Genomic DNA, 57,671 nt, shown 5'->3' on the forward strand with positions numbered 1-57,671 from the left:
TCACAAACCGACCGCCTACCCACTCGAATGGACCAACAATTCACCTGAAACCTGTGTGAGGCCTGTGAGAAGGTGTCCGAACTTGAAGGGGGTTCCGAAGCACGAGGGCGTTGGTACATGACGAGCAGGCTGGAATGGACGACGATCGACAGCGTGGATCCGCGGCGGCTGGCCGAGTTCTGGTGCGGTGTCCTCGGGTACGTCGTCTACGAGGACAGGGGTGAGGTCGTCGAGATCGGGCCCGACCCCGAGGTTCCGGACGCGGATCGGCTCGCCGATCTGCGCCGCGGGCCGGCCGTACCGAGCATGTCGTTCGTCCGAGTGCCCGACGGCAAGAGCGGCAAGAACCGGGTGCACTTCGAGATCACGCCGATCGACGGCGACCAGCGCTCCGAGCTGGACCGGCTGCTCGCGCTCGGCGCGTCGACCGTGGACCTCGGCCAGGGCGAGAACCGTTCATGGGTCGTACTGGCAGACCCGGAGGGCAACGAGTTCTGCCTCGCGCGCAGCCTCGCGCCGGGCGAGTTCGAGCTGTAGCAACCGGCCGGGTCAGCCGGCACTGCCACGGCCCTCCGCGACGGTCCCCGGAGGCTCCGTTGTCACCTGCGCGGTGTCGTCGTCATCGAATGCGCGGGTATCCCGCGGTGGCAGGAGAGGCTCCCGCTCGGAGGGTTGCCCGGTCTCGATGCGCTGGCCCCGGGCGAGTTCGGCGTCGAACTCCGCCCCCAGCAGCACGGCGATATTGGAGATCCACAGCCACACCAGGAACACGATCACCCCGGCCAGCGTGCCGTAGGTTTTGTTGTAGGAGCCGAAATTCCCTACATAGAAGGCGAATCCGGCCGAGGCCAGCACCCACACCACCACCGCCAGCACACCGCCGGGGCTCAGCCACCGGAATCCCGGGTGTTTCACGTTGGGTGCGGCCCAGTACAACAAGGCGAACGCCAAACTCACCAAGAGCGCGATCACCGGCCATTTCGCGATGTCCCACACCAGCACCCCGGCCGACCCGACGCCCAGCAGTCGCCCGACCCGCTCGGCCACCCCACCGGTCGCCACCACACCCACCGCGCACACCGCGAGCAGCACCACTACCGCCAGGGTCAAAACCAGGCGCAGCGGCACCGTTTTCCATATCGGCCGCCCTTCGGGCATCTCGTAGATCGCGTTCGAGGCTCGCATGAACGCACCCACATATCCGGACGCCGTCCACAGCGCCCCCGCGATACCCACGATGGCGACCGGTCCCGCCAGCCCTTGAGACCGGCCCACCTCACGGATCGCGTTGACCAAGATCTCACGGCCCTGTCCGGGAACCAGCGTGTTGATGTTGTCGATCAGCGTCTGCGTCGCCGCCGGGCCCAGCAAACCCAGCATCGCGGTGAGCACCACGATCGCCGGGAAGATCGACAACACGCTGAAGTAGGTCAACGTGGCAGCCCAGTCGGTCAAGTTGTCCCGCTGGAACTGCTTGACCGTCCGTTTCAACACCTGCCACCACGAACGCTTCGACAGATCCGTCGGGCCCTCGGGCTCGTCCTCCCCCGCCCGATTCCCGGTGACGCCACCCTGCCGCACTCGTCGTCGCTCCACCGCGCTGCACCTCAGCCCACGATCGGCACTGCTCTCCACTCAAAGCCAGGTACCCCGATCTCGCTTCGCTAGACCTCGGCTTCTCGATTTCCGAGCCGACCGGCCCGAGCGGTGTGCATCCGAAGAACTGGCTGACCTCGGGGGCTGATCCGTTCATCAGGCATACATCCGGATCGACGACGGCTGGAGGAAGGTGTTCGAGATCTCGAACCGCGCCTTGTTCCCGAAGGTCGGGAGTACCGAGTTCGCGAACTGTGCGACGTCCTGGTCTTCGAACAGCGCCGTCTCCGCGGCCAGCCAGTCCGGGCAGCCCGCGGTCCCGACCTGGGTGGCCGCCTTCGCGACCAGCGCGTCGTACCGCGGGTTGTCGATATGCGCGAAGTTCGTGCCCTCGGGCGGGCGGTTGCCGGAGACGAACGGGGTCAGCTGGCTCGGCAGGTTCAGGCTGACCGGCGCCATCGAGAGGTCCCAGTCGCCGGAGGCGAACAGCGTCTGGCTGGTCGCCGGGCTGTCCAGGCCCTTGAGTGTCACGTCGACGCCCGCCTCCTTCCAACCCCGCTGCATCAGCTCGGCGGCCGGTGTCATGGTCGCTCCGATCTGCGTGCCGTAGATGGCGGTCAGCGCGAGACGTTTGCCGTCCTTCGTCCGGATGCCGTCCGGTCCCGGCTTCCAGCCCGCCGCCTCGAGCGCGGCCTTGGCCGCGGCGAGATCGAAGCCGGGGATGTGCCCGGTGGCGGAGTCGCCGGTGCACGCCGCCGGTTCCATGGTGATCAGACTCCGGACGGGCGCGCCGGCGTCCCTGGTCAGCACCTTGGCGACCTGGGCGAGGTCGACTGCCTGCACCAATGCGCGGCGCATCGTCTGGTCCGCGCCGAACCGACCGGGTGCCTGGTTGAACCACAACTCGCCGAGTGCCACGGTCGTGTCGGCGTGGAACAGCCCGCGTGCCCGCAGCCGCTGCTGGTCCGGCCCGACCACCTGGGCGGCGTTGAGCTCGCCGGACAGCAGCAGGTTCGTGACGGTGGTCATGTTGGGGATGACCCGGATGATCACCTTGTCCGGCAAGCCCTTCTGCCGCGGATCGAAGGTGCCGGGGCCCCAGTGGTAGTCCTTGCGCCGGGTCAGCGTGTAGTGGTCGTTCGGGACGATCTCGGACACGGTGAACATGCCGGTGCCGTTCTCGCCCCTGGCCAGCGTCGCGCGGTCGGCGAGGCCCTTCGCGCAGACGATCGGGATGTTGCCGATGTTGCGCAGCAGGAACGCGTCCGGTGCCCCGCTGGTGACCTTCACCGTGCCCGCGGAATCGTCGGCGACCGCTTTCGTGCCCACCTTCACCGTGTTGCCCGCGATCGGCGACTTGTTCGCCGGGTCGCCGATGAAGTCGATGTTCGCCGCGACGTCCTTCGCGGTGAGCGGGCTCCCGTCGGGACAGGTGATGCCTTCGCGCAGGGTGAAGGACGCGGTGGTCGTGGTGGCCTCCCACCGCGCCGCGAGGCCGGCCTCGGGTTGTCCCTTGCCGTCCACGCCGAGCAACCCGTCATAGAGGTAGCGGCCGATCTCGCCGGCGATCGAGAGCACGGTGAGCGCCGGGTCGAGCGTCCCCGGATCCGAGCCGACGGCATAGGTGAAAGTCTTGCCGTCGGCCAGTGGCCGGTTCGCGTCCGGGTCCGTGCCGGAGGGCGCCGGTGCGGAGCACGCGCTCACGGTCAACGCGACCACGACCGCCGTCACGGCGGTGTGCCGGGCAGTTTTCATGGGAATTCTCCTACGGTGTCACGTTCTCGGCGGCGAGGTGGTCGAGCGCCAGCCGGGCGGCGGCGCCGATGGACGCGTCGACCTCGGGAAGGCGGCCCTCGAAGGAATGGGCGCGGGTGAACACCGCGACCGCGAAACGGCGGCCCTCGGGCAGGGTCACCACTCCCGCTTCGTTGCGGATGCCCGGCAGCGTCCCGGTTTTCGCGGCTATCCGCACATCGGAGGGGAATCCGGCGGACAGCCGGTGCGGCCAGATCTGCTGGGCCATGATCGTCCGAACGCGTTCGCAGGCCTCGGGTTCGCCCGCCCGGTCGGTCCAGATCGCGTCCAGCAGTTCGGTCGTCTCGCGCGGTGTCGACGAGGTTTCCCTTTCCGGGTCGCACATCGACAGGTTCCGCAGCTGTTCGCCGGTGGCTTCGGCCAGCAGCGCGTCGATTTCGGCGAGGTCGGTCCCGCCGAGTTCGGCGAGCCCGATGCGGAACGAGTCCTCGCAGGAGCCGATCAGGCGGGTACGGGTCAGCCCGAGGTCGGCGACCACCCGGCAGATCGTCTCCTGACCGATCCGGTTCCAGATCAGGTCGGTCGCCGCGTTGTCGCTCATCGTGAGCATGAACCAGGCGAGGTCGCGCCAGGTCATCTCGACGTCGTCGGCGCAGCCCGCGGTGCCGATGCCGCCGATCCGGTACCGCGCGGTCACCTTCGTGTACTCGGTCTCGTCGAGCCGTCCGGCCACCACTTCCCGGGCGTACGCGAGCGCGATCGGGATCTTGAAGACCGAGGCGAGGACCACTTGATCGTCGGCGCCGACCGACACCTCGGCACCGTCCGGCACGCCGATTTCCCTGGCGTGCAGCGAACCTTCGGCCCCCGCGGCGGCGAACACCGCCTCGATCCGTTCGCGGATGTCGTTCACCGGGTCACCCGCCGGTCCGCGCGTCCGGTGTGGAGGAACCGGGCCCGGCCGGTGCCGTCGTCGCCGACGAACTCGTGGGGCATGTAGGCGCCAGGGAGTTCCGGGACGACGGCGACGAAGGTTTCGCCATGCCACGGCAGCAGTTCGACCGTGCCCGAGGGCTCGTCGAGTTCGGCGAACTCTCCCTTCGGGGTGCGCCGGAGCCAGAGCCTGCCACCCTCCTCGGTGACGACGGTGGAGACGACCCTCGACGAGTATTCGCCCACGTACCGGGAAAGATCGGCCGGCACCGCCGCGGGATCCGGCTCGGGCAGCGGTGGAACCGTGATACCGGCGAGTTCGTGCATCAGTTTGGTGGCGACCTCGTGGTAAGCCCGCAACGCGGCCCCTCCGTTGGTCAGCAACGCGAACGCGACGTCGCGCTCCGGCGCGACACGCAGGAAGGCGGACTGGCCGATCGTGCCGCCGTCGTGGCCGATCACCGTGCCGCCCTGCCAGCCGAAGTCCGCCCAGCCGAGGCCCCAGTACGCGCCCATGACGCCGAGATCCGGTACGGCGATCTGCCGCTCGCGCATGGCGCGCACCGACTCCGGCGACAGCACCTGGGCACCGTTGTCGGCCTTGCCTTCGTTCAAGTGCATGCGGGCGAAGGTCAGCAGATCGCGCGGGCACATGACCAGCGTCGCCCCGGCGGGGGCGTTGGAGCGGGCGAGCGACCAGACCTTCGTGGGCACCGGCCCGCCACCCGTTTCCGGCAGGTCGTGACCGACCGCGACGCGATGGCGGACGGCGTCCTCGGCGCCGCAGCCGGCGTGGGTCAGGCCGAGCGGGCCGATCAGCCGCTCGCGCACGCAGTCGTCCCAGTACTCGCCTCGCAGCACCTCGACGATGCGGCCGAGCACGCAGTAGCCGGCGTTGCTGTAGGAGAATCGCTCGCCCGGTGGGAACAGCTGCGGCACTTCCGCCAGCAACGGGATTAGCTTCGCCACCGCGTCCTCACCGGTTCCGGTGTCGGCGAAGACGTCACCTTCGAACCCGCCGGTGTGACACGCCAGCTGCCGGACGGTGATCGTGGCGGCGGCCTGCTCGTCGGCGAGCCGGAACTCCGGCAGGTAGTCGCGCACGGGGCGGTCGAGGTCGACCAGGCCCTCGTCGACCAGCTGCATGATCAGCGTGATCGTCCAGACCTTGGTGATCGACCCGATCTGGAATACCGAGTCCTTTGTGGACTCCACCCCGGTGCTCGTGTTCAGGACACCCGCCGCGTGCTCGACGACCTCGCCGTCGGCGAGCACCGCGATCGCGGCACCGGGGACCCGGTGCCGGTCCAGCAGGACGGCGAAATTCTCCCGGAGCCAGGTATCGATTTCGGAGATCTTCGACATGTGCACCTCTTGTCCGGTGTGGATGGTCCGGCGTTGCGGGAATGCTAGGTCCGGTGGAGGCGCCGGTTGTTCGTCCGGATCGAGGAGAGCCGCGGGAGAAGTTCGTCCGCGCGGAGGAACCCCGGGATCGGTGGTGTCTCAGGCCGTTTCGGGCCGCGTGCCGTGGAGCAGCAGATGCAGCTGCACCATCGCCGCGAACCGGTCCCTGGGGTCGTCGAGGTCGATGCCGCCTATCTCGGCCAGCCGGCGCAACCGGTAGCGGAAGGTGCTCGGATGCACATAGGCCGCCGCCGACGCGGCGTTGGTGTCCCCGAACGAGTCGAGCCAGCACCGCAGCGTGTGCACGAACTGGGACTGGTGTTCGCGGTCGTAGGCCAGCAACCTCGCGATCGGCCCGGTCGCGACGTCGCCGCGGGCCGCGGAAAGGTCCGCCAGTTCGAGCATCAGCGCGTCGATGTGCGCGTCCTCCGCCGTGAGCACCCGCTTGGCGCCGCCGTTGGCGAGCAGCACCCGCAACGCCCGGTCCGCCCCGACGCGAGAGTCGTACAGGCCCGAGCTGTCGAGCGCCGTCGGTCCGACGCCGATCGTCGCGGAGACCCGGTGCCCGATTCGTTCCAGGAACGCGGCCGCGACGCGCACCGAGCGTTCCTGCTGATCACCGTGGTTCCCGGGCACGATCCCGTACACGACCTCGCCGATGAGCGCGACCGCCGATCGCGGCTGGACCGCGCTCAGGTGAAGGGCGAGCGCGTCGGCGACGCGATGGCGTTCGGTGGCGAGCCGGGCGTCGTCGTCGGCCGAGTCGAGCAGACCCATCGCGAGCACGACGGCGGGCCGGCCGAGCAGGCCGAGGCGCGCGACGGCTTCCGGGGCCCCGCGCCCGCCTTCGAGGGCGGTACTCACCAGATCGGCTCGCAGCCGGCGTTCGACATCTTCTCCGGCGCGCAGCCGGAGCAGGTGCAACGCCACGATCTTCGTGGCGTCCACCAGCGCCGCCGCACGTTCGTCGCTCAGCGCGTGATCGACCACGGCCCAGATCGAGCCGAGCACCTCATCGCCGGCCCGGACGGCGGCCACCGCCCTGGGACGGTTCTCGCCATCGTCGTCCGGATAGAAATAGACCGGTCCCGTCTCGTGATAAAGACGGTCGAAGAAGCCACTCTCGGCCAAGCCCCGGGTGTACCGCTCCGGCACCTGGCGGCCGAGGATCGTTTCGACCCGCGGCGGATCGGTCTCGTCCTGGCGGCCGGAGAAGGCGAGCACTCGCGAGTCACGGTCCTCGATGGTGATCGGCGCGTCGAGCAACGCGGCGATCGCGTTGGCGAGCGCGAACAGGTCGCCGGTCGAAATTCCGCCGAGTGCCTGCGGAGAGACGTCGCCGACGTCGCCCTCGGCCAGCAACGTACGGAGCATCGCGGCCAGTTGCGTCCACGACGCCCTGCTCGCCAGGCCGACCAACGCCACCCCGGAGGCGGCGGCCGCTCGCGCCAGCTCGGCCGGGGCGGAGACCGGCGACCGCACGACCAGCGCGGACGCACCGCGTTCGCCGAGTTCGTGCAGCAGCTTCACGATCTCACCGGATTCGCGCACCCCGACCCCGAGCACCACGGCCCGGTCGGGGAACTCGGCGTCGTCGTACGGGTCGTGGATCACCACGCCGCCGAGGGGACGCCGGGTGTCCCGGCCGACCGCGAGCGGCTCGAGGAGCACGTCGCCGAGTGCTTCGATGACACGGTTCAGACTCGTATGCGGTTTCGCGTTCACCGCGGTTCACCGCGCAGCGGTCTGCCGGGGAACGCGTCGGTGAGCAGTCGCCCGTCGCGGACCACCGGAGTGCCCGAGACGAAGAGGTGCCGGACGCCGAGCGAAGGCCGGGTCGGGTCGAAGTACGAGGCGGTGTCGGTGATCGTGGCCGGGTCGAGGACGACGATGTCGGCGTCCGCGCCGACGTCCAGCCTGCCCTTCGCCCGCGCGGCCGGCGCGACCTCGTCCAGCACCCGCGCGGGCAGATAGGAACAGCGGCGGAACGCCTCCAGCCAGGTCCAGGTGCCGGTTTCGCGCACCATCAGGCGAAGCGCCTTCGAGAACGTCCCCGCCGTGCGCGGGTGTGTCACCCCGCCTGGAGGAAGCGGCCATCGGGTGCTCTCGCCGGTGCCGTCGGGCCAGTACACCGGCATCGCGTCGCTCGCGATGATCGAATCGGGGAAAGCGAGCGACCTGTGCAGCAGAGCCCGTTCTCCCGGATCCTGCTCGTCGAGTGACTCGAGAAGGCACGGCGCTCCCGGCGTTTCGCTCCGGACCTGCCGCAACCGCGCCTCGTCGGCGATCCGCTCACCGGTCTCCAGCAGCACCACCCGTGTCGGATCGAGGCCGTTCATCCGCAGCCGCTCCGGGGCGAGGAAGAACGCACCGACCGCGGTGCAGCCCGCCCCGTAGGGATATGCCTCCACCGTCACCCGCGACCCGGCGGAGCGGGCGGCCTCCAGCGCGGCGAGCACCCGGTCGACATGGTGCCCCGACGTGCTGTTGACGTGACAATGGTGCATCGCCGCCCCGGTCTCGGCCGCGGCGATCGCGATCTCCTCCGAACCGTCGACCGGCGTGTCCGGGTCGACCTCGACCAGCTCGCGGACGTGCGTGTACGTAGGCGCTCCGGCCCGCTTGGCAAGCCTCGCCAAGGCCAGGAACTCGGCCGGGTCGCTGGCGGGCGCGTACCCGAGGAGCACGCCGACGCCGAGCGCACCCGCCGCCAGCTCGTCTTCCAGCAGGGACAGCCAGGAAACCAGTTCGGGTTTCGACGAAGACCGCTGCCAGGCCGGATCGCCCAGTACCGAAAGCGCGGTGGCGAAGTTCGCGTCCGGCTCGACCCCGGCCAGCACCTTCGCCCGGGCGGAACCCCAGGAAGCGGAGAAACCGTAGTGCAGCGGCCGCCCCGCCGAGGCCGCCTCCGCGTACGCCCGGCCGACAGGCATCATCCCGGCCTCCAGATCGAGCGCCGTGGTGACCCCGTCCATCGCCTGCAACCGGTGACCCGCGATCGAATGCACGTGGCTGTGCAGATCGACGAAACCCGGCCCGACGAGGTATCCGGCGACGTCGATCGCGATCTGGTCCTCGGCCTCCGGCAGGCCCGGTCCGACGGCGACCACCCTGCCGTCATCGACCAGCACGTCGGCGGTGCCGTCGAACCCGGTGGCCGGATCGACGACGCGACCGCCGCGCAAGAGCGTGCGCATACCTGCCCTCCTAGCCTCGTTGGCGACGACACTAGGTCGATCCGCGGGCGGCCCGTTCGTCCCGCACGATGAATCCCGGCGAGAATTTCCTCCGCGAGCACGAACTCCGGGACAGGTTCGCCCCGATGCGGGGAGGTGTGGCTTCCCGCCTGGCGGGGTATTCGCCGCCTGATCATGTGCCCAGCCGAAGGACGTCAGATGAGCGACAACACGCAGCCGAGCGACACTCCGAGCCCGGAGAAACCCCGCGAAGACTGGGCGACCGGCGACGAGCCGATGACCGGGCCCCAGCGCTCCTACCTCGGCACCCTCGCCCAGGAGGCGGGCGAGACGGTTCCGGAGGGCTTGACCAAGGCGGAGGCGTCAGAGCTGATCGACCGCCTCCAGAACCAGACCGGACGGGGACAGTAAGGGCCAGCAGGGTCATGCCGAGGTTGCGCAAAGCTCCTTGCGGCGAAGCCGCAGCTGTCGGCGACCCTGTCCAGCGACCCCAGGCCCGGCTTCGCGCAGAGCGCTTCAGGTGACGCGAAAGACCGGCCAGCCGATCTCGGTGCGCCACGCAGCCGGATCGCCGGTGTCACGCGGGCCGACGAGGTAGACCTCCCGCACCGGCCCGGCCACCGACATCGCGTTCTCCACCACCCAGGTCCCGAGCTCGCCGTAAGTGACCTCGACGCCGTCGTGCACACCGACGTGGGTGGTGACGGCCAGTTCCGCGGCCGGAAGAGTCACGGGGTGCACGCGTCCGGTGTGAGGTGGCGCGGCGGTCGGCAGGTACAGGAGCGCGTGACCGCGCTCCTGTTCGAACAGGGCGTTGTCGTAGTTGCCACCCAGGGGGCCGGTCGCGGCGGCGCCGACGGCCGCCTCCAGCTCGGCCACCGCGCCCGCGAACCAGGCATCGACGTCGCGATGCCCGACCACGGCCTCCACCGCCGCGACCGTCCGGGCGGGCTCCGCGCGCAGCTCGACGTCGATCGGCGCGGGGTCGGGCCGGAGCAAGCGCCGCAACGACACGACCGCGGCCCGGGTGCGGTCGAGCACGTCCTCGAGGCGTTGCAGGTGATCCGTGACCAGAGCCGCCCGGACACCGGGATCGGGGGTCCTCAGGATGCGCTGCACATCGTTCAAGGGGACGTCGAGTTCACGGAGCCGGTGAATGACCTGCGCGGTCGGGATCTGGTCGACACCGTAGTAGCGGTAACCGGTGGTTTCGTCCACCACGGCGGGTTCCAGCAGGGCCGCCTCGTGGTACCGGCGCAGTGTCCGCACGCTCAGGTGGGTCAGCCGCGAAAACTCCCCGATGCTCAGCATCCCCTCATCCTGGACCCTCCCCCTGGGAGAGAGTCCACGGCTTGACCCTCCCACGCCGCGAGGCCACACGATCGACTCATGACACCGCACACCGACCTCCTGTCCGATCTGCTCCCGACCACCGTCCGCGAGTTCTTCGCCGCCCACGTCGTCCACGACGCCGACACCGCCTCGTCGTTCCTCACCGAGGACGCGGTGATCATCGACCAGGACGAGACCTTCCACGGCCGAGAGAAGACCCACGCGTTCCTGCGGGACGCCGGGACCGAGTTCGAGTACACGACCGAACAGATCGGCGCCCACCGCGCCGACGACAATCACTGGGTCGTGACCGTGCGGCTCGAAGGCAACTTCCCCGGCGGCGTCGCCGAGCTCGACTACCGGTTCACGCTCCGGGACGACCGCATCGCCGAAATCGTCATCGCCAACCACACGGCCTGACCGAACCCGCGCACGTCGATCTTGAATGGAGAAAAATCATGAAGACTTGGTTCATCACCGGCGGGACGCCCGGAGGGTTCGGTCTGGTCTACGCCGAGGCCGCACTGGAGCAGGGCGATCGAGTCGCGGTGACCGTGCGTCGGCCTGCCGAGCTGCGGGAATGGGCTGAGCCTTACGGCGACCGCGTGCTGGTTCTCGAGCTCGACGTCACCGATGCCCAGCAGGTGCGTGCGGCGGTCAAGGCGGCGGAGGAGCGGTTCGGCGGAATCGACGTGCTCGTCAACAACGCGGGCCGCGGCTGGTTCGGCTCGATCGAAGGGGCCCCTGACGAGACGATCCGCCGCACGTTCGACCTCAACCTGTTCGCCGTGGTCGACGTGGTGCGTGCGGTCCTGCCGGGTATGCGGGCACGCGGCGGCGGTTGGATCGTGAACATGTCGTCGGTGGCGGGCCTCGTCACCGCACAGGGGTTCGGCTATTACTCGGCGGCGAAGTTCGCGGTCGAAGGACTGTCGGAGACGCTGCGGCTCGAGGTCGAGCCGTTCGGTGTGCGGGTGCTCGTCGTAGAGCCGGGAGCAACCCGCACCAATGCCTTCGCCGACTTCCAGGACCAGCCCGTCAACGAGGTCGTCGACGCCTACGTACCGATGGTCGAGAGCGTCAAGGCGGCGTTCGTGGACCACAACGGCAAGCAAGAAGGCGATCCCGTGCGGGGAGTGCGGGCCGTGCTCAGCGCGATGAGCGCACCCGTTCCGCCGCGCCGGATCGTGCTCGGCAACTCCGGCTACGACGTCGTCACCGCGATGCACGAGAACGCCCTCGTGGAGCTACGCGCCAACGAGAAGCTCTCACGCAGCACGGACTTCTAGCCCAGCGGCTGCGGGCCGCTCGTGCTCAGGTTGCTGCGCAAGGACTTCGGCGATGATGTCGGTGATGGCGTGGTGGGCGGAGCTACTGCACCCTGGAAAAGAACCATTCGCTTGCAGCAGCGCGGTGTCGAAGTAGGTCGACGGGGCCGACCGCGCGTTCAGGCCACGCGGGAGTTCAGTCGTGGTGATGCTTCCGCGCCAGTTCCGCCGTCGCTTCGGCGATCTTCCGTTCCAAGCTCGGCTCGTCGGCGAGCAAGGCGAGAATCTCGTCAGCGCTCAGCTTCAGCAGCCTTCCGCTGACCTGCGCCGCCAGAACGGGCTGATACCTCTGCACGCGAGGAAGCAAAGCTTCACCGAGCCAAACCTTGCGCTGTTCCGGCGTGAGGTCGGCGGGCATCTCGTCCTGGGGCGAACTCACGCCGACCGCCGCACCCGGCCGGTCGACGCCACCAAAGCCGCGCACCGCGACAACGAGATGTGGCGACGGCGCGCCATCTCCCGCAGTTCGCCACCAGCCCGTTCACGGCTGACGCCTCGAGCGACCAGAATGGCCTCCGCCCGCTCGACATCTCCAACGGGCACGATCGCTTTCCTGCGAAACAACACTGCGTTTCCTCCGGCGGCACTTCACGACGACTCAAGGCGTTTACCCACGATCCGCGGAATCAAACCAGGGATCCCATGAAAGGAAACCTGGCTGGACGGTGTTTGACGAGACGCCGATGCGGGCACCACCAGCCAGTCCCCATCGTGGCGGCGGTTCGTTTCGGCCGCTCCAGGAAAGTGAGTCACCATGATCGTGCTCGGAGTCATCATTCTCGTGATCGGCCTGATCGTCGACATTCCCGTGTTGACCACCATCGGCGCCGTCGTCGCCGTCGTGGGCGTGGTTCTCGCGATCCTCGGCAGCACGGGACGCAAGGTGGGCGGCCGCGCCCACTGGTTCTGAGCCACTCGTTCGAACCGACGGCCCCGGTCCACGTTTCACCCGGACCGGGGCCACGTTCTTCCCTCTCGGCACTTTCTTCTCCACCGCACCTGCGAGGACCACGATGCCTGAGCCGACCACGCCGGAACCCCTCCCGGCCGAACTACGAGCGCTGGCCGCCGAGGCCGACGCGCTCGCCGAGCGGACCGCGGAAATGGCCGCTCGGCTGGCGGCCACGGACGACGGGCACCTGCAACGGCTCGCGCAGCCGATGAACAAAGCCACCGACGATCTGGCCGGCTACACCGGCGAGATCGCCAGAACCGCCGAGTCCCTGGCCCGTGTCCGGGTGTCCCGCGATCCCCATCTGTGCGACGTGCCCTGGGGAGTCTGCCCTGTCCACGGCGTCACCTTGCACTCGCTCGGCGACCGGGCCTGGTGCACCGCGACGGGCTGTGACAACTCCTGGGATTACGACCGGCTGCACACCCCCTGCACGGAACCGGCCGCGGCGATCGCCACCGATCGCGACGGTGTGACCGGCTCGCTCTGCTCCGCCCACGCGTCGGACGCCGCGCGGCGACTGGACGGATGCAGCATCGAATATCTCGATCACCGGGCGACGAACGGCTGACCGATCCCGTTCCGCGGTGTTGACCACGGCGGGTGATCAACGCGCGGCGATTCATCACCCCTACTCCGGGAAACGATTCCGAGCACATACTCTGAGTGGGCTCGCCCCATCGTTACCGGTTCTCCTCCGTTTTCCCCGATCGTGTGAATTCACCGAACATCTGCGACCTGGGAGAACTCGGCAAAGCCGCAGGCAGATCCTCCCGTGCGCGCATGGTGATCATTGATTAACACATCGCGCCGATGTTAGGAATGTTCCCCACGGAAGCGAATTCCGTTGTGGAACACTCTGCCCAAGGACAAGGCACTCGATGACCAACCTGCAGACCTTCAGCGGTCGCGCGCGCCCTCGTATGGTTTTCCTTCTCCTCCCCTTGACAGTGGTCGCCTTGCTGACCGGCTGCGGAACGAAAGGCGGCAACGGTGCCACCGACGGTTCCATGACCACGCCGGCGGTGGAGCCCGCGGCCGTCGCACTCCCGGAGGCGAACACCTTCGGCGAACTGGCCTCCGCGCCCGCGGACCCGTCCCCCACCGCCCCGACCGGCGGCGAAGTACTGCATCCCAAGGAGGACGCGGTCGTCTTCCGTACCCCCGGTGGTGAGCCGATCGCCCGCCTCCCCCGAACCCAGATCGGATCGCCGACCTGGGTTCCGGTGATCGCCCGGCAGGGTAACTGGGCGCAGGTCCTGTTGCCCACGAGGCCCAACGGAGCGACCGGCTGGCTACACGCCACCCCGGATGCCGTGGAATCGGCACAGAACGATTTCCGCGTCACCGTGGATCTCGCGGGTTTTCGGCTGGAAATCCACGAAGCGGGCAAGCCGGCCGGCTCGTGGACCATCGGCACCGGAAAGCCGGAACACCCCACGCCGACCGGCCGCGCGTTCATTCTCGCGTCGATCCAGGAAAGCGTGAACACCTACAGCCCGATCGTGCTGCCGCTGAGCAGCCATTCCGCTTCACACGAAACCTTCGGTGGCGGTCCCGGCACCGTCGGCCTGCACACCTGGCCGGACAACAGCTTCGTCGGCAAAGCCACCAGCGACGGCTGCATCCGCGTCACCCGCGAGGCGTTGAACCGCCTCGTCGAATTGCCGCTCGGCACCATCGTCCAGATCACCTGACACCCGATCACGGAGGTATTTTCCGTTGTTCCCACGCACTACGAGCGCGCTCGCCGGTACGGCGGTGGCACTCCTGACCTTCACCGCCACTCCCGCCCAGGCCGCACCGGCCGACTCCGCGTTCGCCGTCGCCGCGTCCGGGCTGGTCAAGATTCCCCGCACCCCAGCCGTCTCCGGAACCGGCAAGGAATCTCTCGTGTCGGCGGGTTTGCCGACCCCCGGCCCCTCACTGCTCACCGCGAAGGCCTTGACCGCCGAGGTGAGACCAGGGCGAGCCGAGTCCGTTGTCACCGGCCTCGCGCTCAACCTCGGCCTGCTACCCGCCACGCTCCCGCTACCCGGGCTGAGCGCTGAAGCGATCAGGGCAGAATGCCGCGAAGGCAAAGGTTCGGTGTCGATCGCGAAGCTGAAGGCCGGCGGTAAGGTCCTCGACCTCGACCAGGTGCCGCCGAACACCACCGTCCCGGTGGCCCAGCTGATCGAACTCGTGGTGAACAAGCAGACCAAGAACAACGACGGCACCCTCACCGTGACCGCGGTATCGGCCAGGCTGCTCGGCCAGACCCAGACCGTGGACATCGCTTCGGCCACCTGCGCCAAGGCAGGCACTTCGCCGGAACCGACGACCAAGCCCGCCGCCGACAAACCCCAGCCCAGCGGCAAAGCGCCCAAACCCACCCCGGTTCCCGCGCATCTGGACGTCACCGGCTGATCTCAGCAGTCGGCCGAGGCGTGGCACGCGGTCACCAGCAAAGCGCCAGTGTCTGCCTCCGTTCCCGGACGGCCAGCGCGACCGAGGCCGCGGCCAGCCCGCTCATGACCACCGTCGCGGCCGCCAGCCGTCGGAGCCGCCACGCGGATCGGTCCGCCTGGGCCGTCTCTTCTTCGCGGGCCTGGATGCTCGCGTCGAGGAACTGGTGTTCCCGGAGGGTCAGTCTCGTCGATCCGGCCAACGTGGTCGCTTCGTCGAGCTGGCTGCCCCGGTAGAGCGGCGCCGGGTCGCGGTTCGCGCGTTCCCACACCCCTGCGGCTTCGGTCAGCCGCCGGTGCAGGTACAGACGGCCGCGACCGGTGGACAGCCAGTTCCGCAGCCGCGGCCACTCGCGGATGAGCGCGTCGTGCGCGAACTCCAGCCCGTCGGCGTCGGCGATCACGAGCCGGGCATCGACCAGCCGGGCGACCACCGGGGCGGCGGCCGGGTCGAGTTCGTGCGCGGGGACGCGCCGCCGGGTGTCGTAACCATCGAATCCCAGCGTGGTCAACCGGAGGAACACGTCCCGTGCTTGCCGCTGCCCGATTCGGTCGAACTCGCAGAAGACCTTCTCGGCCGTATCGGCCAGGGCACGAGTTATCCCGCCGGACGCCTGGTACGCCGCGAGGGTGAGCGTGGCGCCGTGAGGGCGTCGCCAGGTGCGGCGCATCGCCTGGGAGACGAGCGGGAGAACACCGTGCCCGCCCGCCGTCTCGGCCATGATCGTGGCGACCAGCGCGCCTTCCAGCTGGTGTCCGGTGGCGATCGCCGGTCGCATGATCGCCGAGCGTAGCTGCTCTGCGGTCATCGGCCCGGTGTCGACCAGGTTCCCGGGGCTCAGCGCCGCGGCGAGCGCCGGGTACCTGTCGCAGTGTCCGATGAAGTCCGAACGCACACCCACCACGAGCCGGGTCCGGCCGTCCGGTTCCTGGACGGCGTGCAGGAGCACCGCGACGAAGGCGTCACGCTCCTCCGCAGTCCGGCAGCGGGTGAAGACCTCTTCGAACTGATCGACGACGAGCAGCAGTTCCGCGTCCGCGTGCCGCCTCGCCAGCAGCTGACGGACACGCAGATGCAGTCCCGCGGGATCCGCCGTCAGCTCCCCGTGCAGCCGGACCGCCGATCCGCCGCTGACCGCGGCCAGCTGGATCGCGCTTTCCCGGAGCGGATGCGGTCCGGGAGTGAGTCGCACGATCGTCCGATCCCGGCCGGATCTCCGGACGGCCGCGATCAGCCCGGCCTCCAGCAAGGAGGACTTGCCGGATCCCGATGCGCCGGAAACCGCGATGAGTCGCCGTTCGGTGACTTGGCGCGACAATTCTTCGACGAGGTGCTCGCGACCGAAGAAATACCCTGCCTGATGCGCCCCGAATGCGGCGAGACCCGGATAGGGGATCTCTTCGTCGATTTCCTCGGGCTCCGGGGCACGGTTCATCGCGGTGATCGAATACCAGCGCTCCTCCCACTCGGCGAGGTCGCCTTCACAGGCCCGGACATAGGCCAAGGTCACCGCCAGAGTCGGCAGTTTCCGGCCGCCCGCCGCGTCGGACAAGGTGCTCGCCGCGTAGTGGGCCCGCTTGCTCAATTCGCGATACGGCGGGCTTCCGGCGTTCTCGCGTAATCGTCGTAGCTCCCCCGCGAACTGTGACAACGAATCTTCGTCCGTAACAAATGGACGTTCATACCGTGGCATCAGCCACCCCCCAGGTGTCTGCTTTTCTCCATTGTCCGGAAGTTTGTCGTTCGCTGTCCACTCCCCGGCACAGAACGCTCCCGCCGCACTAGACAGGTGACAGCGGGTGCCGCGCTTTACGCGGCGCTCGTGCTCGAAAACCGGAAACGATCACCGGAGGGGAAATGGATAACGTGACGATCCGCAGAATCGCGGTGGCGGCGGGGGCCGTGGCGCTGACCGGGGGTGTCCTGCTGGCAGGCGCCGGCTCGGCGTCCGCCGACACGAAGGGGAAGCATCACTCGGCGATCGGCGGGGAGGTCGGCACCAGCCACGTGGCCAGGTGGACGACCACCTACTACGACGGCGTCGCGTGGAACGCCACCGTGTTCGTGGACTACGGCCGCAGCGGTGCCTGGACCAAGTGCTCGGACGGCCACGAAACCCACGGACCGTTGGTGGGACCGGGCACCTGGCTGTGGGGCGGTGACTGCTACAACCACGGCCGCATCGTCAACTACGGCTGGTACGACGGCTGACAGTGATCTGGTCGGCGGCCCGTTCCCTTGTCGTGGGGCGGGCCGCCTCGTCCTTCGGCCGTGCTTCGAGTTGCAGGACGGCCGCCGCCCAGGAATTGTCGGCATATGACTGCCGTGACGATTCCCCGTCCAGTTGCTGGTGACGTCGTGGACCTCATCCTGGACGACCACCGCCTGTTCGAACAGCTCCTCCGTGACCTGCGGGACGCGACCGCGGACCGGGAAGGTGCCCGAGCCGCGTTGTCGGCGGCACTGATAGCGCACGGTGAAGCCGAAGAACAGGATGTCTACCCCGCCCTGCGGCGCAAGGACGCCATCGACAAGCACGAGCAGGAGCACGGCGAGGAAGAACACGCCGAAGGCAACCAGGCGCTGTTGGACCTGCTGGAATGCAAAGGCACCGACACACAGAAATTCGACGACGCGGTCGAGAAGCTGGCTGAGGCGCTCATGCACCACATCGGCGAGGAAGAGCAGACGATCCTCAACCCGGCGCGCACCGAAGTGAGCGAGAAGGTCCGCCAAGACCTGGGCACGGCGTGGGCCAAACGCCGCAACGCCCTGCTCGACCAGGACTGCGGTTCGATCGAGTTCGTCAAGAAGGTGGTGGCCCGAGCGGAGAAGTCGGGCCTGCTTTCCTCCGACGACGACGAGTGACCGCCCCGAATCGACGATGCCGCGTGCGCTGAGCGCGAGCGGGCGGTTGTGCGCCAGTGCGTTACCCCGATTCGTGCCGTTTCTTCGTGCGCCAAGCGATCAGTGGAACCGCGAGGACACCCAGGACGATCACGACCAGGATCGTGACGCCGAGGGCATTCGCCGGAACCAGAGGCTTGATCACGAACATGACGACCAGCGTCCAGCCCGCCAGAGTGACGATCTCCCCGACGAACGATCGCCACTTCCGGTCGGTCGACGAGCGCACGAGCAAGCCCACGACGACCATCACGGCGCCGATCGCGCCCCACCACCACTGACCCCCCATACGGTCACCCACGGTCAGTACCGCAAATCCAGCAGTTCGAACACCCGTATCGTCCGCACGGGCTCGGTCGCGCACGTGAGCCGTCGGCCTGCCGGGATCCGGCCTTCGCGCAGACGCACGATGCAGTCGGGTTCGGCGAAGACCACCTGCCAGTCGGTATCACCGGTTCGTGTGGTCTTCGTCAGCCGGAGATCGTCGATGCCGACGACGCCGGTGGCGGCGCGGGCGTTATGGTGCGCCGCTTGGACGACCGGTGGGTGCGAGGAACGGCCACGCAGGAACCGGCCGTCGACGACCCCGTCAAGGTACCGCTGGAAAAGACCGCTCGCGTCGGCCGGACGCAGGCCGCCGAAGGTGAAGCCGTGTGGCAGCAACACCATCGAGGGAGCGAACCGGCAGCCGCCGAGATGGCTGCATTCCCAAGTGGACTCGGAGAACTCCGCGGCCAGCGTGGTCGCGAGCGAACGGCCGCGCACCGCGCAGCAGGTGTCGTGTCTGCCATGGACGCACACGAGCGCGAGGGGTTCCGGCCACACGCGTCCCTCGGCGAAGGTGCTGCGGCCGAGTTCCGCGGCGTCGCTGAATTCCCCGGTGCGGATCTGCTCGTGACCGGGGCGGGCGTCGACGCGGAACCAGCGGAACGGCCGATCGCGGATGGGCGGACGCCGAGCGACACGGCGCACCAGAGCGATCCGGCCGTTGACCCGCGCCGCCCACGAACGGAGCGGGGCGACCGCGCCCGGATCCATCCCGGATTCCCTGAGCGCGAAGCGGCCCCAGGGGCCCGGATGCTCGACCAAGAGCCAGTGCTCCGCGGGCGGGGCCGTCCCCTCCCTGGGATCGCCCGCGGCTTCGGCCAGGTCCGCGCACCGTTGCGCCGGTGTCGCAATCATGCGGTCGCGGCCATCAGCACGCCTTCCTTGAGCAGGCGGCGCACGAGCACGAACTGATCGCTTCGATCCATTCCCGGGATCTCCCCCAGCCGCCACACCCTTCCGTCCAGTAGCGCCGTCAAGGCGGTCGAGGTGGCTGCAGGCAACAAGAGGCGACGATCCGGGAGTTCGAGAACGATCCTGCCGTCCGCTGTGTCGCCGATGCGGAAACGCAAACCGTCGCGGCGCCGCACGGCATCCCCGTCGCCGAGGCCCAGCACGAACCTGGCCGTGGCGACCGGTGCCAGCGGTTCCGGCCGATTCCCTTGCCACACCTTGTCCCGGACATGCCGGGCGATGGCGTCGCCGGGCACCGCCCGCAGCGCGGCGATCAGAGTTTCCCGGACGGACTCGACGTGCGCTTCCAGCCGGTCCGGGTCGCCGACGTCCATCCCGAGCGGGAGCGACGCGCGCAGCCCTTCCTCGGAACCGACGAGCGCGGTGAGCGCCTCCACCAGAGCGAACGCGGTGATCACGTGGACGCCGACGGTCAGATGCGCGGAAACGTCACCGAGCGCCGTCGCCGAATGGAGCCAGCCGCGGGGCAGATACATCATGTCGCCCGGTTCGAGGACTTCGTCGATGACCGCAGCGTCGTCACGGGCCCGCGCGGCCACGGCATCGGCGTGCTCGCTCCACGGCTGATCACGCAGCGGCGACGGGTGGACGGGCGCGTGCACCTTCCATCGTTTGCGGCCGGCCACCTGGATCACGAAGACGTCGTGCACGTCGTAATGCGCCGAGAAGCCTTGCGACGACGGCGGGGTGACGTAGGCGTTCACCTGCGCGGGATGGCCGAGCTCGTCGGCCAGGCGCGTGGTGAAGTCGATGACGGCCGGCCAGATGCGGTGCAGCCCCTGGAGCACGATGGTGCTGCCGTCGGCGAAAAGAGCGGCGACCCGGTCGTCGCGGACCTGGTCGCCGATCTCCGCACCCACACCGCCCCCGCCGGTGAACGAGCGGGAATCGACCACCGCGCCGTCGCGAGCCAGCCGCAGGAACGGCGTCCGCAGCCCGCGGCGGGAAAGGATTTCGTCGACGCCGTCCAGATCGAGCAGATCACCGAAGTCGCCGCCGGTTCGCCGCAACAACGGTTTCCTGCCCCAATGCCGGGCGGCGAACTCCTCGATGTCGGAACCGACCAGGCGCGACAGGACAGTTTTCGACGCGCGGCCGTCCACCGGCACCGGGAGGCTTTCACGCCTTGGCCCGGTATCGGTGGACGGCTCGCTCAGATCAGCTCGCGCCACTGTCCGCGCCGCCGTCGGCTCCGCCGTCGTGCTGGCCGGGGGTGCCTTCGCCGGCGCCGGAATCGGCAGGCCCTTCGGCGCCACCGTCCGCCCCACCGTCGTGCTCGCCGGAAGTCCCCTGGCCCGCCCCGGCGTCGGCCGGTCCTTCCTTGTCCTTGTCCGAGGTGGTGGAGATGTCGTCGTCGTTCAGGCTCATGTCGATTCCCTTTCCCATGATCCGGATGAATCGGTGGCCGGTTACCCCGGTTCCGCCCGGAACACACCTGCGGAGTTTCACGACTTGTCCCCGCTCTGCGGGAGCGTCCCCACCGGCGTACGGTGAGTGCACGTGTGGTTCAACCCGCAGCTTCGCGTGTCCGGTGACCTTGCCCGGCTCCGCACCGTCCGGCCAGAGCCGGGTGCGTCCGGCGACGTGCTTCCCTGGGCGCCTTCGCTGCTGCTGTGAGGGACTCGCCTCGGAGGCCGCTTCCCCGAGGAGACCTCCATGTCATCGCCGTACCGAAGCACACCCGCGCCCATACTGGAGCATGAGCACACCGCCGATCTGCTGATCCTCACCGTCACCGGGGAATTGGACGCGACCACGGCCCCGTTGCTGCGACGGCATCTGGACGGGAACCTTCCCGATCGCACGGTGATCGACCTGTCCCGGGTGACCTTCCTCGGCGTGGCGGGACTTCAGGTGCTGGAGGCCTGCGCCACCCGGGCCGCCCGTGAGCGCCGCCGCCTGGCGCTGGTCACCACTTCGCCGACGGACCTCAGGATCCTGCGGCTCTTCGACCTCGACGTGCGGGTGCCGGTCTACCCGCGTCTGTCGGACGCGATCCGGGAGGTCGCCTCACAAAGGCCTGTCGACGACGCGGGACAGGCCTCGTAGCACCGCTCGCGCGGTGCGGCCGCCGGAGGCGAGCTCGGTTTCCAGTTTGAGCTTGCTCTTGACCTGGTCGTAGACGTGCTGCAGGCCTGCTGACCTCACGCTCGTCCCACTCCTCCGCCGGGACCCGGTGAACACCGGATGGTCGACCGCTATGGGACAGCCGATCCCATCGGCGCGCTGCACGGCCACTTGTAAGGACCCCGCCGCGGCGCGCGGCGGGGTCGCCGGAGTGTCACAGTCCTGAAAGTCGCGCTCGATGACATCACCTGCCTTTCACTCAGCCGTGCCGGACTCCGCGAACCGATACCGGAGGTGAACGCTGCCGCATCCAGCGCTCACCGACGTGGACCGCGGGACACGGTCGCGCTGTCGGTGGACGGGCCGGCCGTGCGGTCCGAGCGGCCCGTGATCGCTCGGACGGGGCCACGCCCCGCGACCGCCGAGGGGGAATGCGTGAGACATCGGCGAAAGAGGCCGCGATGATCGACTCGAACTCGGTGCGCAGCCACACCCGGTCCGCGTACACCAGCTCGGCGAACGCTTCGTTCACCGCTGTACGGCGGATACCGTGCCGCATCTCGATCACTCCCCGGAACGTCGTCGGGACCGAAGCCAGGTCAAGTCATCTCTGAAAAACTATGTAACTCGCCTTGCAGAGGATGTCAAGCCCCGCACACTTGCGGCCCCGCGCCCGACGTGCTATCAGAGAATTAGCACTCGGGGGTCGAGAGTGCTAACGGGCCACACCTCTCCACAAGGACGGAAAAGCATGACAGCTGTGATCGTTTTCAGCACCGTGGTCACGGGCATCGTCGCGATGGTCACCGTGGCCGCCCGCAGATACCACCTGGACGATCTCACCCGCGACTGACCACGGACTCCCGCTCACGAACCGATGGAGCATTCATGGGGTTGAACAAAGTCTGGATACGCACGCTCAGCGATGGCCTTCTCCGTGCCGACCAGGTCATCGGGCTGACCGCGCACGCCACCCCGTCGATTCCTGGCAAATCCCCGCGCTGGCTGTTCGACGCCACCGTCGCGGTCCCCGCGGGCAGCGGCAACACCAGCGGCTGGGACGTCGGCATCCTGCATCGCACACTGATCCAGACACCCGTCGAACCGGTCGAGGCACCCGACGAGCTCGCCCGCCTGCTGGCCCGTCTCGACGAGCCGGGCACGGCCGGGATCATCGAACCGATTGCCGACCGCATCGCGGACGGCGCCGGCCGGATTCGTTTCCGCTTCAGCTCTTTCGGCGATTCCTCGCCGGACACCACGGCGGCGGAACAGGAACACGAAGCGGCGAGCCGCCGTTGAAAGAACGAAGGCACACGCTTTCGCCGCGAAGAAGTGGCGATACGAGGAAGGAGGCAATTGTGATGTTGATGCGAACCGATCCGTTCCGTGAGCTGGACAGGCTCACCCAGCAGTTCCTGGGCGCCAACGGCACCGCTTCCCGCCAAGTGATGATGCCGATGGATGCCTACCGGTCCGGCAACGAATACGTGGTGGCGTTCGACCTGCCCGGGGTCTCGCCGGATTCGGTCGAAATCGACGTGGAACGCAACGTGCTGACGGTCAAGGCCGAACGCACCCTCGAACCGGGCGGGGACGCCGAGATCCAGGTGGCCGAGAGGCCTCGCGGGGTGTTCAGCCGTCAGCTGTTCCTGGGAGACACGCTGAAGACCGACGACATCAGCGCGGATTACGACGCCGGGGTGCTTACCCTGCGCATCCCGATCGCCGAACAGGCCAAGCCACGCAAGATCGCCGTCACCGGTGGCGAAAAGGCCAAGCAGATCAACCCCTGACCGTTCCCGAGCACCACTCGACGCGGCGCGGTCCGCCCTCCACGGTGCGGGCCGCGCCCCCTCAGCGCAGGAGTACCGCGATGCTCGACGACGAAAAGCCCGCGGCGGATGTGGCCGACCAGCACCGGCTCGCCCACGCGGTGGACGGTGATCCCGGCGAACACTTCGACGAGGAAATGGCCACGGCGTTCGACGCGAGTCGGATACCGGAGGCCGATCCCGCCGACGTGGCCGACCAGCGACGTGACGTTCCCGCGCTCGCGGACCGGGAACCCTGGCACTGAACGGGTTTTCGCGGCAGGTGATGGATCATGACGGCCGACCCGTACACGGTGCTCGGGGTGGCTCGCGACGCGACCCCGGCCGAAGTCGCGACGGCGTATCGCCGTCTCGTTCGCAGGCTGCATCCCGATGGCCGGTTCCCGGATCCCGAGCGCCTCGCCGCCGTCCTGGCCGCTTATCGAACGCTTCGCGACCAAGCGCCACGAACGACCGGGTCGCGCGGTGTCGCCATTCCCGTCCGTGTCCACAAGCGACGGAGCTCGTCGCCCTACCTCCGGTGGCGTCCAGGTTCCGATGACGGCGAGAAGCCGTGATCGGGCCTACGGCCGAGCCAGCGAACCGCGAGCCTACCCACGGAAGACGGGAACGGCGACGGAGAGATCGATGTCGGGGGCGACGACTCCGACGGCGAGCAGGATAAAGGAATAGGCGAACTCGACGGTGTGGAGCGCGGCAGCTGCCAGGAAACCGAGACCGCCGAGAATCGCCAGAACCCCGGCAGCGATCCCGGTCGCGCTTTTCGGCTGCGACATCGCGGCGGGCAACGGATGGTGTCGACGGTCGTCAGCAGGCCTTGACGATGACCGAGTGCGCCTTGCTGCCGAGGTCGAGGATCTTCACGTTCCGGTTCCCGGCAGGCACGCGAACCTCATAGGTACCCGGATTGACCGGATATCCGAAGTAGCTGCCCGCCGGAGCGGCCCCGGTGCCCGCGATCATCGCGCCGTCGGTGCGGTGGATCGTCGTGGAGACCGAGCTGCCGCAGTTGTTCGAGATGTAGATCTTGCCCTTGGTCGCGGCCGAGGCGGAGCCTGTGCCGAGGACCGAGACGGCCAGCCCTGTGGTGGCCAGAACCGCAAGTGCGCGCCGGGTAGTCGTCATGGTGGCTTTCTCCAGTGTCCGATCGAGGTCGGCCACAAGCTACCGGCAGGCGTGTTCCCCTGCTGTCGGTCGAACAGACCACAACGCACGAGTCGATCGGTGATGTCGGTCTCGCCGGACCTCGAACGCCCGCGCGGCGTCTGCGGGCATCCCGGGCCCAGCCGGTGCCGCCAGCGCAGCACAACGGTGTGCGGGCCGGGCTGTGGTGCGGCCGAGAGCTGCGATCGGCCTCGACGATCAGACGCGCCAGGCGCAGCCGGCACGCGGCGTCAGGGTGGGACACGAAGGCCTCCGGTATGTGAAGCGGTTCCTGGACAGCTCACTTCGCATCCAGAGGCCTTCGCCTGTCTTCACGACAGGCCGGGAACAACGTCCCTGGGCATCACATCTAGAGGTGAGCGACGTCGGGCGGGGTCGCGGTGCGGAGCGCGAGGATCTGCATGGCGTCCGGCCAGCCGGTGACGAACACAGCCTGACCGTGCCAGGCCAGTTCAACGACCGCGGCGTCCAGCGCGTCCGTCCGGGTGCCACGCACCCTCTCGCCATCGATCGCCACCTCGACGTCGTGGACAGTGGCACCGTCCACGGCGACACGAACCTGATCGAACACTTTCCTCGACGACGCCCTCGACGGCGCGGTCAGCTCCTGTTCCAGTGGACGGCCAACTCGGGAGAGGAAGTTGACCATCTGTATGGTCGCGTCCTCGACCGGCAGCCCACGGGGATTCATGTCCCGTGACGAGCGTACCGTCCGAATCACGAGGCACGGCCTTCCCGACTTCTGATACGTCGCCTCGATGGCCCATGGCTCGTCGTTGACGGCATCACCGTCCAGGAACGCGACCGGCCCCGGCAAGCCCTCACCGTGAACGATCGCGACCGGCCCTGGGAACCGGGCCAACCTGTCCACGGGCCGCGGCATCCGCACTCCAGGGGTCTCCGCTCCGTCTTGCTGTTCCATGCCAGTCATCTCTCGCCGGGTTCAGCGTAGAACACTCACGTGCTGTAGGCGTCGTCCGACGGGCCACCGGAATAACAGACCGTCCCATCGACAAGGATTGTGAAATTCTGGAATGGAAAACCGTAGATAGTCGCCCTCGCATAACCGGCCGAAAGGCCGCCGACAATCCTGTTCAGGTCCACATACCCATCCGCGTCATAAAATCCAGGAAAGTCGTCCTCCGATCAACCGCGCTCTTTGGCGAACGACCCGCGGCATGACAGCACGACCGGCCATTCAGCCGACAGCTGATCGGGCCACGCGCCTGGCGATCTCCGCGTCCAGCGGGCTCATATCCTCGCTCACCGGTTCCGATGGCGACCACCAACGAAAGTCCAACGCTTCACTGTTGACGGTCAGTCGAGGCGCGACCTGGAGCCGAGTCCGATATACGGCCAGGAGTTCCCGGCGCTCCGGCTTCGTGAGATCGAACTCGGCGACGGCGGCGAACGACAGATCCACGCCGTGAATGCCGGTCTCTTCACCCAACTCACGCACCGCGGCCTCGCGCGGGCACTCACCCGGCTCCCGTGTCCCTCCCGGAAGTTCCCACTGCCTCCGCCAGCTGTCGAACATCATCAGGACTGCATCTGCATGGATGGCGACAACCAACGACGCGGGCACGCCCACATGCTCGACCAGACGCCCCATCTCATCTTCCGCGACACGACGGAAGTCGATCAAGACGTTGCCGGCACGATCGCGAATCGGAAGTTCAGCCACGCCTTCATTCCACCGCACTGCAGAGCGACGATGCCCCGAAGGCTGTCCCCGTTCCAAAGCAGTAGAGGTAATCGCTCACCGCACCCCGCGGGTCCCCGCTGTGACCCGCGGCCCGCCCAGTCCGAGGGTCGCGGCCGTACCGAGGACGGCGGCACCCAAAGCCACGAAGATCCCGGACGGCAGATCTGTCGCGCCGCTCCCCAGCGCGACGGTACTGATCACCGCCGTGCCGAGCGCGGAGCCCAATTGCGGCGCGGTGTTGAGCAGACCGGACGCGATACCGCGGTCCGTCTCCCCCACCACGGAGGTCCCGGCGTTCGTCGCCGCGACCGACGCCGCGCCGAGCCCGGTTCCCGAAGTCGCGAGCGACACCGCGAAGCCAGCCGTCGAGCCGGTGCGCAGCGCGATCGATCCGATCACCAGCGCCGCCGCGACGACACCGAACGCCCCGAAGGCGACCCATCGGCCGCTGAGCCGGTCCAGCAGCCGGGTGCCCAGCCAGCTTCCGCCCACGACGCCGATGCTGAAGGGAGCGAACAGGAATCCGGTGGTCCCGGCCGACAAGCCTTGCTGCTGCTGGAAGAACACCGTGCCCAGCACACTGGCCGGGGTGGTGGCGAAGGTCAGCGCGAACGCCACCACGAGCGCGGCGTCGAAGCGCGGCGTGCCGACCAGACGCGCCGGGACCAGCGGGTCGGCGGTCCGCCGCTCCACCACGACGAAGGCCGCGAGCAAGGCGACAGCGCCCGCGAGAGCGACCACCCGGACGGTTCCGGTCGCCGCGCTGACACCGTAGATCGCGGCGAGCAACCCACCGGTCACCAGCATGGCGCCCGGCCGGTCCAGCGAACCGCGTCCGGCGCGTTCGGTGCGCGCGGGCAGCAGGGAACGCGCGAACAGCAACACCGCCAGGCAGATCGGCACGTTGAGCAGGAAGATCGAGCGCCAGCCCGCGTAGTGCACCAGCAGTCCGCCGAAAAGGAACCCGGCCGCTCCCCCGGCAGCCGCCGTGGCCGTCCACCAGCCGACCGCGACCACCCGCTCCCGGCCTTCGGCGGTCAGGGACAACACCAGGGCGAACGCCGCCGGGACGACGAACGCCGCGGCCAGTCCTTGGACCGCGCGAGCGGTGATCAGCACTTCGATCCCGGGCGCCAGGCCACCCGCGATGCTCGCGGCCAGGAACGCGGTCATTCCTGAGACGAACGTCCTCCGGTGCCCGTAGCGGTCCGCGACCCGCCCCGCCGACACCAGGAAACCCCCGAACAGCAACGCGTAGCCGCTGACCACCCATTGCGTGGAGGCCTCCGCGCCGGGGAACCGGCGGCCGATCTCCGGCAGGCCGATCACCGCGATCGTCACCCCGAGCACGTCCACGAACTGAGCCGCACACAGCAGCAGGACCGCCGCCCGCTCGCGCATCACATCACCCCATCACGCTGTCCATCCTGCGATCCCGCAGCCGGTCCCGCCACCCACGCCGGACGTAGGGCAGGCCGTTGAGATGCACCACCGGCCGCTGGCCTGACGAGAACCCCACAGGACGTGCCCGGGACGGCGGAACCGCCCCGGGCACCGCGATCGGGTCATTCGGCCGCCATACGCTCCCTGAGGCTTCGGGGACGCATGTCCGTCCAGACCTCGTCCACGTGGTCCATGCATTCCTGCCGGGTCCCGGTCTTGCCGTCGGGACGCCAGCCTTCGGGAATCTCTTTTCCCTCCGGCCACAGGGAGTACTGCTCTTCGTCGTTGATCAGGACCTGGAACGTGGTGTTGTCGTCCATCGGTTCTCTCTCCTTATTTCTGATGGGTTCCGGCTTCGAGTGGTGCGGAGGTGGCGGGGAGCCCGCGCAGAGTGGGGTTGAGGGTGGTGAACACGGTGACGACCGCGATGGCGCCCGCGCACGCGAGCACCGCGGCCGAGCCGGGCAGGGCCTCGACCAGCCAGCCGCCCAGCGCGGGACCGAACGCGGCGGCCAGGCCGCCGGTCACCCCCAGTACGCCGCCGAGCCGACCGCGCAGTTCGTCGGGAGTGTTGAGCAACTGATAGGTGCCGATGGCGGTGTTGGCGGCGGGCGGCAGGAAGGCGATCCCCGCGAACAGCAGACCCATGAGGTATCCACTGTGCACGAAGATCGCGAGCGGTGTCAGTACGGTCAACGCCCAGAAAACCCCGGCGATCAACAGATACGGGCTGACCTTGCGGTACAGGACCGGTGCGGCCAGCGCACCGAGCACCCCGCCGGCGCCGAGCATCGCCGCCATCACGCCGATCTCCCCGGAAGGCATGCCGCGACCGTCGGCCAGCACGATGATCACCAGGTAGTAGGCCGAGAAGAACAGGTTGAGGCTGACGACGCAGAACGTCGTGACGCGCAGCCGCGGTTGCCGCCACACCCAGGCGAGTCCTTCCGCGATCTCCCGGCCCAGATGCGCGGGCGGCCGGGCGCCGTCCCGGCGGACCGGCAGCCGCACGAACCACAGCGACACGAAGGCGAACAAGTGCGCCACGACGTCGAAGACGAACGGCACGAACCGGCCGAAGGAGAACAGGAATCCGCCGAGCGCGGTACCCGAGAGCTGGCCCGCGCTCGTTCTCGCGGCGTTCAGCGAGACCGCCGACGGTACTTCGTCCGGCTTGACCAGTAGCGGCAGGCTCGCCTCCTCCGCCGGTTCGAACAAGGCGCGGCACACTCCCATCACCACCGCGACGACGACCAGGAGCCCCACTCCGGCGACGTCCGACCACAGCGCCAGGACGAGCACGGCGGCCGCGATCGCCTGTGTGGCCTCGCAGCCGAGCATGATCCGTTTGCGTGACCAGCGGTCCGCGAACGCGCCGGCGGGCAGCCCGGCGGCCAGCTGGGCGATCGCCACCGCGCCGACCACGAGTCCTGATTGGACGCCGGATCCGGTGATCGCCAGCACCACCAAGGGAAAGGCGATCATCGTGGTACTGAAACCGGCCTCGGAAACGACCTGCCCGGTCCACAGGAGACGGTAGTCGCGATTGTTCCGCAGCCCGCTCACGTCTCGTCACCCCGGCAGTCGGACGCGATGGCGCGCAAGGCGCCGGCGAAGTCCGCGGCGACGGCCGCCACCGTCTCCCGCGTGTTCAGGTGTGGCTGGTAGTACCAGGAGAACTCCAGCCGACCGTCCCGCACACCGCCGACCACTTCGAGGACGTGCGCCGGGCGGTTCTCCGGGTCCTGTTCGCGTCCGAGTGGTGCGTGCGCCCGGCGGTAGAACCCGCTCCCCTCGCTCGCGTGATCGCCCTGGCCCAGGTAGTTGAACGCGACCTCCGGCGCCGTGTCACCGAGCTCCGGGAACCGGAAATGCCGCAGGGCTCCATAGCCGAAACCGTTGCCGGGCAAAGCGCGCAACTGCTTCCGGGTCGCCTTGACCAGTTGCCGCCAGCCCGCCGAGCCGTCGACCGTGAGCCCGACGGGGAACAACGTGGTGAACCAGCCGACGGTCCGGGAAAGGTCGACGTCGTCGAGGATCTCTTCGCGGCCGTGTCCCTCCAGGTCGATCGCGACGGCGGATTCCCCGGTCCAGCGGGTGAGCGCCCTGGCCAGCGCCGTCAGCAGGACGTCGTTGATCCGGGTCCGGTAGACGCCGGGGGCCAAATGCAGCAGGGCGTCGGTGTCGTTCTCATCGACCTCCACGGTCACCGATTCCGGTGGCGCGGGCGGGACGCCGGTCCGATCGCGCGGGATCGTGCGGCCGGGCAGCTCACGCGACCAATGCCCGTGTTCAGCGTCCAGTGCGCCGCCTTCCACGAACTCGCGCAGCCGGTGCGCCCACTCCCGGAAGGACGTCGTCTTGGTCCCGAGGTCGGTCTTCTCACCGGCTTCGATCTGCCGATACGCGCGTTCGAGGTCTTCGAGCAGGATGCCCCACGACACCGCGTCGACGACCAGGTGATGCGCGGCGAGCAGCAATCGGGGATTCTCCGCGCCGTCCGGTTCCGTCAGCACCGCGCGCAGCTGCGGTGGCCGCGCCAGGTCGAAATCGGCTTGCGCGTACTCGGCCTCTTCCGCCAACTCGGCCGCGGGCACCTTCTTCAGCACCGGCCTCGGCTCCGGCGGCTCGTTGTACTGCGTCCACCCCGCCTCGGTCCGCTCGAAGCGCAGGCGCAGCGCGTCGTGCTGAGTGATGACGGCGTCGAGCGCGAGCCGCAGCGACTCCTCCTCCACCGGCCCGTCGAGTTCGACGAGTACCGACTGGTTGAAATGCGCGGGATTGGCCGGTTCGCCGGCGAAGAACCACTGCTGGATCGGGGTCAGCGGAACATCTCCGACGACGACCTCGCGGTCCGCGTCCGCGGTGTCCACCGGTTTCACCACCGTCGCCAGTTCGGCGATCGTCTGGTGGGTGAACAGGTCCTTCGACCGCGTCGACAGCCCGGCCCGCCGGGCGCGGTGGACGACCTGGATGCCGAGGATCGAGTCGCCGCCGAGATCGAAGAAGTTGTCCGTGACACCGACCCGGTCCAGGCCGAGGATTTCGGCCCACAGTTTCGCGAGCACCGCTTCCGTTTCGGTGCGCGGCTCCACGTGGTCCGCGCCCTGCACCGAGGACGGGTCCGGCACCGGGAGCGCCGCACGGTCGGCCTTGCCGTTGGCGGTGATCGGGATCGCGGCCACCGGTACGAAGATCGACGGCACGAGGTAGTCGGGCAACGTCTCGCCGAGGAAGGCCCTCAGCCCCTCCACCTCGCCGACGACGTAGGCGACAAGGCGTTTGTGGCCACCGATCTCCCGGGCGGCCACCACCGCCTCCCGTACCTCGGGATGACGTCGCACCGCGGTCTCGATCTCGCCGAGTTCCACCCGGAAGCCGCGGATCTTGACCTGTTCGTCCACGCGGCCCACGAATTCCAGCACTCCCCGAGCCGTCCAGCGGACCAGGTCGCCGGTCCGGTACATCCGGCTCCCCCGGTCGCCGAAGGGGTTCGCCACGAACCGGTCCGCGGTCAGGCCCGGGCGGCGCAGATAGCCGCGGGCGAGGCCGTCGCCGGAGACGAACAGCTCACCGGTGGCCCCGATCGGTACCGGCCGCAGCGCGGCGTCGAGGACGTGGGCCTCGGTGTTCGGGATCGGGGTGCCGATCGGCGGTGGCACGCCCGGTGTCAGCGGCTCGCTCCACGAAGTGACCACAGTGGACTCCGTGGGCCCGTACGCGTTGATCATCCGCCTTCCGGGCGCCCAGCGGTCCACCAGCGACGCCGGGCAGGTGTCCCCGCCGACGATCACCGTGCGGAAGTCGGGCAGTTCCACCTCGGGCACGGTGGCCAGCGCGATCGGCGGGATCAGCGCGTGGGTGATCCGCCGCCGTCGCAGGACGTCGGCCAGCCCGGTGCCGAGCAGCGGCCCCTCGGACGGCACGACGAGCGCGGCGCCGGCGGGCAGGGAGAGGCACAGTTCCAGGATCGAGGCGTCGAAGCTGGGCGAGCTGAAGGCGAGTACACGATCACCCGGCCGCACCTCACAGTGCTCGATCTCGGCGGCGGAGAACGACGCGAGCCCGGAATGGGTGACGACGACCCCCTTGGGCCGCCCGGTCGAGCCGGACGTGTAGATCACGTAAGCGGGCTGTGCCGGGTCGATCCGGACACCGAGGTCGGTGTCGTCGTACCCGGCCGCCTCGACTTCGCCGTCCACCACCAGGACGGGGTCGGCGTCCTTGAGCATGTATTCGATCCGTTCGGCCGGATAGCCGGGATCCACGGGCAGGAACGCGGCGCCGGTCTTGGCCACGGCCAGTTCGGTGACCACGAGCGCCACCGAACGCGGCAGGCGGACGGCCACGATCCGCTCCGGCCTGGCACCTCGCTCGGCGAGCCATCGGGCCAGCCGGTTCGCTCTCGCGTTCAGCTCCGCGAAGGTCAGCGAGCCGGTGTCGGACACCAGAGCTGACGCGTCCGGTGTCCGGCGGGCCTGTGCCTCGACGAGTTCGGCCAGGGAGGCTGCCGGGATTTCGCGCGCGGTGTCGTTCCAGGCTCGCAACCGGTCGAGTTCACCGCGCGGCAACGACGGCAGGGCCGCCATCGGCCGGTCCGGCTCGGCGGCGAGCACGGTCAGGAGCGCCCGCAGCCGCGCGATCAGCCGTTCGATGGTCTCCGCGTCGAACAGCCCGGTGCTGTAGTTGATCGCCCCGTGCACCGTGTCGCCGTCCTGTTCGAACTGCACGAGGAGGTCGAAGGGCGCCGACACCGCGGGCAGCGCGACCTCCTCCGCCACGAGCGTGCCGGAACCCGGCCGGTCACCGGTGTTCTGCAGGACGACCATGGCCTGGAACAACGGCGTCCGGCTCGGGTCGCGGGCCGGTTGCACGGCGTCCACCACGCGCTCGAACGGGACGTCCTGGTGGGCGAAGGCGTCGAGCACCACGGTCCGCACCTGGGCCAGGAACTCACGGAAGGAGACTCCGATGTCCACTGTGGACCGAAGGGTCAAGGTGTTGACGAAGAAGCCGACGAGACGTTGCAGTTCGGCGCGTTCCCGCCCGGCGGTCACGGTGCCGACGGCGACGTCCCGCTGGCCCGACCATCCGGCCAGCAGGAGCTGGCAGGCGGCCACCAGGGTCATGAACAGGGTGCCGTCCTGGGCGGTGGCCAGCTCCCGGAGCTTCGCGACGACGCCGGCGGGAAGGTCGAACCCCAGCCATTCGCCCTCCGTCGTGCGCACCGCCGGCCGGGGCCGGTCGGTGGGCAGCTCGAGGGGTTCCAGCCCGGCGAGGCGGTCCCGCCAGTGGTCCAGCTGCCCGGTGAGCTCGGGACCGTCGAGGAGTTCACGTTGCCAGGAGGCGAAATCCGCGTACTGCACGGGAAGTCCGGGCAGTTCCGGCTCCTCGCCGCGCGCGAGGGCGGCGTAGACCTCGTCGAGTTCGGCGGCCAGCACGCCCGACGACCAGCCGTCGGTGACGATGTGGTGCAGCGCCAGCAGCAGCACGTGCTCTTCGGACGTCCGCCGGAAGAGCCGAGCCCGCAGGAGCGGTCCGGTACGCAGGTCGAACGGCCGCGACGCTTCCCGTGCCAGCACGTCTTCGTCGAACTCCTCGACCGGGAGGTCGACGTCGTAGGGCTCGTGCACGACCTGGACGCCGCGGCCGTCGATCGCGTCGAACGTGGTGCGCAGCGCTTCGTGGCGGGCCACCAGGAGATCCAGCGCCCGCTTGAGGACCGCGACGTCGAGTTCGCCGCGGAGCAGCAACGCCGTGGGCGAGAGGTAATCGACGCCGCCGGGCTCGAACTCGTCGAGGAACCACAACCGCTGCTGGGCGAAGGACAACGGCAAGGCACCGTCGCGGGCCACGATCGGGATCGGCCGCGTTTCGGCCCGCCGGTCCGGCAATGCCGCGGCGAACCGGCCGAGGGTCGGTGCGGTGAACAGCGCGCGCGGCGAGACGTCGACGCCCAGTTCCGCGCGCACCCTCGACGTGATCCGCATGCTGAGGATCGAGTCCCCGCCGAGTTCGAAGAAACCGTCCGTCACCCCGACCCGGTCGAGTTTGAGCACCTCCGCCCAGATGACGGCGAGGCGGCGTTCGGTGTCGGTCCGCGGCGCCACGTACTCGGCCGCGGCGTCGCGGGCGGGTGCGGGCAGCGCTCGCTTGTCGATCTTGCCGTTACGTGTCAAGGGAAGGGCGTCGAGCGCGACGAGCGCCGACGGGACGAGATGGTCCGGCAGGCGGTCCTGCAACCAGTCCCGCAGCCCTTGCGTGTCACCGACGACGTAGGCGACGAGGCGTCCGTCGTGGGCGGTGACCGTGGTGTCGGTGACCGCCGGATGCTGCCGCAGCACGGCCTCCACTTCGCCGGGTTCGACCCGGAATCCGCGGATCTTGACCTGGTCGTCGACGCGGCCGAGGTAGTCGAGCCGTCCGTCGGTGGTCCAGCGCACGCGGTCGCCGGTGCGGTACATCCGGGTGCCCGGCGGGCCGAACGGGTCGGCGACGAAACGGTCGGCGGTCAAGCCGGGGCGGCCGAGGTAGCCGCGGGCGAGCTGGACACCGGCGAGGAACAGCTCCCCCGGCACGCCAGCGGGGACCGGCGTGCCCGTCGCGTCCAGGACGTAGGTCCGCAGGTTGGGCAACGGCCGGCCGATCAGCGGCCGGTCCCCCGCGACCGGTGTGTGGACGGCGTCGACCGTCACCTCGGTGGGGCCGTAATAGTTGTACGAGGTGACACCGGACGCCACCAGCTCGCGCCACAGCCGCTCGCCGGTCGCCTCACCGCCGACGAGTACCGTGCCGGGCCGGTGTTCCCCGCTCAGCAGTCCTGCCTCCAGCAGCTGCCGGAGATAGGCCGGCGTCAGGTCCATCAGGTCGATCCGGTGGTCGCGGACGTAGCCGACGACGGCGTGGGGATCGAGCCGGGTGTCGTCGTCGAGCACGTGCAGCTCGTGCCCGTCGATCAGGGCCAGGAGCGCTTCCCAGGACGTGTCGAACGACAACGACGCGGTGAGCGCCACCTTGCGGCGCTCCTCGGTGAGGAAGACGCGGCGGTGCGCGGCGAGCATGTTCATCAGGCCGCGGTGTTCGATGACGACGCCCTTCGGCGTTCCCGTCGAGCCGGAGGTGTAGATGACGTACGCCGCGGTGTCCGCGCTCGCCCTGGTCACCGCCGAGGTCGCGGGGCCGGGGTCCGTCCCGTCCAGCACGACGACCGGTCGCGCGTCCTGGAGCAGGAACCGTTTGCGTTCCTCCGGAAGGCCCGGGTCGATCGGCAGGTAGGTCGCGCCCGTCTTGAAGATCGCGAGGATCGCAAGGACGGCTTCGGCCGAACGGGGAAGCGCGACGGCGACCACGGTTTCCGGACCCGCGCCCCGGGCGGCCAGGTGTCCCGCCAGCCGTGTGGCGCGGGCGTCGACCTCGGCGAAGTCCAGCACCGTGTCGCGGAAGGCCAGCGCGGTCTCGTGCGGTATCCGGGCGACCGTGGCCTCGAAGACGTCCAGCACCGTGCCGGACGGTACGTCGACCAGCGGGCCGCTGCCGAAGGACAGTAGTTCACGTCGTTCGGACGTCGACGGCGGGGACAGCGCGTCGAGGCGGCACCTCGGGTCCGCGGCGATGGCACGGACGAAGCCAACGAGCCGATCCGCGAGACGGCGAACCGTGTCCGCGTCGAACAGCCGCGGGTCGTAGGAGAGTTCGAGCCCGAGCTTGTCGTGCAGGTAAGCGGTGAGGTTCAGCGGGAAGTTCGTCGTGTCGAGCGATTCGACGTCCAGCACGCGCACGTCGGCCTGTCCGCTGTCCTCGATCGGGTAGTTCTCGAACACCACCACGCTGTCGAACAGCGCCGTACCAGCCGGAACTGCCGTGAACGCCTGGAGTTCGGACAGGGCGAGGAAGTCGTACCGGCGCGCGTCGGCCTGCGCCGCCTGCGTTTCGCGCAGCCAGTCGAGTGCGAGGTCCCGGCCGCGGACCTCCACCCGGGTCGGGACGGTGTTGATGAACATGCCGATCATCGACTCGACACCCGGCATCTCCTCCGGGCGGCCGGACACGGTCGTCCCGAACAGGACGTCGGTTTCCCCGCTGTAGCGCGCGAGCAGCAGCGCCCAGGCGCCTTGCACGATCGTGTTGACCGTGAGCGCCGCGGCCTTGGCGGTCTGGTGCAGCTTCGCCGATTCCTCCGGGGACAGCTCGACCAGGACCGCCTCCGCGGACTCCGCCCGGTGTGCTTCCGTCGGCCTCCGGTCGAAGGGCAGCGGGGTCGGGGTGGTGAACCCGTCCAGGACGGCGCGCCAGTGCGCCTCCGCCTCGGCACGGTCCTGCGCGGCGAGCCAGGCCGGATAGTCGCGGAACGGGCGTCGCGGTACCAGTCGCGCGGGGCGGCCTTCCACGATGGCCGCGTACTGTTCGCACACTTCGCCGAAGACCTGCGCCGTGCTCCAGCCGTCGAGCAGGACGTGGTGCGAGGTCCACACCAGCTGCACCTCGTCCTCGGTGAGCCGGGCGATCGCGAGCCGCATCAACGGTGGCTCGGTCAGTTCCATTCCCGCCGCCACGTCGTCGGCGAGCAGTTTCTTGAGCTCCCGGTCTTGCTCGTCCGGGGTGAGCGCGCGCCAGTCGTGGTGCCGGACCGGGACCACGACCTCGCGGTGGACCCGCTGGACCGGCTCGTCGACACCCTCCCAGGCGATACTGCTGCGCAGGATCGGCGTGCGGTCGACCACGCGCTGCCACGCCTCGGCGAGCGCGTCCGGACGGCTCACCCCGGCCAGCCGAAGCCGGAACTGGTCGAAATAGGCCGTCGATCCGGCGTCGACCAGGCTGTGGAACAGCATGCCCGTCTGCAACGGCGTGAGCGGGTAGATGTCTTCGACGTCCCGGCCGTCACCGGCGAAGCGGTCGACGTCCGCCTGCGAGAGCCGCGCCAGCGGGAAATCCGACGGCGTGCGCCCACCGTTCCCGGCGCAGTGCGCGATGATCCCGCGCAACGCGCCGAGCATGGCGCCGGCGATCCCGCGCACGGTGTCTTCGTCGTGCACCTCGTCGGAATACTGCCAGGTGAGATGTAATTCGCCGCTTTCGACGACGCCGACGACGTCGAGCAGATACGGGCGGACGCTTTCCGGATCGCTGTCGTGTCCGAGGGTCTCGCCTCGGCCCCGGATCCATCCGCCGTCAGGGCTCCCCATGTCCCAGCGGCCGTGGTAATTGAAGGAAATCCGCGGTTCGGGGGCCGCTCGTAAAGCGGAACCCGGCGTTTCTCCGGAGTTCGAGTAGCGCAACGCCCCGAATGCCGCGCCTTTCGACGGGACCGCGCGCAGTTGTTCCTTCACGGATTTGAGCACGTCGCCCCAATCGCCTTCGGGCACGGCGAGCGAGAGCGGGTATTGCGCGGTGAACCAGCCGATCGTGCGCGAAAGATCCAGCGGGCCGGCGATCTCCTCGCGCCCGTGCCCCTCCATGGCGATCACCACTCGCGACCGCCCTGTCCACTGGGCGAGCACCCGGCCGAGCGCGCTCACCAGCACGTCGTTGACCTCCGTGCGGTACGCGCCGGGTACGTCGCGGAGGAGCGCGGTGGTCTCGGCCCGGCCAAGTGACACCGAGACACCGCGCTCCGACTTCGCGGTGTTGCGGCCCGGGCGGTCAACCGGAATGTCCGTCCGAGCTCCGCGGAACGCAGTTTCCCAGTACCCGATTTCCTTGTCGAGCTGTCCCATTTTCGCGTGTTCGCGCAGAGAACGCGCCCAATACGTGAATGTTGTTCGCACCGGGGTCAGGGCTTCGCCCTGGTACGCGCGTTCGAGGTCGGCCAGCAGGATCCGCCACGACACCCCGTCCATGACGAGATGGTGGGCGGTGAGGAACAGCTGCGGTGCCCGGTCCCGGAATGTGAACAGCACCGCGCGCCACAGTGGCCCGGTGACCACGTCGAGCGACGTCTGTGCCCGCACGGCCTCGGTCCGCATGGCGGCGGAGACATCGTCCACTTCGGACAGATCGACGTGCCTCAGCAGGTCGGCCGGTTCGGCGAGGGCGGGTTCCTGTACCCAGCCCTCGTCCGTGCGGGAGAAGCGCATGCGCAACGCGTCGTGGTGCTCGCTGACGCGGTTCAGGGCGGAGATCAGCTTCGGTATGTCCACAGAGGACAGAACGACGTGCACGGACATGGTCAGCCGCCACGGCTCGTCCAGCCGCTCGAACAGCCACGACTGGATCGGGCCGAGCGGCGCGGGCCCGGCGTCGTCCACCTCGACCTGTTCCACCTGCGCTTCGGTGCGGGCGACGAGACCGAGCTCGGCGATGGTCTGGTTGCGGAAAAGGTCCTTCGACGACAGCGTCAACCCCGCCTGCCGGGCCGCCGCGACGACCTGGATGCTGAGGATCGAATCTCCACCGAGACCGAAGAAGTTGTCCTCGACCCCGACCCGGTCGACGCCGAGCACCTCGGACCAGATCCCGGCCAGTACGGCCTCGACGTCGGTGCGCGGTGCCACGTAACGGTTCTCGGTCCGGGCGCCGGGCTCCGGCAGCGCACGGGTGTCGAGTTTCCCGTTGGCGTTGAGCGGTAACCGCTCCAGCGGGACGAACACCGCGGGCACCAGGTGCGCGGGCAGGGAGCGGCCGAGGAACTCCCGCAGTGCCGTCGTCCCCGGAACAGGTCCGGTCAGGTACGCGACCAGCCTTCGCGCGTCGCCGGTCCCGTGGGCGACAACGGCGGCCGCCTCGACATCGGGATGGGCGATGAGCGCCGCTTCGATCTCACCGGGTTCGATGCGGAATCCGCGGATCTTGACCTGGTGGTCGGCGCGGCCCCGGTAGTCCAGTTCGCCGTCGCCGGTCCACCGCAGCAGATCGCCCGTGCGGTACATCCGGGTGCCGGAGCCACCGAACGGGTCCGCGACGAACCGCGACGCGGTGAGGCCGGGCCGGTCGAGATAGCCGCGGGCCAGGCCCGCCCCGGCGACGTACAGCTCACCGGTCACTCCGGGCGGGACGGGCGCGAGATCGGCGTCGAGCACGTAGGTCCGCAGGTCCGGGATCGGGACCCCGACGGTGGCCGTCCCGTCCGCTTCCAGCGCCCGGTACGTGACGTGCACCGTGGTCTCGGTGATGCCGTACATGTTCACCAGCCGCGGGCCGTCCGGATGCCGCCGGTACCAGTCGGTCAGCCGCGCCGGATCCAGCGCTTCGCCGCCGAAGATCACGTATCGCAGGCTGAGCTCCGGAGTCGGCAGCGTGCTCAGCCGGTGGAACGCCGACGGGGTCTGGTTCAGGACCGTCACCCGCTGGTCCGCGAGCAGCGCCAGGAACTCCTCCGGTTCGCGGACCGCGTCCTGCGGGACGACCACGAGCCTGCCGCCGTGCAGCAGCGCGCCCCACAGTTCCCAGACCGAGAAGTCGAAGGCGTAGGAGTGGAAGAGCGTCCAGACGTCGTTCTCGTCGAAGCCGAACCAGTGCGCGGTCGACGAGAACAGGCGGGTGACGTTGGAGTGCGGGATCAGCACCCCCTTGGGCACGCCGGTGGAGCCGGAGGTGTAGATGACGTAGGCGGTGTTGTCGGGCTCGACCCGCACTTCCGGAGCGGTGTCCGGGCGGCCGTCGGCCTCCACGGAGTCGACCACGCACACCGGACGCGCGTCGGCCAGCGTCGCCTCGATCCGCGCCGCCGGATACGCCGGGTCGATCGGCAGGTACGCGGCGCCCGTCTTCAGCACGGCGAGCACCGCGACGACGAGATCGGCCGAACGCGGCAGCCGCAGCGCCACCAGCCGCTCCGGTCCCGCGCCCTGCTCGATCAGCCGGTGGGCGAGGCGGTTGGCGCGCCGGTCCAGTTCGCCGTAGGTCAGCTCGGTGCTCCCGCTCGTCACCGCGACGGCGTCCGGAGTACGCGCGGCGCGTTCGGCGAAGAGTTCGTGCAGGACGGGCGAAGGTTCCGCCTGCGCCTTGCCGTTCCACTCCAGCAGCACCCGGTCGCGTTCGGCCGCGCTGATCCAGGGCTGCTGTCCGAGCGGCAGTTCCGGAGCCGTCGCGATGCCGTCGAGCAGGCGGCGAAGCCAGCCGGTCAGCCGCTCGATGGTGGCGGGATCGAACAGATCGGTGTTGTAGTTGACGAGCGCGTCGAGCCGGCCGTCGGTCTCCTGGAAGTGGATCGTGAGGTCGAAACCGGCGGTCACGACGGGCGGGGCCAGCTCTTCGACCTCCAGGCCCGCCATCGACGGCCGGGTGTCCGGCGTGTTGTGCAGTACCACCAGCACCTGGCACAGCGGTGTGCGGCTGGTGTCGCGTTCGGGCCGCAGGTCGTCGACGACCCGGTCGAAAGGCACGTCCTGGTGCGCGAACGCGTCCAGGACGGTGTCCCGCACGTCGTCGAGGAAGACGTCGAACCCGAGTTTCAAGTCCACTGTGGACCGCAGGACGAGGGTGTTGACGAAGAACCCGATCACGCCTTCGAGGTCCGTCCGCTCGCGGCCGGAGACGACAGTGCCGACGGCGATGTCGTCCTGCCCCGACCAGCGGGCGAACAGCAGTTCGCTCGCGGCGAGCAGGGTCATGAACAGGGTGCCACCCTGATGCCGGGACAGCTCCTTGAGCCGCGCCGTGGTCCCGGCGGGCACACTGAATTCGTACAGGGCACCGTTCTTGGTGCGCACGGCCGGACGGGGCCGGTCGGTGGGCAGGTCGAGCGCGGGCACGCCGTCGAGGCGGTTGCGCCAGTAGCTGAGCTGGGCGTCGAAGTCGGTACCGCGCAGCCGTTCCCGCTGCCAGACGGCGTAGTCCGCGTACTGCGCCGGCAGCGGCGGAAGGACCGGCTCTTCGCCGCGGCGGAACGCGCTGTAGCACATGGCAAGCTCGGCCAGCAGCACGCCGGAGGACCATCCGTCGGTGACGATGTGGTGCAGCACGAGCGTGAGCACGTGGTCGCCGGGCGCGAGCCGGGTCAGCGCGACCCGCAGCGACGGCCCGGTGTGCAGGTCGACGGGGCCGGTCGCGGCGGCGAGGGCGCTGTCCAGGGCGCCTTCGGTGACGGGCACGTCGACCGCGTAGGGCGGGTGGATCACCTGGACGCCACGGCCGTCGACGGTCGCGAAGGTGGTCCGCAGGGATTCGTGCCGGGCGACCAACGTGGTCAGGGCGCGATTCAGCGCGTCGGTGTCCAGCTCACCGCGCAGCCTCAAGGCCGTCGGTGACACGTATTCGGTGCTGCCCGGTTCGAATTCGTCGAGGAACCACAACCGCTGCTGCGCGAAGGAAAGCGGTGCCTCGAACCGGCCGCCGTCCCTGGGCAGCACCGGAATCGCCGCCTGCGGCGCGGTGATCTCGGGCAACCGCAGGGCGAGCCGCGCCGGAGTGGGCGCGGTGAGGACGAGCCGCGCGGGCACGTCGGCACCAAGGGTGTCCCGGAGCCGCGCGAGCACACGGATGCCGAGGAGGGAGTCGCCGCCGAGTTCGAAGAAGTCGTCGTCGACGCCGACGCGTTCGACACCGAGGACGTCGGACCAGATGGCGGTCACCAGCCGCTCACGGTCGTCGCGGGGAGCCACGTACGGCGTCGAGGTGGTGTGTCCGGGATCGGGCAGCGCGCGCCGGTCCAGTTTCCCGTGTCTCGTCAACGGCAGTGCGTCCACGCCGACGAAGGCCGAGGGGACGAGATGGGCGGGCAGGACGCGGTGCAACGCCGTCCGCAGCGAGGCGGGGTCGGCGTCGCCGACGACGTAGGCGACCAGTTTGCCGTCCCGCGCGTCCACGGCCGCGTCGGTGACCGACGGTTGCGCGCGCAGCGCCGTCTCGACCTCGCCGGGCTCGATCCGGAAGCCGCGGACCTTGAGCTGGTCGTCGAGGCGGCCGAGGTGTTCCAGCCGCCCGTCGGCGGTCCAGCGGGCACGGTCGCCGGTGCGGTAGAGCCGGGTGCCGGGCGGGCCGAACGGGTCGGCGGTGAAGTGGTCCGCGGTCAGTCCCGGCCTGCCCAGATAGCCGCGGGCGAGCTGGGCGCCGGCGAGACAAAGTTCGCCGGGCACCCCGGCGGGCACGAGCCTCGACCGTTCGTCCAGGACGTAGGCGGTCACGTTGCCGAGTGGTCTGCCGATCACCGGACGGTCACCGGTCACCGGCGCGCGGGTGGCGTCCACAGTGGACTCGGTGGGCCCGTAGTAGTTGTGGACCTCCGTTCCGGAAGCGGCGAGCGCGCGCCAAAGGTCGCTGTCGAGGGCCTCACCGCCGACCATGAGGAACTTCGGCCGGTGCTCTCCCTCCAGCAGACCGGCGGGCAGCAGTTGCCGCAGGTACGACGGAGTGACATCGAGGAAATCGACGCGCTCGTCCCGCACGTAGCGCGTCAGCCCGTCGGGGTCGAGCCGGGTCTCTTCGGTGATGAGGTGCAGTTCGTGGCCGTCCGCCAGCAGCAGGGGGCCTTCCCACGACGTGTCGAACGACAGGGTCGCGGTCAGCGCGACGCGCATCCGGTCGCGGCCGAACACGGTGCGATGGTCGGCGAGCAGGTTGACCAGGGCCGCGTGGCCGACGACGACACCCTTCGGCGTGCCCGTCGAACCCGAGGTGTGGATGACGTACGCGGCGTCCGACGGCCGCGGCGGCGCCGGTCGCGGCCGGTCGGTGGCGGCCGTGAAGGTGTCGTCGATGACGACGACCGGCCGGGTGTCGTCCAGCAGGGTCCGGATCCGCTCGGCCGGCAGGCCGGGGTCGATCGACTGATGCACGGCACCGGCTTTGAGCACGGCGAACAACGCGACGATCGCCTCGGCCGAACGCGGCAGCAGCACCGCGACGATCCGGTCGGGCCCGGCGCCGCGGGCGGCCAGTTCCGCGGCGAGGCCGTCGGTGCGGGCGGCGAGTTCGGCGAAGGTCAGCCGGGTGTCGCCGCAGACGAGCGCGGTGTCGTCCGGCCGGGTCTTCGCCTGGTGGTCCAGAAGGTCGACGATGGTCGACGTCGGAACCTCGAGCTCGTTGCTCCCCCACGACAGCAGGCGGCGTTCTTCGGCGTCGTCGGTGAGCGGCAGGTCGGCGATCCGGCGTCCGGGCTCGGCGGCGATCCCGGCCAGCAGCCGCAGCAGATGTCCGGTCAGGCCGTCGATCGTGGCGGCGTCGAACAGTTCGGTGCTGTATTCGACGAGTCCGGCCAGCCCGCCCCGGGATTCCTCGAATTCGATCGAGAGGTCGAAGTTCGCCGCGTCCCGCGCGACGTCCGCCGGTTCCACCGTCAGGCCGGGGAATTCAGGACCGTCGCCGGAAGCGGAATGCAGCAGCACCATGACGTCGAACAGGGGGTTCCGGCCGGCGTCGCGGTCCGCCCGCACGGCGTCGACGACCGCGTCGAACGGCACGTCGTCGTGGGCGAAGGCGTCCAGAACGGTCTGGCGGGCGTGGGTCAGGTGCTCGGTGAAGGGCACGGACCGGTCGACGGCCGAGCGCAACACGACGGTGTTGACGAAGAAGCCGACGACCCGTTCGAGCTCCGGCCGTTCGCGGCCCTGCACGACCGTTCCGAGCGCGATGTCCTCCTGCCCGGTGTAGCGGGCGAACAGCGCCTGGCACGCGGCGACGAGCACCGTGAACAGCGTCGTCTCCGACGAGCGCGCCAGCTCGGCCAGCCGTCCCGCGACCTCCGCGGGCACGGTGAACTCCCGTGTCGCGCCGTCGGTGCTCCGGACGGGTGGCCGCGGCCGGTCGGTGGGCAACTCAAGCGGGGCGACGCCGTCGAGGTGCGACTTCCAGTAGTCGAGACCCGCGCCCCGGAGTGGCCGGTTTCGTTGCCAGACGGCGAAATCCGCGTACTGCACCGGCTGGGCGGGCAGCCGCGCGCGATCGCCGTCGCGGTAGAGCAGGCCGAGTTCCTCGGTCAGCACGCCCATCGACGCGCCGTCGGTGGCGATGTGGTGCACGCACACCAGCAGCACGTGCTCGGTGCCGGTGAGCCGCAGCAGCACCGCGCGCAGCAGTGGCCCGCGGCCCAGGTCGAACGGCCGGGTGTACTCGGCGCGCAGGACGTCCTCGAGGTCGCCCGGCTCGACGTCCACGACGGGCAACGCGACCTCATCGAGCGGCCGGACGATCTGGAAGCCCTCGCCGTCGATCTCCTCGAAGGTGGTGCGCAACGGCTCGTGGCGGGCGACCAGCAGCCGCAACGCGGTGGCCAGCGCGGCGCGGTCGAGCGGTCCGGTCAGGCGCAGGGCGAACGCGCTGTTGTACTCGGGATCGTCCGGCCGCAGCCTGCTGAGGAACCAGAGCCGCCGCTGGGCGGACGAGAGCGGGATCGGGCGGGAACGGTCGGCGGCGGCCGGGATCTCCGGCGCCGGGCCTGCCGTTCCCGCCATCCGCGCGCGCAGCACCTCCCGCAGGTGGGCGGGCAGTGCCGCGATGCGGTCCTGTCGGGACGAGGTCATGGTGGCGTCCTCACGCTTCCGTTTCGGAGGCGAGGCTTTCGAGCTCGCCCAAGATGAGTTCTTCGACCGTTCCGGCCAGCCCCGCGACGGTGCGCGCGGTCAGGACGTCGGCCGGGGTGAGCCGGACCGCGAACAAGGCGCCCGCCTTGGCCGCGATGTGCAGACTCCGCAGCGAATCCCCGCCGAGGGCGAAGAAGTTGTCCTCGACGCCGATCCGCTCCACGCCGAGCACTTCGGCCCAGATCGCGGCCAGTGCCTGTTCGGTTTCGGTTTCCGGCTCGACGTATCCGGTCTCCGGCGCGGCGGGCGCGGGCAAGGCTTTGCGGTCGAGCTTTCCGTTGGCGCTGACCGGGATCCGGTCCAGCGCGACGAACGCCGACGGCACCAGGTAGTCCGGCAGCCGATCGGCCAGGAAGTCCCGGAGCGTGTCCTGTCCGGCTTCCGACACGACGTAGGCGACGAGCTGCTTCAGGCCGGGCTGATCCTCGCGGACGACGACCGCGGCCTGCGCCACGGCGGGATGCCGGGCCAGCACGGCCTCGACCTCGCCGGGTTCGACGCGGAATCCGCGCAGCTTCACCTGGTCGTCCGCCCGCCCGAGGAATTCGAGGACCCCTGCTCCGGTCCAGCGGACGACGTCGCCGGTGCGGTACATCCGTTGCCCGCCCGGTGCCGCGAGGAACCGGTCGGCGGTCAGCCCTGGCCGGTCGCGGTAGCCGCGAGCGAGACCCGCGCCGGCGAGGTACAGCTCGCCCGGCACTCCCGGCGGCACCGGGCGCAGATCCGGATCGAGGACGCGGGCGACCATGCCGTCCAGCGGCGTGCCGATGGGGATCCGGTCCGGAACCGTCTCGTCCATCGGATGGGCGGTGGCGAACGTCGTGGTCTCGGTGGGGCCGTAGCCGTCCACGACCCGAAGCCCCGGGCAGGCACCCAGCACTCGCCGCACCGCTTCGGCGGGCACGACGTCACCGCCGGTCCACACCTCACGCAGCCCGGCGAAGCAGTCCGGGCTTTCCTGCGCCAGCACCCGGAACAGGCCCGCCGTGACCCACATCCCGGTCAGCCCGTGCTCGCGGATCAAGGTCCGCAGCCGGTGCGCGTCGAGGTCGCCGTCCGGGGCGGTGACGACACGGCCTCCGGTGAGCAGCGGTACCCACAGTTCGTAGGTGGTCGCGTCGAACGCCGCCGGGGAATGCAGCAGGACCACTTCGTGTGCCCCGCTCCGGAACCGGCTGTCCCCGGCCAAGGCGGCGACGTCGCGGTGCCGCACGGCGACACCCTTCGGCGTGCCGGTGGACCCGGAGGTGTACATGACGTACGCCAGCTGGTCCGGATCGACGACGACGGCGGGATCACCGTCCGGCTCTTCGTCCACAGAGGACAGCCGGATGGCATCCGGGTACCCGGTGTCGGACACGACGAGCCGCACACCTTCGAGCAATACCCGCCGTCGTTCCGCCGGAGCTCGGGTGTCGATCGGCAGATACGCGCCGCCCGCCTTGACCACGGCCAGTTCCGCCACCACGGTGCCCGCCCTGCTCGTCGCGAGGCCGACCGGTTCCTCCGGGCGCAAGCCGAGCCCGATCAGGCGGTTGGCCAGCCGGTTCGCCCGCCGGTTCAGCTCGGCATAGGTGACCTGTTCACCGTCGAGGACGGCAGCCACCGCGTCGGGCCGGGTGCGGACCTGCTCGGCGAAGAGGTCCGGCAGCGACCGGGCGGGGGCCGCCGTACCGGTTTCCGTCCATTCCGTGAGGAGTAGTTCGTCCTCCGGAGTCAGCATCGACACGTCGGTGATCGCCCGAGCGCCGTCCACGGCAAGCTCCCGGAGCAGCGTGAGCAGGTGACCGGCCAACCGGCTCACCGTTTCCGCGTCGAACAAGGCCGGGTCGTAGCCCAGATCGACGTTCAGCTCACGACCGGGCGACTCGACGACCGTCAGCGGGAAGTTCGTCGTCTCTCGTGCCGACAGATCGCGCACGGTCAACCCGTGCCCGGCCTCGGCGCCGGTGATCGGATAGTTCTCGAACACCACCAGGCTCTCGCAGAGGTTCACTCCCCCGGGCAGCTCCGCCCAGCCTTGGACCAGCGACAGCGGCAAGTGCCCGTGACGGCGTGCCTCGGCCTGACCCGCCTGAAGATCCGCGAGCCACTCGGCGACGCGGGCACCCCGGTCGATCCCGACCCTGACCGGCAGCGTGTTGATGAAGATGCCGGTGATCGCGTCCACGCCGGGCACCTCGGGCGGCCGGCCGGAGACGGTGGACCCGAACACGACGTCGTCGTGACCGTTGTACGCCGACAGCAGCAAGGCCCATGCCCCTTGCAGGACCGCGTTGTGCGTGAGGCCGTGGCGTTTGACGAACTCGTCGAGCCCGCTCGTCGCCGCCTCGTCCAGGCGGACGGGCAGCCATTCGGACGAACAGGCGATATGCCCGGCCGCGGGCGCCCGGTCGCCGGGAACGGGCGTCGGCCCGTCGATCCCGGAAAGCGTGCGACGCCAGAAGCGTTCGGCGTCGGCCCGGGCGAGGCCGCCCAGCCACGCGAGATAGTCCCGGAACGGCGGCCTCGCGGGCAGCGTCTGCCCGGCGTAGGCGCCGCAGACGTCGGACAGGACGTGGAAGACGCTCCAGCCGTCGAGCAGTGCGTGGTGGAACGTCCACAGCACCTGGACTTCGGTCGCCGACAACCGCACGAGCGCCACCCGCATCAGCGGCGCCTCCGCGAGATCGAGCCCTTGTTCGCGGTCCTCGGCCAGGAGCCGCTGGAGATCGTGACCGGTCCCGTCCAGCACGCGGATCGGCAGCCGTACCTCGCGGTGTACCACCTGCAGCGGCTCCTCGACGCCGGCCCACACGAACGCCGTCCGCAGGACCGGCGTGCGGTCCACGACCCGCTGCCACGCCGCGGCGAGCCGGTCGAGGTCGGTGACGCCTTCGAGGACGAACGTCGCCTGCTCGACGTACATGCCTTGCGCCGTCTGGGAAAGGCCGTGGAACAGCATCCCGCCCTGCATGGGCGTCACCGGGTAGACGTCTTCGACCGCCCGGCCGTCGCCGACCAGAGCGTCCACTGAGGACTGATCGAGGGCGGCGAGCGGGAAATCCGACGGCGTGCGACCACCGGCCTCCGGCACCGCGCAGTGCGCGATGATCTCGCGCAGGGCGGCCAGCATCCGCTCCGCCAACTCTTCGACGGTGCCGCGATCGTGCCGGGTCTCCACGTGCGCCCAGGTCAGCTCCAGTGTCCCGGCCACGACGCGGCCGACGATGTCGAGCGTGTGGCTCGCGGGAGCGGCCGGGTCGACGTCGGCGTCGAGGGCGCCGGTCCGGAACGCGCCCGCCTCGGTGTCGTCGAACCGGCCGAGGTAGTTGAAGCCGATCCGGGGATCGATGGCCGGCGCGGTACCGGTGAGATACCGCAGGGCGCCGTACCCGATTCCCCGCCGCGGCACCGCCCGGAGCTGTTCCTTCACCGCTTTGAGCGCGGCGCCCCAGCCGTCCGGGACGTCGAGCGCCACGGGGAACACGCTGGTGAACCAGCCGACCGTGCGGGACAGGTCGACGTCGTCGAACAGGTCTTCGCGTCCGTGGCCCTCGAGGTCGATCACCGGAATCTCCCCGGTCCAGTCCCGGAGGACCCGGCCCAGCGCGGTGAGCAGCACGTCGTTGACCTGCGTGCGGTAGACCTCGGGAACGTCCTGGAGCAGCGCCCGGGTCTCCTCGGCGGTGAGCCGGACCGTCACCTCGCCCGTGTCGGCGATCGTGGCCGGTACCGCCTCGGCCGACGGCGCCGGGATCCCGCGCCAGTACGCCAGTTCGTCGTCGAAACCGCCGGACTCGGTGTACTCGGCCAGCCGCCTGGCCCACTCCAGGTACGACGTCGTCTTCGGCCCGAGTTCGCCACCTCGGTAGGCGGTTTCCAGGTCCTCCAGCAGGATCCGCCAGGAGACGCCGTCGACGACGAGGTGGTGCGCGGCCAGGGTCAGCCGCCGCCCGTCGAGCACCGCGGCCAGCAAGGGACCTCGCGCCAGGTCGAAGGCGATCTCGTCGGTGAGCAGTTCGGCCGGCCACACCGGTTCGCCGTGCTGGACGCCGTCACGCTCGAACCGCAGCCGCAGCCCGTCGTGCTGTGCCCACACGGCTTCCAGCGCGCGGCGCAGCGCGGCTTCGTCGACGTCCTCGGTGAACTCCAGCACCACTCGCTGGTCGAACCGGTCCGGCAGACCGTCGAAGTACCAGTGCTGGATCGGGGTGAGCGGCGCCATCCCGGTGACCGGCCCCTGTTCGGCGCGCGGCCCGGCGTCGCCACCGGCGTGGGCGGCCAGCGCGGCGAGGGTCGGATGCCGGAAGACGTCGTGGGGCAGCAGGCTCAACCCGGCGCGGCGGGCGCGCGACACGACCTGGATGCTGAGGATCGAGTCGCCGCCCAGTGCGAAGAAGTTGGCCTCGGCGCCGACGTCCGCGACGCCGAGCACGTCGGACCAGATCGCGGCGAGCGCGCGTTCGGCCTCGGTCGCGGGCGCGGTCCGGGCCGTCTTGTCGCCGAAATCCGGCGCCGGCAGGGCGCGGCGGTCGATCTTCCCGTTGGCGGTCAACGGGAAGCGGTCGAGCCGGACGAACGCTGCGGGCACCATGTAGTCGGGCAGGGTCCGGCCGAGGAATCCGGCGAGGCCGTCCGCGTCGCCCGTGTGGTAGGCGACGAGCCGTTTGACGCCGTGGTCCTCCCTGGTCAGCACCGCGGCCTGGCCGACGCCCGGATGCGCGGTCAGCGCGGCCTCGATCTCGGCCGGTTCGATCCGGAAACCGCGGACCTTGACCTGCTCGTCGGCGCGCCCGGTGTACTCCAGTTCGCCGAGCGGGTTCCAGCGGACGAGGTCGCCGGTGCGGTACATCCGCTCCCCCGGCGGGCCGAACGGGTCGGGCACGAACCGGTCGGCGGTCAGCGCCGGATCACCGAAATACCCGCGAGCGAGCCCGGCCCCGGCGATGTACAGCTCACCAGGCACTCCTTGCGGCACGAGCCGCAGTTCGGCGTCGAGGACGTAGGTCCGCATGTTGTCGAGCGGTTTCCCGATCGGGACGGCACCGGTGACGTCGTCCGGAATCGGCTGCGAGGTGGCGAAGGTCGTCGTCTCGGTCGGACCGTAGCCGTCGACGACGACCGTGCCCGGGCACGCCTCCCGTACCCGCCGGACCGCGGCGGCCGGGACGACGTCGCCGCCCGCCCATACCTCGCGCATCCCGCGGAAGGTCTCCGGAGCCTCCTGCGCGAGCAGCCGGAACAGCCCGGCGGTGAAGAACGCCCCGTGGACCTCGTACTCGGCGATGATCCGGCGGAGGGTTTCCACGTCGAGGTCTCCCGGAGGGGCCACGACGACCGTGCCGCCGTTGAGCAGCGGGACCCACAGCTCGTAGGTGGAAGCGTCGAAGGCGGGCGAAGCGTGCAGCAGCACCCGCTCGTGCGCGGCGAAGCGCCGGTCGGCGGCGAGGGCGACGACGTCACGCTGACGTACGGCCACGCCCTTCGGCCTGCCTGTCGAACCGGACGTGTACATCACGTACGCGAGGTTGTCCGGCACCGCCTCGGGGAGCGCGACGTCCGCGGTCCGGCCGTCGGGGACGACGATCTGTCCACTGTAGACAGACGCGTCGGCGAGTGCCCGATCGGTGACGAGGATCGGCACACCGTCCAACAATGTCTTCAACCGTGGCGCGGGCGCCCTCGTGTCCAGCGGGAGGTACGCCGCGCCGGCTTTGACGACGGCGAGTTCGGCGACGACCAGCTCCGGCGAGCGGTCCATGAGCACACCGACGACGGTTTCCAGGCCGGCGCCGAGTGACACCAGACGCCGGGCGAGCCGGTCCGCGCGCTCGTCCAGGTCCGCGTAGGTCAGGCGGACTCCGTCGCCGACGAGGGCGATCGCGCCGGGCGCGTGCGCGACCTGCCGTCCGAAGAGCTCGGCGAGACTTCCTTCCGGCAGCGGACGCGCGGTGTCGTTCCAGTCGCCGAGGATCTGGAGCCGTTCGGCGTCGGTGAGCAGGTCGATGGTGTCGAGCGGACGGTTCAGGTCCTCGGCGAAGGCGTCGAGCACACCGACGAGCTGGTCCGTAATCCGCTCGGCCGTCGCGGCGTCGAACAGATCGGGGTCGTAGCCGACGTCGAGGCTCAGCCGCTCCCCCGGCGACGCGACGACGCTGATCGGGTAGTTCGTCGTTTCGGCGGCGTCGACGTCCCGCAACCGCAGCCCGTCGCGCGTCGCCGAAACGATCGGATAGTTCTCGAAGACGACGATACTGTCGAAGAGGCCGCCGTCCGTCCCGCTCCACGCCTGCAGCTTCGTCAGCGGCAGATGCCCGTACCTGCGGGACTCCACTTGCCGGTCCTGCAACGCCGCCAGCCATTGGGCGACCGGCGACCGATCGGTGGTGACGCGGACCGGGAGCGTGTTGATGAAGATCCCGGTGATGTCGTCGGCGCCGGTCAGGTCGACCGGGCGACCGGAAACGGTGGTGCCGAAACAGACGTCACGCTCCCCGGTCAGCCGGGACAGCACCAGCGCCCACGCGCCCTGCAGGACGGTGTTCATCGTGAGGCCCGCCTTGCGCGCGGCTTCCCCGAGCCGCGCGGAGCTTTCGACCGGGACCCGCAGCCACTCGGCCGACCGGCTCGTGTGGTCCTGCGCCGTGAGCCGGCCACGTGCGGTGAAGTCGCCGAGTTCGCGACGCCAGTGGCGTTCCGCCTCGGTGTCGTCCTGGCGGTCCAGCCACGCGACGTAATCCCGGAACGGTGGCCGTTCGGGCGGTTCGTCCCCGGCATAGGCGGCGAAGACGTCGGACAGCACGCCGAAGACGCTCCAGCCGTCGAGCAGGACATGGTGGAACGTCCACAGCACCCGGACTTCCGTGTCCGAAAGCCGCGCCAGAGTCAGCCGTAGCAGGATTTCGCCGTCCAGGTCCAGCCCCTCGGCGCGGTCCGCGGCCAAGACCTCCTGCCAGAACCGCTCCTGCCCTCCGGCCGTGTGGGCACGCCAGTCGAGCCGGTTGACCGGGACGGTCACCCGTCGCCGCACCACCTGCACCGGCTCCGGCACACCTTCCCAGGCGATCGTCGTGCGCAGCACGGGGGTGCGGTCGACGACGCGCTGCCAGGCTTCGGCCAGCGCGTCGACGTCCTCGACGCCTTCGACGACGAAACCGACCTGCTGGAAGTAGAGCCGCTCGTCCGGCTGTGACAACGAGTGGAACACCATCCCCGCCTGCATCGGCGTCAGCGGATAGAGGTCTTCGACCGCCCTGCCGTCGCCGACGAGGGTGTCCACTGTGGATTGATCGAGCGTGAGCAGCGGGAAGTCGGACGGGGTGCGCCCACCGGCCTCCGGTTCGGTGCAATGCGCGATGATCTCCCGCAGGGCGGTCAGCATCGCCTCGGCGAGCCTGTCCACTGTGGACCTACGATGGACGCCCTCGGTGTAATACCAGGTCAATTCGAGTTCGCCGGACTCGACGCGGCCGACGACGTCGAGCAGATGCGCTCGCGCCGAAAGCTCGCTCTCGTCCGATTCCAGCCTGCCCGAGGTGAAGCGGCCGAGGTAGTTGAAACTCACCGCGGGGTCGATCGACGGCGCGGTCCCCGCCAGGTGACGCAGGGCGCCGTAGCCGATCCCACGCCGCGGCACGGCCCGGAGCTGCTCCTTCACCGACTTCAGTGCCGTACCCCAGCCTTCGGGCACGTCCAGCGCGATCGGGAAGACGCTGGTGAACCAGCCCACCGTGCGGGACAGATCGACGTCGTCGAACAGGTCTTCGCGCCCGTGCCCTTCCAGGTCGATGACCGGGACCTTGCCCGTCCAGTCCCGCAGCACCCGGCCCAGCGCGGTGAGCAGCACGTCGTTGACCTGCGTGCGATAGGCGGCGGGCACTTCCCTCAGCAGCGCCTCGGTTTCCGCTTCGGGAAGCCGCACAGTGACCTCGCGCATCGAGGCGACGGTGGCCTCACCCTCGCCGTCGACCGGGATCGAGGTGTCCGTCGGCAGGCCGCGCCAGTGGTCGAGTTCGTCGTCGAATCCGCCGCCGGCGGTGTACTCGGCGAGCCTGATCGCCCACTCCCGGAAGGAGGTGGTGCGCGGCCCGAGGTCGATCGTCTCGCCCCGCAGCGCCTGGGCGTAACCGCGGTCGAAGTCCTCCGCGAGCACCCGCCACGAGACACCATCGACGACGAGGTGGTGCACGGCGAGGGTGACACCGTGCTCGGAGAGGTCGAGGCGGATCAGCGGGGTCTCGGCGCCGACAGGGCCGTTCTCCTGCTTCCAGCCGTCGCCGCGGGTGAACCGCATCCGCAGCGCGTCGTGGTGTTCGAGCAGCGCGTCCACGGCCTTGCGCGCGGCGGCGCGGTCGATCCGCTCAGGTCCTAAATGGACAAACTGGTGGAAATGCTCCGGATCGGCCGTCTGGGTCGCGAAGAACCACCGTTGGATCGGGGTGAGTGGCACCTCGCCGCTGACCGGGCCGCGACGGACGGCTTCGGTGGCGCTGCGGGCCGCGGCGGCGAGCGTCGCCGGGGTCCGATGGGCGAACAGGTCGCCGGGCAGCAGTTCCAGCCCGGCACGCCGGGCCTTCGACACCACCTGGATGCTGAGGATCGAGTCGCCGCCCAGTTCGAAGAAGTCGTCGGTCGCACCGACCCGTTCGACACCCAGCACCTCCGCCCAGATCCCGGCCAGCACGAGCTCGCGATCGGTGCGTGGCGCGACGTGGTCACGAGCCCCGAAGTCCGGGGCGGGCAGGGCGGCGCGGTCGAGCTTCCCGTTGACGTTGACCGGGAATTTCTCCAGCCGGACGAACGCCGCCGGGACCATGTAGTCCGGCAGGGTCCGCCCCAGGAATTCCCCGAGCCCCTCGGTCTCGCCGACGATGTAGGCGACCAGCCGTTTCACCCCGCCGTCCGCGCGGGCCAGCACGGCCGCCTGCTCGACGCCGGGGTGCTCGCCCAGCGCGGCCTCGATCTCGCTCGGTTCGACGCGGAAGCCGCGGATCTTGACCTGTTCGTCCACCCGGCCGACGAATTCGAGGGCTTCCTCGTCGTTCCAGCGCACCACGTCACCGGTGCGGTACATCCGCTCCCCCGGCGGACCGAACGGATCCGCGACGAACCGGTCCGCGGTCAGCCCGGGCCGTCCGAGGTAGCCCCGCGCGAGCCCTGCCCCAGCGAGATGCAGTTCGCCGGGCGCACCCGGCGGCACCAGGCACAAGTCGTCGTCCAGGACATAAGCACGGGTGTGGTCCAGCGGTGCCCCGATCGGCACGACGTCGGGTACCTCGTCCGGCAGCGGGTGCACGGTGGCGAACGTCGTGGTCTCGGTGGGGCCGTAGACGTCGGCGACCAGGGTCCGCGGACACGCGGCCCGGACCCGGCGCAGCGCGACGGCGGGAACGGCGTCGCCGCCCGTCCAGACCTCACGCACGCCGGCGAACATCTCCGGGGCCTCCTGCGCGACCAGCCGGAACAGCCCGGTCGTCATGAAGACCCCTGTCACGGCGTGCGCGGTGATCACCCGGCCGAGCGTGTGGACGTCGAGTTCCCCCGGCGGGGCCAGGACGACCGTGCCACCGTTCAGCAAGGGCACCCACAGCTCGTAGGTGGACGCGTCGAAGGCCTGCGGCGAGTGCAGCAGCACCCGATCGTGGGCCGCGAAGCGCCGCTCGGCCGCGAGAGCGAGGACGTCGCGATGCCGGGCGGCCACGCCCTTCGGTTTGCCGGTCGAGCCGGAGGTGTAGATGACGTAGGCGAGCTGCTCGGGATCGACCGGCACCACGGGCGCGGCCTCCGGTGCGTCACCCGCGTCCGTGACGATCACGCCGTCGTGGATCTCCTCGGCGGTCGACAGCCAAGCCTCGTCGGCGACGAGGACGTCCGCGCCGGCTTCGCTCAGCAGCAGCCGCAGCCGGTCGGCGGGCGCGCGCAGGTCCAGCGGCAGGTAGGCGCCGCCCGCCTTCAGGATCGCGAGTTCGGCCACCACGAGGGCGGGCGAACGGTCCATCAGGAGCGCGACGCGGTCTTCGGCGAGGACGCCGAGCTCGCGCAGCCGGTTCGCCAGGCGGTTCGCCCGGACTTCGAGTTCGCCGTAGGTGACGGTCTCCTCATCGGTCACCAGCGCCACGGCGCCGGGATCCCGGCGTGCGCGAGCCTCGAACAGCTCCGGCACCGACCCCTCCGGTATCCGCCGGGCGGTGGCGTCGCGCTCGCGAAGCAGGTGCCGGATCTCCCGTTCCGACAACATGGGCACCCGTGTCACGGGCGCGTACGGCGCGTCCGCGAAGCCACGGATCAGCGTCTCGAGGTGGCCGGCGAGCCGCCGGGCGAGATCCGGTCCGATCAGCTCGGGGTCGTGGGTCAGCACGAGCGACAACCGGCGGCCCGGATACGCGACGACCCCGAGTGGGTAGTTGGTGCGTTCGGCCGCGCGGACGTCCGCCATCCCCGCGACGTCCGCCACCGGATAGTTCTCGAAGACGACGATGCTGTCGAACAGGCTGCCGCCGGTGTCACTCCAGGACTGCAACCGCGGCAGGCCGACATGGCCGTACCGGCGGGATTCCGCCTGCGCCGCCTGCAGTTCGCGAAGCCAGTCGACGAGACCGCGCCCGGCGTCGAGCCGGACCCGCACCGGCAGGGTGTTGATGAACAGACCCGCGATGTCGTCCGCTCCCGGCAGCTCGACCGGCCTGCCCGACACCGTCGCGCCGAAACACACCTCGGATTCGCCGCTGTAGCGGGAAAGCAGCGCCGCCCAGGCGCCCTGGACGATCGTGTTGAGCGTCAGGTGGTGCCGTCGCGCGAACGCGTGGATCCGGGCGGTCGTGGCGTCGTCGAAGTCCACCGGTACCCGGGCTGACGAGCTGGCGGCGTGTGCCCGGGCGCCGCGATCACCGGGCAACGGGGTCGGCGTCACCCCGGCGAGTTCGGCCCGCCAATGGGCTTCGGCGGCTTCGTCGTCCTGCTCGGCGAGCCATCCGGCGTAGTCGCGGAACGGACGACGCACCGGTGGCTCTTCACCACGCAGCACGGCGAGGACGTCCGACAGGACACCGAAGACGCTCCAGCCGTCCAGCAGCACGTGATGGAACGTCCAGATCACCCGGACCGAGGCCGCCGACTCCTTGGCGACGACCAGCCGTGTCAGCGGGGCGCGGGTCAGGTCGAGCCCTTCGGCGAGGTCTTCGGCCAGCTTCCGCCGCAGCGCCTCCTCGGCGTCCACTGTGGACCAGTCCGGGCAGCTCACCGGGATCTCCGCCGCCCGCAGCACGATCTGCAGCGGACGCGGTACCCCTTCCCAGACGATCCTGCTGCGCAGGACCGGGGTCCGCTCGACCACTCGTCGCCAGGCCGCGACGAGCGCACGGGGGTCGGGAACGTCGTCGACGGTGAAGGTGATCTGTTCGAAGTAGTTGCGATCGCCGGGCCGGGCCAGGCTGTGGAACACCATGCCCGCCTGCATCGGCGTCAGCGGGTACACGTCCTCCACGTCCCGGCCGTCGCCCACCAGCTCGTCCACAGTGGACTGGTCGAGTCCCGCCAGCGGGAAGTCCGACGGCGTCCGCCCGCCCGCACCGGGTTCGGCGCAGTGCCCGAGGAGTCCACGCAGGTTCTCCAGCGTGCCTTCGGCCAACCGGGTCACGGTGGCCTCTTCGTGCACGCCTTCCGCGTAGTGCCAGGTGAACTCCAGCGTGTCGCCGGTGACCTGGCCCACCACGTCGAGCAGATGGGGACGGACGCCGCCGGGGTCGGCGGCCAAGGACAGTTCGCCGGGCGAGCCGGTGTAGAGCTCACCGGTCAGCTCGAACTGCCCGAGGTAGTTGAAGCTGATCTGTGGATCGATGGCGGGCGCGGTGCCGGAGAGATAGCGCAGCGCGCCGTAGCCGATGCCGCGGCGCGGGACCGCACGCAGCCGCTCCTTCACGGCTTTGATCGCGGCGCCCCAGTCGTCCGGGACGTCCAGCGCCACCGGGAACAGGCTGGTGAACCAGCCCACCGTGCGCGACAGGTCCACGCCGTCGAACAGGTCCTCGCGGCCGTGGCCCTCCAGGTCGATCACCGGAACCCGGCCGGTCCAGTCCCGCAGCGTGCGGCCGAGCGCGGCCAGCAGGAGGTCGTTGACCTGGGTCCGGTAGACCTCGGGGACCTGCCGCAGCAGTGACCGCGTCTCCCCGGCGGTCAGCCGCACCGTCACGGCGCGGGCCCGGCCCACCGTGTTCGCCCCGATCCCGTCGACCGGGATCGGCGTGAACTCGGGGATCGAGCGCCAATGCTCCAGTTCGTCGTCGAAGCCGCCCTCTTCCGCATGGGCGGACAGACGTGCGGCCCACTCCTGGAACGAGGTCGTCCTCGGCCCGAGATCGGCCTTCCGGTAGGCCTGGTCGAGATCGTCGAGCAGGATCCGCCAGGACACGCCGTCGACGGCGAGATGATGCGCGGACAGATGCAGCACCCGCCGCTCCGGAGGACCGGACAACCTCCAGCGCAGCAGCGAATGCCCGTCCTCGGCACCGGCGATGCGCAGCCGCCACTGGTCTCCGTCGCGGGTGAAGGTCGTGCGCAACGCGTCGTGGTGCTCGATCAGCGCGCCGATGGCCGCGGCGAGCGCGCCCTCGTCGGTGCCGTTCGCCAGCTCGACCTCGATCTCCTGATCGAACCGGGCGGGTCCGGAGATCGTGTCGAAGAACCAGCGCTGGATCGGCGTCGGCACGACGTCCCCGGTGACGGGACCTCGATCCGGGACCGTGGAGACGTCGGTCAAGGCCGGGGCGAGGGCGGCGATGGTCTGATACCGGAACAGGTCCGCCGTCGTGATCGACAGCCCCGCCTTCCGTGCCCGCGCGCTGACCTGGATGCCGAGGATCGAGTCGCCGCCGAGGGCGAAGAAGTTGTCCTCGATCCCGACCCGGTCGAGCCCCAGCACGTCGGCCCAGATCCCCGCGAGCACCGCTTCCCGCTCGGTCCGCGGCGCCGTTCTCCCGCTCGACGCGGGCTCGAAGCTCGGCTCCGGCAGCGCGCGCCGATCGACCTTCCCGTTGGCGTTGAGGGGAAGCGCGTCGAGGACGACGAACGCCGACGGCACGAGATAGTCCGGCAGGGTCCGGCCCAGGCTTTCGCGCAAGGTCCCGATGTCCACTGTGGACTCGTCCGCGGCCACGACGTAGGCGACCAGGTGTTTGCGGCCGGACCCGGAGCGCGCCGTGACCACCGCCTCCGCGACCTCGGGCCGGGCGGTGAGGGCACGCTCCACCTCACCGGGTTCGACCCGGAAGCCCCGGATCTTGAGCTGGTCGTCGGCACGGCCGGCGAATTCGAGGGTCCCGTCGGCACGCCACCGCCCGCGGTCACCGGTGCGGTACATGCGTTCGCCGGGGGCACCGTACGGGCAGGCGACGAACCGGTCGGCCGTCGCGCCCGGCCGGCCTGCGTATCCGCGGGCGAGCCCCGGGCCTGCGACGCAGATCTCGCCGAGCGCGCCGCGCGGGACCGGCCGCAGTCCGTCGTCGAGCAGGTAGACGCGCATCCCGGTCAGCGGAGTCCCGATCGGGATCGTTTCGGGGACCGCGTCCGCGGACGTCATGCGGAACGAGGTCGCGAACGTGGTGGTTTCGGTCGGCCCGTAGCCGTCGACGACCGCGACACCGGGGCAGCTGCCGAGCACGCGGCGCACGGCTTCGGGTGGGACGACGTCGCCGCCGGTCCAGACTTCCCGGAGGCCGCGGAAACACTCGGGCGTGTCACCGGCGAAGAGCCGGAAGAGCCCGGCGGTGAGCCAGAGGGCGGTCACACCGTGTCGCTCGGTCAGCTCGCGCACGACCTCCGCGTCGACGTCCCCCGGTGGCGCGACGACCACGGTGCCGCCGTTGAGGAGCGG

At 69.9% G+C, this 57,671-nt stretch carries 40 protein-coding genes (1 of these 40 only partly in view); 16 read left to right on the top strand and 24 right to left on the bottom strand.

The window, feature by feature from the left end; all coding sequences use genetic code 11:
• Positions 1-117: 117 nt before the first annotated feature.
• A complete protein-coding gene (locus tag DMC64_RS27895) occupies positions 118-537 on the top strand; it encodes a VOC family protein (protein WP_125735927.1) in 420 nt (139 codons plus the stop codon).
• Between the two features lie 12 nt (positions 538-549).
• Here DMC64_RS27895 and DMC64_RS27900 read toward each other — a convergent pair whose 3' ends face one another.
• From DMC64_RS27900 to DMC64_RS27925, 6 genes are all read right to left on the bottom strand, one after another.
• Positions 550-1,596 (bottom strand): YihY/virulence factor BrkB family protein, encoded by a 1,047-nt coding sequence (locus DMC64_RS27900; RefSeq protein ID WP_233629836.1) that lies wholly within the window; start codon positions 1,594-1,596, stop codon positions 550-552.
• Positions 1,597-1,752: 156 nt separating this feature from the next.
• Positions 1,753-3,351, bottom strand: coding sequence for an ABC transporter substrate-binding protein (locus DMC64_RS27905; RefSeq protein ID WP_125735928.1), 1,599 nt, complete (start codon positions 3,349-3,351; stop codon positions 1,753-1,755).
• Positions 3,352-3,361: 10 nt separating this feature from the next.
• A complete protein-coding gene (locus DMC64_RS27910) occupies positions 3,362-4,264 on the bottom strand; it encodes a serine hydrolase (RefSeq protein WP_125735929.1) in 903 nt (300 codons plus the stop codon).
• Positions 4,261-5,649: a serine hydrolase gene (locus tag DMC64_RS27915; RefSeq protein WP_125735930.1), complete on the bottom strand. Its 1,389-nt coding sequence runs from the start codon at positions 5,647-5,649 to the stop codon at positions 4,261-4,263. Before DMC64_RS27915 ends, DMC64_RS27910 begins: the two co-directional genes overlap by 4 nt.
• A 138-nt stretch (positions 5,650-5,787) precedes the next feature.
• On the bottom strand, positions 5,788-7,413 hold the full coding sequence (locus tag DMC64_RS27920; protein WP_125735931.1) for a CdaR family transcriptional regulator: 1,626 nt from the start codon (positions 7,411-7,413) through the stop codon (positions 5,788-5,790).
• Entirely contained in the window at positions 7,410-8,885 is a 1,476-nt protein-coding gene (locus tag DMC64_RS27925) for an amidohydrolase family protein (RefSeq protein ID WP_125735932.1), read from the bottom strand. The genes DMC64_RS27920 and DMC64_RS27925 overlap by 4 nt, the downstream gene beginning before the upstream one ends.
• Before the next feature lie 198 nt (positions 8,886-9,083).
• Here DMC64_RS27925 and DMC64_RS27930 point away from each other — a divergent pair, with 198 nt between their 5' ends.
• Complete coding sequence (locus DMC64_RS27930; RefSeq protein WP_037339074.1) at positions 9,084-9,296, top strand: DUF3072 domain-containing protein; 213 nt, start codon at positions 9,084-9,086, stop codon at positions 9,294-9,296.
• Positions 9,297-9,401: 105 nt separating this feature from the next.
• Here the strand turns inward: DMC64_RS27930 and DMC64_RS27935 are convergent, their stop codons facing one another.
• Complete coding sequence (locus tag DMC64_RS27935) at positions 9,402-10,196, bottom strand: MerR family transcriptional regulator (RefSeq protein ID WP_125735933.1); 795 nt, start codon at positions 10,194-10,196, stop codon at positions 9,402-9,404.
• A 78-nt stretch (positions 10,197-10,274) separates the two neighbouring features.
• On the opposite strand from DMC64_RS27935, the gene DMC64_RS27940 reads away from it, so the two are divergent.
• Together DMC64_RS27940 and DMC64_RS27945 are read left to right on the top strand one after the other, a co-directional pair.
• Positions 10,275-10,637: a nuclear transport factor 2 family protein gene (locus tag DMC64_RS27940; protein WP_125735934.1), complete on the top strand. Its 363-nt coding sequence runs from the start codon at positions 10,275-10,277 to the stop codon at positions 10,635-10,637.
• Positions 10,638-10,675: 38 nt separating this feature from the next.
• Entirely contained in the window at positions 10,676-11,506 is an 831-nt protein-coding gene (locus tag DMC64_RS27945) for an SDR family NAD(P)-dependent oxidoreductase (protein ID WP_125735935.1), read from the top strand.
• Between the two features lie 175 nt (positions 11,507-11,681).
• Here DMC64_RS27945 and DMC64_RS27950 read toward each other — a convergent pair whose 3' ends face one another.
• Both DMC64_RS27950 and DMC64_RS42740 read right to left on the bottom strand, forming a co-directional pair.
• Positions 11,682-11,924 carry a hypothetical protein gene (locus DMC64_RS27950; RefSeq protein ID WP_125735936.1) on the bottom strand — a complete coding sequence of 81 codons (243 nt, stop codon included), beginning with the start codon at positions 11,922-11,924 and terminating at the stop codon, positions 11,682-11,684.
• Positions 11,921-12,088: a hypothetical protein gene (locus tag DMC64_RS42740; RefSeq protein ID WP_158634261.1), complete on the bottom strand. Its 168-nt coding sequence runs from the start codon at positions 12,086-12,088 to the stop codon at positions 11,921-11,923. The genes DMC64_RS27950 and DMC64_RS42740 overlap by 4 nt, the downstream gene beginning before the upstream one ends.
• Positions 12,089-12,299: 211 nt before the next feature.
• On the opposite strand from DMC64_RS42740, the gene DMC64_RS43020 reads away from it, so the two are divergent.
• From DMC64_RS43020 to DMC64_RS27965, 4 genes are all read left to right on the top strand, one after another.
• On the top strand, positions 12,300-12,455 hold the full coding sequence (locus DMC64_RS43020; RefSeq protein WP_162836892.1) for a hypothetical protein: 156 nt from the start codon (positions 12,300-12,302) through the stop codon (positions 12,453-12,455).
• A gap of 103 nt (positions 12,456-12,558) precedes the next feature.
• On the top strand, positions 12,559-13,068 hold the full coding sequence (locus DMC64_RS27955; protein ID WP_125735937.1) for a hypothetical protein: 510 nt from the start codon (positions 12,559-12,561) through the stop codon (positions 13,066-13,068).
• A 310-nt stretch (positions 13,069-13,378) separates the two neighbouring features.
• On the top strand, positions 13,379-14,194 hold the full coding sequence (locus tag DMC64_RS27960) for a L,D-transpeptidase family protein (RefSeq protein ID WP_199755117.1): 816 nt from the start codon (positions 13,379-13,381) through the stop codon (positions 14,192-14,194).
• Positions 14,195-14,219: 25 nt separating this feature from the next.
• Complete coding sequence (locus tag DMC64_RS27965; RefSeq protein WP_125735938.1) at positions 14,220-14,906, top strand: choice-of-anchor P family protein; 687 nt, start codon at positions 14,220-14,222, stop codon at positions 14,904-14,906.
• A gap of 31 nt (positions 14,907-14,937) precedes the next feature.
• On the opposite strand, the gene DMC64_RS42745 is transcribed toward DMC64_RS27965, so the two are convergent.
• A complete protein-coding gene (locus DMC64_RS42745; protein ID WP_158634262.1) occupies positions 14,938-16,596 on the bottom strand; it encodes a hypothetical protein in 1,659 nt (552 codons plus the stop codon).
• Positions 16,597-16,811: 215 nt separating this feature from the next.
• On the opposite strand from DMC64_RS42745, the gene DMC64_RS27975 reads away from it, so the two are divergent.
• Both DMC64_RS27975 and DMC64_RS27980 read left to right on the top strand, forming a co-directional pair.
• A complete protein-coding gene (locus DMC64_RS27975; RefSeq protein ID WP_199755118.1) occupies positions 16,812-17,156 on the top strand; it encodes a hypothetical protein in 345 nt (114 codons plus the stop codon).
• A gap of 147 nt (positions 17,157-17,303) precedes the next feature.
• Positions 17,304-17,813 (top strand): hemerythrin domain-containing protein, encoded by a 510-nt coding sequence (locus DMC64_RS27980; RefSeq protein ID WP_233629837.1) that lies wholly within the window; start codon positions 17,304-17,306, stop codon positions 17,811-17,813.
• Between the two features lie 61 nt (positions 17,814-17,874).
• Here DMC64_RS27980 and DMC64_RS27985 read toward each other — a convergent pair whose 3' ends face one another.
• Genes DMC64_RS27985 through DMC64_RS28000 form a run of 4 tightly spaced genes read right to left on the bottom strand, consistent with a single transcriptional unit; the run spans position 17,875 to position 20,519 of the window.
• A complete protein-coding gene (locus tag DMC64_RS27985; RefSeq protein ID WP_125735941.1) occupies positions 17,875-18,141 on the bottom strand; it encodes a hypothetical protein in 267 nt (88 codons plus the stop codon).
• Positions 18,142-18,155: 14 nt separating this feature from the next.
• Positions 18,156-19,034, bottom strand: a complete 879-nt coding sequence (locus tag DMC64_RS27990) for a sucrase ferredoxin (RefSeq protein ID WP_125735942.1) — start codon at positions 19,032-19,034, stop codon at positions 18,156-18,158.
• Positions 19,031-20,260 carry a cupin domain-containing protein gene (locus tag DMC64_RS27995; protein WP_233629838.1) on the bottom strand — a complete coding sequence of 410 codons (1,230 nt, stop codon included), beginning with the start codon at positions 20,258-20,260 and terminating at the stop codon, positions 19,031-19,033. Before DMC64_RS27995 ends, DMC64_RS27990 begins: the two co-directional genes overlap by 4 nt.
• A gap of 49 nt (positions 20,261-20,309) precedes the next feature.
• The gene (locus DMC64_RS28000; protein WP_037340202.1) at positions 20,310-20,519 is read right to left on the bottom strand and encodes a hypothetical protein; all 210 of its coding nucleotides are present in this window, start codon (positions 20,517-20,519) and stop codon (positions 20,310-20,312) included.
• Between the two features lie 288 nt (positions 20,520-20,807).
• On the opposite strand from DMC64_RS28000, the gene DMC64_RS28005 reads away from it, so the two are divergent.
• A complete protein-coding gene (locus DMC64_RS28005) occupies positions 20,808-21,200 on the top strand; it encodes an STAS domain-containing protein (protein WP_125735943.1) in 393 nt (130 codons plus the stop codon).
• On the opposite strand, the gene DMC64_RS42750 is transcribed toward DMC64_RS28005, so the two are convergent.
• Positions 21,162-21,299 carry a hypothetical protein gene (locus tag DMC64_RS42750; protein ID WP_158634263.1) on the bottom strand — a complete coding sequence of 46 codons (138 nt, stop codon included), beginning with the start codon at positions 21,297-21,299 and terminating at the stop codon, positions 21,162-21,164. The two genes, DMC64_RS28005 and DMC64_RS42750, sit on opposite strands and share 39 nt — an antisense overlap.
• A 350-nt stretch (positions 21,300-21,649) precedes the next feature.
• On the opposite strand from DMC64_RS42750, the gene DMC64_RS28010 reads away from it, so the two are divergent.
• From DMC64_RS28010 to DMC64_RS28030, 5 genes are all read left to right on the top strand, one after another.
• Positions 21,650-21,832 (top strand): hypothetical protein, encoded by a 183-nt coding sequence (locus DMC64_RS28010; RefSeq protein WP_125735944.1) that lies wholly within the window; start codon positions 21,650-21,652, stop codon positions 21,830-21,832.
• 274 nt (positions 21,833-22,106) lie between these two features.
• Entirely contained in the window at positions 22,107-22,520 is a 414-nt protein-coding gene (locus tag DMC64_RS28015; protein ID WP_125735945.1) for a hypothetical protein, read from the top strand.
• Between the two features lie 62 nt (positions 22,521-22,582).
• Positions 22,583-23,014: an Hsp20/alpha crystallin family protein gene (locus DMC64_RS28020; RefSeq protein ID WP_125735946.1), complete on the top strand. Its 432-nt coding sequence runs from the start codon at positions 22,583-22,585 to the stop codon at positions 23,012-23,014.
• Between the two features lie 80 nt (positions 23,015-23,094).
• On the top strand, positions 23,095-23,298 hold the full coding sequence (locus DMC64_RS28025; protein WP_125735947.1) for a hypothetical protein: 204 nt from the start codon (positions 23,095-23,097) through the stop codon (positions 23,296-23,298).
• A gap of 27 nt (positions 23,299-23,325) precedes the next feature.
• The gene (locus DMC64_RS28030; RefSeq protein WP_125735948.1) at positions 23,326-23,610 is read left to right on the top strand and encodes a J domain-containing protein; all 285 of its coding nucleotides are present in this window, start codon (positions 23,326-23,328) and stop codon (positions 23,608-23,610) included.
• Between the two features lie 33 nt (positions 23,611-23,643).
• Here the strand turns inward: DMC64_RS28030 and DMC64_RS28035 are convergent, their stop codons facing one another.
• The 9 genes from DMC64_RS28035 to DMC64_RS28075 form a co-directional block, all read right to left on the bottom strand.
• Positions 23,644-23,829, bottom strand: a complete 186-nt coding sequence (locus tag DMC64_RS28035; protein ID WP_199755119.1) for a hypothetical protein — start codon at positions 23,827-23,829, stop codon at positions 23,644-23,646.
• A gap of 31 nt (positions 23,830-23,860) precedes the next feature.
• Entirely contained in the window at positions 23,861-24,178 is a 318-nt protein-coding gene (locus tag DMC64_RS28040) for a hypothetical protein (protein WP_037340209.1), read from the bottom strand.
• Between the two features lie 388 nt (positions 24,179-24,566).
• Positions 24,567-25,139, bottom strand: coding sequence for a hypothetical protein (locus tag DMC64_RS28045; RefSeq protein ID WP_125735949.1), 573 nt, complete (start codon positions 25,137-25,139; stop codon positions 24,567-24,569).
• A 276-nt stretch (positions 25,140-25,415) separates the two neighbouring features.
• Entirely contained in the window at positions 25,416-25,901 is a 486-nt protein-coding gene (locus DMC64_RS28050) for an NUDIX hydrolase (RefSeq protein WP_125735950.1), read from the bottom strand.
• 75 nt (positions 25,902-25,976) lie between these two features.
• On the bottom strand, positions 25,977-27,323 hold the full coding sequence (locus DMC64_RS28055; RefSeq protein ID WP_125735951.1) for an MFS transporter: 1,347 nt from the start codon (positions 27,321-27,323) through the stop codon (positions 25,977-25,979).
• Between the two features lie 164 nt (positions 27,324-27,487).
• Complete coding sequence (locus tag DMC64_RS28060; protein WP_037339126.1) at positions 27,488-27,685, bottom strand: MbtH family NRPS accessory protein; 198 nt, start codon at positions 27,683-27,685, stop codon at positions 27,488-27,490.
• 13 nt (positions 27,686-27,698) lie between these two features.
• Positions 27,699-28,931, bottom strand: a complete 1,233-nt coding sequence (locus tag DMC64_RS28065; RefSeq protein ID WP_125735952.1) for an MFS transporter — start codon at positions 28,929-28,931, stop codon at positions 27,699-27,701.
• Positions 28,928-43,762 (bottom strand): non-ribosomal peptide synthetase, encoded by a 14,835-nt coding sequence (locus tag DMC64_RS28070; RefSeq protein WP_125735953.1) that lies wholly within the window; start codon positions 43,760-43,762, stop codon positions 28,928-28,930. The genes DMC64_RS28065 and DMC64_RS28070 overlap by 4 nt, the downstream gene beginning before the upstream one ends.
• Positions 43,763-43,772: 10 nt before the next feature.
• Positions 43,773-57,671: the 3' portion of a non-ribosomal peptide synthetase gene (locus DMC64_RS28075; protein WP_125735954.1), read on the bottom strand. The gene runs 3,663 nt beyond the window's last position; the window shows 13,899 of its 17,562 coding nt (coding positions 3,664-17,562); its start codon lies beyond the right edge, outside the window; it ends in the stop codon at positions 43,773-43,775.

The sequence above is a fragment of the Amycolatopsis sp. WAC 04197 genome, assembly GCF_003947475.1.
In the GTDB taxonomy this organism is placed as follows: Bacteria; Actinomycetota; Actinomycetes; order Mycobacteriales; family Pseudonocardiaceae; genus Amycolatopsis; species Amycolatopsis japonica.

Bases quoted from the DNA above. Each gene is read 5' to 3' on its own strand.
- DMC64_RS27905 (WP_125735928.1), bottom strand. From the start codon at position 3,351: ATGAAAACTGCCCGGCACACCGCCGTGACGGCGGTCGTGGTCGCGTTG.
- DMC64_RS27985 (WP_125735941.1), bottom strand. From the start codon at position 18,141: ATGGGGGGTCAGTGGTGGTGGGGCGCGATCGGCGCCGTGATGGTCGTC.
- DMC64_RS28010 (WP_125735944.1), top strand. From the start codon at position 21,650: ATGCGTGAGACATCGGCGAAAGAGGCCGCGATGATCGACTCGAACTCG.
- DMC64_RS28005 (WP_125735943.1), top strand. From the start codon at position 20,808: ATGTCATCGCCGTACCGAAGCACACCCGCGCCCATACTGGAGCATGAG.
- DMC64_RS28045 (WP_125735949.1), bottom strand. From the start codon at position 25,139: ATGGAACAGCAAGACGGAGCGGAGACCCCTGGAGTGCGGATGCCGCGG.
- DMC64_RS28060 (WP_037339126.1), bottom strand. From the start codon at position 27,685: ATGGACGACAACACCACGTTCCAGGTCCTGATCAACGACGAAGAGCAG.
- DMC64_RS28040 (WP_037340209.1), bottom strand. From the start codon at position 24,178: ATGACGACTACCCGGCGCGCACTTGCGGTTCTGGCCACCACAGGGCTG.
- DMC64_RS27925 (WP_125735932.1), bottom strand. From the start codon at position 8,885: ATGCGCACGCTCTTGCGCGGCGGTCGCGTCGTCGATCCGGCCACCGGG.
- DMC64_RS28000 (WP_037340202.1), bottom strand. From the start codon at position 20,519: ATGAGCCTGAACGACGACGACATCTCCACCACCTCGGACAAGGACAAG.
- DMC64_RS28025 (WP_125735947.1), top strand. From the start codon at position 23,095: ATGCTCGACGACGAAAAGCCCGCGGCGGATGTGGCCGACCAGCACCGG.
- DMC64_RS27895 (WP_125735927.1), top strand. From the start codon at position 118: ATGACGAGCAGGCTGGAATGGACGACGATCGACAGCGTGGATCCGCGG.
- DMC64_RS28015 (WP_125735945.1), top strand. From the start codon at position 22,107: ATGGGGTTGAACAAAGTCTGGATACGCACGCTCAGCGATGGCCTTCTC.
- DMC64_RS27945 (WP_125735935.1), top strand. From the start codon at position 10,676: ATGAAGACTTGGTTCATCACCGGCGGGACGCCCGGAGGGTTCGGTCTG.
- DMC64_RS43020 (WP_162836892.1), top strand. From the start codon at position 12,300: ATGATCGTGCTCGGAGTCATCATTCTCGTGATCGGCCTGATCGTCGAC.
- DMC64_RS27935 (WP_125735933.1), bottom strand. From the start codon at position 10,196: ATGCTGAGCATCGGGGAGTTTTCGCGGCTGACCCACCTGAGCGTGCGG.
- DMC64_RS27930 (WP_037339074.1), top strand. From the start codon at position 9,084: ATGAGCGACAACACGCAGCCGAGCGACACTCCGAGCCCGGAGAAACCC.
- DMC64_RS27960 (WP_199755117.1), top strand. From the start codon at position 13,379: ATGACCAACCTGCAGACCTTCAGCGGTCGCGCGCGCCCTCGTATGGTT.
- DMC64_RS28070 (WP_125735953.1), bottom strand. From the start codon at position 43,762: ATGACCTCGTCCCGACAGGACCGCATCGCGGCACTGCCCGCCCACCTG.
- DMC64_RS28055 (WP_125735951.1), bottom strand. From the start codon at position 27,323: ATGCGCGAGCGGGCGGCGGTCCTGCTGCTGTGTGCGGCTCAGTTCGTG.
- DMC64_RS27940 (WP_125735934.1), top strand. From the start codon at position 10,275: ATGACACCGCACACCGACCTCCTGTCCGATCTGCTCCCGACCACCGTC.
- DMC64_RS27915 (WP_125735930.1), bottom strand. From the start codon at position 5,649: ATGTCGAAGATCTCCGAAATCGATACCTGGCTCCGGGAGAATTTCGCC.
- DMC64_RS27990 (WP_125735942.1), bottom strand. From the start codon at position 19,034: ATGATTGCGACACCGGCGCAACGGTGCGCGGACCTGGCCGAAGCCGCG.
- DMC64_RS28035 (WP_199755119.1), bottom strand. From the start codon at position 23,829: ATGTCGCAGCCGAAAAGCGCGACCGGGATCGCTGCCGGGGTTCTGGCG.
- DMC64_RS28020 (WP_125735946.1), top strand. From the start codon at position 22,583: ATGTTGATGCGAACCGATCCGTTCCGTGAGCTGGACAGGCTCACCCAG.
- DMC64_RS27955 (WP_125735937.1), top strand. From the start codon at position 12,559: ATGCCTGAGCCGACCACGCCGGAACCCCTCCCGGCCGAACTACGAGCG.
- DMC64_RS28030 (WP_125735948.1), top strand. From the start codon at position 23,326: ATGACGGCCGACCCGTACACGGTGCTCGGGGTGGCTCGCGACGCGACC.